At 64.8% G+C, this 57,349-nt stretch carries 53 protein-coding genes and 1 pseudogene (2 of these 54 cut by a window edge); 42 read left to right on the forward strand and 12 right to left on the reverse strand.

What is annotated here, in order from left to right:
* The 4 genes from eccCa to RY1_RS24190 all read left to right on the forward strand — a co-directional run.
* Nucleotides 1–671, forward strand: the final stretch of a protein-coding gene (gene eccCa / locus RY1_RS24175) for a type VII secretion protein EccCa (protein WP_174565461.1). Its footprint begins 3,355 nt before the window's first position; the window shows 671 of its 4,026 coding nt (coding positions 3,356–4,026); the start codon falls outside the window, past its left edge; its stop codon occupies nt 669–671.
* Nucleotides 656–2,233, forward strand: coding sequence for a type VII secretion-associated protein (locus RY1_RS24180; protein ID WP_072806598.1), 1,578 nt, complete (start codon nt 656–658; stop codon nt 2,231–2,233). Before eccCa ends, RY1_RS24180 begins: the two co-directional genes overlap by 16 nt.
* 156 nt (nt 2,234–2,389) lie before the next feature.
* The gene (locus tag RY1_RS24185; protein ID WP_245819919.1) at nt 2,390–2,698 is read left to right on the forward strand and encodes a WXG100 family type VII secretion target; all 309 of its coding nucleotides are present in this window, start codon (nt 2,390–2,392) and stop codon (nt 2,696–2,698) included.
* Between the two features lie 87 nt (nt 2,699–2,785).
* Nucleotides 2,786–3,076 (forward strand): WXG100 family type VII secretion target, encoded by a 291-nt coding sequence (locus RY1_RS24190; RefSeq protein WP_072806599.1) that lies wholly within the window; start codon nt 2,786–2,788, stop codon nt 3,074–3,076.
* Nucleotides 3,077–3,309: 233 nt separating this feature from the next.
* Here the strand turns inward: RY1_RS24190 and RY1_RS24195 are convergent, their stop codons facing one another.
* Entirely contained in the window at nt 3,310–4,191 is an 882-nt protein-coding gene (locus RY1_RS24195; RefSeq protein ID WP_084727802.1) for a helix-turn-helix transcriptional regulator, read from the reverse strand.
* Between the two features lie 100 nt (nt 4,192–4,291).
* Here RY1_RS24195 and RY1_RS24200 point away from each other — a divergent pair, with 100 nt between their 5' ends.
* On the forward strand, nt 4,292–5,044 hold the full coding sequence (locus RY1_RS24200) for an SDR family oxidoreductase (RefSeq protein ID WP_072806601.1): 753 nt from the start codon (nt 4,292–4,294) through the stop codon (nt 5,042–5,044).
* Between the two features lie 75 nt (nt 5,045–5,119).
* Complete coding sequence (locus tag RY1_RS24205; protein WP_072806602.1) at nt 5,120–5,392, forward strand: NADPH-dependent FMN reductase; 273 nt, start codon at nt 5,120–5,122, stop codon at nt 5,390–5,392.
* Between the two features lie 42 nt (nt 5,393–5,434).
* Here RY1_RS24205 and RY1_RS30920 read toward each other — a convergent pair.
* Nucleotides 5,435–5,844: pseudogene (locus RY1_RS30920) on the reverse strand (transposase); the annotation flags it as partial.
* Between the two features lie 70 nt (nt 5,845–5,914).
* On the opposite strand from RY1_RS30920, the gene RY1_RS24215 reads away from it, so the two are divergent.
* From RY1_RS24215 to glmM, 4 genes are all read left to right on the forward strand, one after another.
* On the forward strand, nt 5,915–6,262 hold the full coding sequence (locus tag RY1_RS24215) for a TraR/DksA family transcriptional regulator (RefSeq protein WP_072806650.1): 348 nt from the start codon (nt 5,915–5,917) through the stop codon (nt 6,260–6,262).
* Nucleotides 6,263–6,430: 168 nt separating this feature from the next.
* Entirely contained in the window at nt 6,431–6,874 is a 444-nt protein-coding gene (gene rplM / locus RY1_RS24220; RefSeq protein ID WP_072806651.1) for a 50S ribosomal protein L13, read from the forward strand.
* A complete protein-coding gene (gene rpsI, locus RY1_RS24225) occupies nt 6,871–7,425 on the forward strand; it encodes a 30S ribosomal protein S9 (protein ID WP_072806603.1) in 555 nt (184 codons plus the stop codon). The genes rplM and rpsI overlap by 4 nt, the downstream gene beginning before the upstream one ends.
* Before the next feature lie 127 nt (nt 7,426–7,552).
* Nucleotides 7,553–8,890, forward strand: coding sequence for a phosphoglucosamine mutase (glmM, locus tag RY1_RS24230; RefSeq protein WP_072806604.1), 1,338 nt, complete (start codon nt 7,553–7,555; stop codon nt 8,888–8,890).
* Between the two features lie 19 nt (nt 8,891–8,909).
* Here the strand turns inward: glmM and RY1_RS24235 are convergent, their stop codons facing one another.
* Nucleotides 8,910–9,950 (reverse strand): LLM class F420-dependent oxidoreductase, encoded by a 1,041-nt coding sequence (locus tag RY1_RS24235; protein ID WP_072806652.1) that lies wholly within the window; start codon nt 9,948–9,950, stop codon nt 8,910–8,912.
* A gap of 189 nt (nt 9,951–10,139) precedes the next feature.
* Between RY1_RS24235 and RY1_RS24240 the strand changes: the two genes are divergently transcribed.
* Genes RY1_RS24240 through RY1_RS24250 form a run of 3 tightly spaced genes read left to right on the forward strand, consistent with a single transcriptional unit; the run spans nt 10,140 to nt 12,588 of the window.
* Nucleotides 10,140–10,454: a hypothetical protein gene (locus RY1_RS24240; protein ID WP_072806605.1), complete on the forward strand. Its 315-nt coding sequence runs from the start codon at nt 10,140–10,142 to the stop codon at nt 10,452–10,454.
* Nucleotides 10,451–12,322 (forward strand): hypothetical protein, encoded by a 1,872-nt coding sequence (locus RY1_RS24245; RefSeq protein WP_072806606.1) that lies wholly within the window; start codon nt 10,451–10,453, stop codon nt 12,320–12,322. The genes RY1_RS24240 and RY1_RS24245 overlap by 4 nt, the downstream gene beginning before the upstream one ends.
* Entirely contained in the window at nt 12,319–12,588 is a 270-nt protein-coding gene (locus tag RY1_RS24250; protein ID WP_072806607.1) for a hypothetical protein, read from the forward strand. The genes RY1_RS24245 and RY1_RS24250 overlap by 4 nt, the downstream gene beginning before the upstream one ends.
* A gap of 11 nt (nt 12,589–12,599) precedes the next feature.
* On the opposite strand, the gene RY1_RS24255 is transcribed toward RY1_RS24250, so the two are convergent.
* The gene (locus tag RY1_RS24255) at nt 12,600–13,454 is read right to left on the reverse strand and encodes a dienelactone hydrolase family protein (protein ID WP_072806608.1); all 855 of its coding nucleotides are present in this window, start codon (nt 13,452–13,454) and stop codon (nt 12,600–12,602) included.
* Nucleotides 13,455–13,576: 122 nt separating this feature from the next.
* On the opposite strand from RY1_RS24255, the gene glmS reads away from it, so the two are divergent.
* The 8 genes from glmS to tsaD are packed head-to-tail and all read left to right on the forward strand — an operon-like array spanning nt 13,577 to nt 21,897.
* Nucleotides 13,577–15,439, forward strand: a complete 1,863-nt coding sequence (gene glmS, locus RY1_RS24260; RefSeq protein ID WP_072806609.1) for a glutamine--fructose-6-phosphate transaminase (isomerizing) — start codon at nt 13,577–13,579, stop codon at nt 15,437–15,439.
* Nucleotides 15,440–15,447: 8 nt separating this feature from the next.
* On the forward strand, nt 15,448–16,887 hold the full coding sequence (locus RY1_RS24265; protein ID WP_072806610.1) for a bifunctional ADP-dependent NAD(P)H-hydrate dehydratase/NAD(P)H-hydrate epimerase: 1,440 nt from the start codon (nt 15,448–15,450) through the stop codon (nt 16,885–16,887).
* 46 nt (nt 16,888–16,933) lie between these two features.
* The gene (alr, locus tag RY1_RS24270; RefSeq protein ID WP_072806611.1) at nt 16,934–18,160 is read left to right on the forward strand and encodes an alanine racemase; all 1,227 of its coding nucleotides are present in this window, start codon (nt 16,934–16,936) and stop codon (nt 18,158–18,160) included.
* Nucleotides 18,161–18,216: 56 nt separating this feature from the next.
* Entirely contained in the window at nt 18,217–19,197 is a 981-nt protein-coding gene (locus RY1_RS24275; protein WP_139279976.1) for an alpha/beta fold hydrolase, read from the forward strand.
* Complete coding sequence (tsaE, locus tag RY1_RS24280; protein ID WP_072806613.1) at nt 19,190–19,705, forward strand: tRNA (adenosine(37)-N6)-threonylcarbamoyltransferase complex ATPase subunit type 1 TsaE; 516 nt, start codon at nt 19,190–19,192, stop codon at nt 19,703–19,705. The genes RY1_RS24275 and tsaE overlap by 8 nt, the downstream gene beginning before the upstream one ends.
* A gap of 22 nt (nt 19,706–19,727) precedes the next feature.
* Nucleotides 19,728–20,390, forward strand: a complete 663-nt coding sequence (gene tsaB / locus RY1_RS24285) for a tRNA (adenosine(37)-N6)-threonylcarbamoyltransferase complex dimerization subunit type 1 TsaB (RefSeq protein ID WP_072806614.1) — start codon at nt 19,728–19,730, stop codon at nt 20,388–20,390.
* A complete protein-coding gene (gene rimI / locus RY1_RS24290; protein WP_072806615.1) occupies nt 20,387–20,863 on the forward strand; it encodes a ribosomal protein S18-alanine N-acetyltransferase in 477 nt (158 codons plus the stop codon). Before tsaB ends, rimI begins: the two co-directional genes overlap by 4 nt.
* Complete coding sequence (tsaD, locus tag RY1_RS24295) at nt 20,860–21,897, forward strand: tRNA (adenosine(37)-N6)-threonylcarbamoyltransferase complex transferase subunit TsaD (RefSeq protein WP_072806616.1); 1,038 nt, start codon at nt 20,860–20,862, stop codon at nt 21,895–21,897. Before rimI ends, tsaD begins: the two co-directional genes overlap by 4 nt.
* A gap of 30 nt (nt 21,898–21,927) precedes the next feature.
* Here tsaD and RY1_RS24300 read toward each other — a convergent pair whose 3' ends face one another.
* The gene (locus tag RY1_RS24300) at nt 21,928–23,580 is read right to left on the reverse strand and encodes an Hsp70 family protein (protein ID WP_072806617.1); all 1,653 of its coding nucleotides are present in this window, start codon (nt 23,578–23,580) and stop codon (nt 21,928–21,930) included.
* Between the two features lie 229 nt (nt 23,581–23,809).
* Here RY1_RS24300 and RY1_RS24305 point away from each other — a divergent pair, with 229 nt between their 5' ends.
* The 3 genes from RY1_RS24305 to groL all read left to right on the forward strand — a co-directional run bounded on the left by RY1_RS24305 (nt 23,810) and on the right by groL (nt 26,574).
* Nucleotides 23,810–24,349 (forward strand): potassium channel family protein, encoded by a 540-nt coding sequence (locus RY1_RS24305; RefSeq protein ID WP_072806618.1) that lies wholly within the window; start codon nt 23,810–23,812, stop codon nt 24,347–24,349.
* A gap of 213 nt (nt 24,350–24,562) precedes the next feature.
* Complete coding sequence (gene groES, locus RY1_RS24310; protein ID WP_008718149.1) at nt 24,563–24,862, forward strand: co-chaperone GroES; 300 nt, start codon at nt 24,563–24,565, stop codon at nt 24,860–24,862.
* A gap of 98 nt (nt 24,863–24,960) precedes the next feature.
* Nucleotides 24,961–26,574, forward strand: a complete 1,614-nt coding sequence (gene groL / locus RY1_RS24315) for a chaperonin GroEL (protein ID WP_072806619.1) — start codon at nt 24,961–24,963, stop codon at nt 26,572–26,574.
* A gap of 87 nt (nt 26,575–26,661) precedes the next feature.
* Here the strand turns inward: groL and RY1_RS24320 are convergent, their stop codons facing one another.
* Nucleotides 26,662–26,955, reverse strand: coding sequence for a WhiB family transcriptional regulator (locus RY1_RS24320; RefSeq protein WP_072806620.1), 294 nt, complete (start codon nt 26,953–26,955; stop codon nt 26,662–26,664).
* 932 nt (nt 26,956–27,887) lie between these two features.
* On the opposite strand from RY1_RS24320, the gene RY1_RS24325 reads away from it, so the two are divergent.
* The 3 genes from RY1_RS24325 (at nt 27,888) to RY1_RS24335 (ending at nt 30,418) form a co-directional block, all read left to right on the forward strand.
* The gene (locus RY1_RS24325; protein ID WP_072806621.1) at nt 27,888–28,709 is read left to right on the forward strand and encodes a hypothetical protein; all 822 of its coding nucleotides are present in this window, start codon (nt 27,888–27,890) and stop codon (nt 28,707–28,709) included.
* Nucleotides 28,710–28,833: 124 nt separating this feature from the next.
* Entirely contained in the window at nt 28,834–29,412 is a 579-nt protein-coding gene (locus RY1_RS24330; RefSeq protein ID WP_072806622.1) for a sigma-70 family RNA polymerase sigma factor, read from the forward strand.
* On the forward strand, nt 29,405–30,418 hold the full coding sequence (locus tag RY1_RS24335) for an anti-sigma-D factor RsdA (RefSeq protein WP_072806623.1): 1,014 nt from the start codon (nt 29,405–29,407) through the stop codon (nt 30,416–30,418). Before RY1_RS24330 ends, RY1_RS24335 begins: the two co-directional genes overlap by 8 nt.
* 171 nt (nt 30,419–30,589) lie before the next feature.
* Here the strand turns inward: RY1_RS24335 and RY1_RS24340 are convergent, their stop codons facing one another.
* The gene (locus tag RY1_RS24340) at nt 30,590–30,994 is read right to left on the reverse strand and encodes a DUF5319 domain-containing protein (RefSeq protein ID WP_068432470.1); all 405 of its coding nucleotides are present in this window, start codon (nt 30,992–30,994) and stop codon (nt 30,590–30,592) included.
* Between the two features lie 287 nt (nt 30,995–31,281).
* Here RY1_RS24340 and guaB point away from each other — a divergent pair, with 287 nt between their 5' ends.
* From guaB to guaA, 4 genes are all read left to right on the forward strand, one after another.
* A complete protein-coding gene (guaB, locus tag RY1_RS24345) occupies nt 31,282–32,805 on the forward strand; it encodes an IMP dehydrogenase (protein ID WP_174565462.1) in 1,524 nt (507 codons plus the stop codon).
* Nucleotides 32,806–32,850: 45 nt separating this feature from the next.
* Nucleotides 32,851–33,990 carry a GuaB3 family IMP dehydrogenase-related protein gene (locus RY1_RS24350; protein ID WP_072806624.1) on the forward strand — a complete coding sequence of 380 codons (1,140 nt, stop codon included), beginning with the start codon at nt 32,851–32,853 and terminating at the stop codon, nt 33,988–33,990.
* Nucleotides 33,991–34,255: 265 nt separating this feature from the next.
* A complete protein-coding gene (locus RY1_RS24355; protein ID WP_072806625.1) occupies nt 34,256–35,998 on the forward strand; it encodes a GMC oxidoreductase in 1,743 nt (580 codons plus the stop codon).
* Nucleotides 35,999–36,029: 31 nt separating this feature from the next.
* Nucleotides 36,030–37,619 carry a glutamine-hydrolyzing GMP synthase gene (gene guaA / locus RY1_RS24360; protein WP_072806626.1) on the forward strand — a complete coding sequence of 530 codons (1,590 nt, stop codon included), beginning with the start codon at nt 36,030–36,032 and terminating at the stop codon, nt 37,617–37,619.
* A gap of 4 nt (nt 37,620–37,623) precedes the next feature.
* On the opposite strand, the gene RY1_RS24365 is transcribed toward guaA, so the two are convergent.
* Both RY1_RS24365 and RY1_RS24370 read right to left on the reverse strand, forming a co-directional pair.
* Nucleotides 37,624–37,872, reverse strand: coding sequence for a hypothetical protein (locus RY1_RS24365; RefSeq protein WP_072806627.1), 249 nt, complete (start codon nt 37,870–37,872; stop codon nt 37,624–37,626).
* A complete protein-coding gene (locus tag RY1_RS24370; protein WP_072806628.1) occupies nt 37,865–39,277 on the reverse strand; it encodes a PspC domain-containing protein in 1,413 nt (470 codons plus the stop codon). The genes RY1_RS24365 and RY1_RS24370 overlap by 8 nt, the downstream gene beginning before the upstream one ends.
* Here RY1_RS24370 and RY1_RS24375 point away from each other — a divergent pair.
* From RY1_RS24375 to RY1_RS24400, 6 genes are all read left to right on the forward strand, one after another.
* Nucleotides 39,270–40,082, forward strand: coding sequence for an NADPH-dependent F420 reductase (locus tag RY1_RS24375; protein ID WP_281250011.1), 813 nt, complete (start codon nt 39,270–39,272; stop codon nt 40,080–40,082). The genes RY1_RS24370 and RY1_RS24375 overlap by 8 nt on opposite strands.
* 71 nt (nt 40,083–40,153) lie before the next feature.
* On the forward strand, nt 40,154–41,449 hold the full coding sequence (locus RY1_RS24380) for an ATP-binding protein (protein ID WP_072806629.1): 1,296 nt from the start codon (nt 40,154–40,156) through the stop codon (nt 41,447–41,449).
* Entirely contained in the window at nt 41,446–42,093 is a 648-nt protein-coding gene (locus tag RY1_RS24385; protein ID WP_072806630.1) for a response regulator, read from the forward strand. The genes RY1_RS24380 and RY1_RS24385 overlap by 4 nt, the downstream gene beginning before the upstream one ends.
* A gap of 61 nt (nt 42,094–42,154) precedes the next feature.
* Nucleotides 42,155–42,841: a YqeB family protein gene (locus tag RY1_RS24390; protein ID WP_072806631.1), complete on the forward strand. Its 687-nt coding sequence runs from the start codon at nt 42,155–42,157 to the stop codon at nt 42,839–42,841.
* Nucleotides 42,838–43,977: a sensor histidine kinase gene (locus tag RY1_RS24395; protein ID WP_084727807.1), complete on the forward strand. Its 1,140-nt coding sequence runs from the start codon at nt 42,838–42,840 to the stop codon at nt 43,975–43,977. Before RY1_RS24390 ends, RY1_RS24395 begins: the two co-directional genes overlap by 4 nt.
* Nucleotides 43,974–44,612, forward strand: coding sequence for a response regulator transcription factor (locus tag RY1_RS24400; RefSeq protein ID WP_245819923.1), 639 nt, complete (start codon nt 43,974–43,976; stop codon nt 44,610–44,612). Before RY1_RS24395 ends, RY1_RS24400 begins: the two co-directional genes overlap by 4 nt.
* Before the next feature lie 6 nt (nt 44,613–44,618).
* Here the strand turns inward: RY1_RS24400 and RY1_RS24405 are convergent, their stop codons facing one another.
* The gene (locus RY1_RS24405; protein WP_174565463.1) at nt 44,619–45,833 is read right to left on the reverse strand and encodes a serine/threonine-protein kinase; all 1,215 of its coding nucleotides are present in this window, start codon (nt 45,831–45,833) and stop codon (nt 44,619–44,621) included.
* 228 nt (nt 45,834–46,061) lie between these two features.
* On the opposite strand from RY1_RS24405, the gene imuA' reads away from it, so the two are divergent.
* From imuA' to RY1_RS24425, 4 genes are read left to right on the forward strand one after another with little or no spacing between them, the layout of a single operon-like run.
* A complete protein-coding gene (imuA', locus tag RY1_RS24410; RefSeq protein WP_139279975.1) occupies nt 46,062–46,907 on the forward strand; it encodes a DnaE2-dependent mutagenesis accessory factor ImuA' in 846 nt (281 codons plus the stop codon).
* Nucleotides 46,904–48,457 carry a DNA polymerase Y family protein gene (locus tag RY1_RS24415; RefSeq protein WP_072806635.1) on the forward strand — a complete coding sequence of 518 codons (1,554 nt, stop codon included), beginning with the start codon at nt 46,904–46,906 and terminating at the stop codon, nt 48,455–48,457. Before imuA' ends, RY1_RS24415 begins: the two co-directional genes overlap by 4 nt.
* Before the next feature lie 23 nt (nt 48,458–48,480).
* Nucleotides 48,481–49,236, forward strand: a complete 756-nt coding sequence (locus tag RY1_RS24420; protein ID WP_371829505.1) for an alpha/beta fold hydrolase — start codon at nt 48,481–48,483, stop codon at nt 49,234–49,236.
* 26 nt (nt 49,237–49,262) lie between these two features.
* The gene (locus tag RY1_RS24425; RefSeq protein WP_072806636.1) at nt 49,263–49,772 is read left to right on the forward strand and encodes a hypothetical protein; all 510 of its coding nucleotides are present in this window, start codon (nt 49,263–49,265) and stop codon (nt 49,770–49,772) included.
* Here RY1_RS24425 and RY1_RS24430 read toward each other — a convergent pair whose 3' ends face one another.
* Nucleotides 49,773–51,770: an SDR family oxidoreductase gene (locus RY1_RS24430; RefSeq protein WP_072806637.1), complete on the reverse strand. Its 1,998-nt coding sequence runs from the start codon at nt 51,768–51,770 to the stop codon at nt 49,773–49,775.
* 265 nt (nt 51,771–52,035) lie between these two features.
* A complete protein-coding gene (locus RY1_RS24435) occupies nt 52,036–54,165 on the reverse strand; it encodes an MMPL family transporter (protein WP_072806638.1) in 2,130 nt (709 codons plus the stop codon).
* Between the two features lie 141 nt (nt 54,166–54,306).
* On the opposite strand from RY1_RS24435, the gene RY1_RS24440 reads away from it, so the two are divergent.
* Nucleotides 54,307–57,349: the 5' portion of an error-prone DNA polymerase gene (locus RY1_RS24440; protein ID WP_072806639.1), read on the forward strand. Its footprint extends 242 nt past the window's final position; 3,043 of the gene's 3,285 nt are visible here — the first part of the coding sequence; it begins with the start codon at nt 54,307–54,309; its stop codon lies beyond the right edge, outside the window.

Consider the following 57,349-nt stretch of genomic DNA (forward strand, 5'->3'; position numbering starts at 1 on the left):
GCGTCGACGAAGCCGAATTGAAGCCGGTAGCACTCGATTTCGCCGAGCAGGCACACTTTCTGGTCTTCGGCGACACCGAGTGCGGTAAGACAGCACTACTACGGTCTGTCTGCACCTCGCTGGTCGAGTCGAATTCATCGGCTCACGTCAAGATAGTGCTCGCCGACTATCGACGAACGATGCTCGGGGCCGTTCCTGCTGATCATCTGGCGGGCTACGCTGCGTCGCAGTCGGTTCTGACTGCGATGACGGGTGAGCTCGCGTCGAAGCTCGCGGCCAGAATGCCTGGGCCCGAGGTCACTGCCCAGCAACTTCGTGAACGAACGTGGTGGAGTGGACCCGAAATCTTCGTGGTCGTCGACGATTACGATCTGGTGGCGACGGCGTCGGGCAATCCACTGTCCGTTCTCGTCGAATATCTGCCCCATGCCCGAGATATCGGATTCCACCTGATCGTCGCTAGGAGGTCCGGTGGAGCATCGCGCGCGCTGTACGACCCGGTGGTGTCTCGCCTGCGCGATCTCGTCTCGCCCGGACTCGTCATGAGTGGCAGCCGTGACGAGGGCAATCTGATCGGTTCGGTCAAACCGAGCGCCATGCCACCTGGACGTGGAACGCTCGTCGACCGGCGCGGGCAGTCGTTGATCCAGCTCGCGTGGACGTCGCAGTGAGTGCGGATCGGACCTATGCGGCAGTCCATGTGGCCGACGGGGTGCTGACCGTTCTACTCTCGCGCGCCGACGACGTCGTCGAGAACGAACACGCGACGGGGGACTACCGAATGATGGGGTCGGTCGCCGACGCCGAGGTGATCCTCGGCTCCGAAGTCGTACCGTCCGGCACGGTGCTGTCGGCGATCTTCACCGCGTTGCTCGACGGTGTCGGCGCAGGCGAAGGCGTCGACGTGCTCGAGATCGCATGCCCCGCGATGTGGGGCGTGCACGACAGGAGAGCGGTTCGTGCCGCCGTTCGAGATCTGGCTCGTGACGTCGTGATGGCCGATGCCTCGACGGCTGCCGTCCAGACGGTCGGCGAGCGCACACCGGACTTCGCCGTCGTCGTCGAGCTGGCCGAGCTCGACTCCGTCGTGACCGCGGTGTCGTTCGAATCGGACGGTACGGTCCATCGAACGGGTGCGTGGGCGGCCGTGGGTTCAGCGGACCTCGTTGCAGACTCGGCCGCGTCGCAGTCGGTCCGAGACCGCGTGTCGGCAGCGATCGCCGCGCGACGTATCCGAAGTCCGGTCGATGTGTTCGTCGTCGATGCATCAGGTCCGCCCAGGGGCCCAGAATTCAGCGGCCCTGGCGTGTCCGGGGCTGGCTCGGTTGGCGCTGGCTCGGTTGGCGCTGGCTTGGTTGGCGCGGATGTGGTGGACTCGCCGCATCGATGTCGTCCGGTATCGGGTTCGGACATGGTTCGGGCGATGGCAGCGAGAGCCGGGATCTCACAGTTCGGATCGACGACTGCCGACGTCTACGGCGGTGGCGGTGTCGATCAGGTCGACACGGAGAACAGTCACCTTCTGCCACAACCTGTGCGGTCGGCCGCATGGTTGAGTGATGCCACACCGGACCCAGTCGAATCGACACGACCGCGCGTGGTGGTACTCGCGAGCACCGCTGTGGTGGTGGTCGCCGTCCTCGTGGCAGTCTCGGTGTTGTTGTTGCGTAACACAACCGGTCACTCGTCGGTTGCGGCGTCGCCGCCCACATCTGAGGTAGTGGTCCCATCGACTGGGCCCTTCGAACCGCTCGAACCGCTCGAACCGCTCGAATCCGAATCCGCCCCGGAATCGGAATCGGAATCCGACTCGGAGAGATTCCAGCGGGGCCGCGCTGGTGTCGAGTTACCTTCCACCTGGACCGCACGCGCCGAGGCCGACCGATTGATCATGGTCCCGCCGGATCTGCCCGATCGTCGAATCGTGATGACGGCGAGCGAGTTGCGGCCGGGAACCTCGTTCGACGAGGTGGCCGACGAACTCATCGACGCGGCTGCACGGCGAGGGAGCGATTCCACGTTGTCGGACTTCACCAGAGCTACGGATGTGAACGGGAGGGTGGCACTTTCGTACGTCGAGACGCCCGACGCGGACTCGGTGGTGAAGTGGCAGGTCTTCGTCGAGCACGACCTTCAGATCAGCATCGGGTGCCAGTCGGGGACAGGCGAGGACGAACTGCTCGCCGAAGAATGCTCCCGTGCTGTGTCGACCTTGTCGGTCACGTCCGAATGAGGCAGTGAGAAAGTCCGCGCTCGGTGGAACCGAACAGGGCTGACGGTGCGTCAAATCAGATGTGGGGGGAGAACCGCACGCACTCCGGCGAACCACTACCTAGACCGAGTGCTCGTCCGGGTGCTCGCGACCGAAGAGATGAACAGGGAGCCGAACATGGCAGATGCAAATATCGAAACCATGCTCGCCGTCGCCGCCAAGGTCGACGGATTGCGAGATCAGATCGCGGGGCAGTTGAGGGGGCTTCGCTCCGACGTCGACCTTGCCGCGTCGGGAATCTGGAAGGGAACCGCGTCGACCACTTTCGCGCAGGTCATGACGAACTGGGATTCCAGCGCGTTCAAGCTCGAGAACGCGCTGGCGGGGATCAGCCAAGCCATCAAGACGAGCGGCGTGGAATACGACCAGTCCGAGCAGGACAACGTCGCTTCCATCAACGCTGTTGCCGGGACGCTCAATCTCTGACCTCGGCGCCTGCGTCAGGGTCGATTTTTCGACTCGATTCACCTACTCGATCACCCAGTTCATCACCCGAACGAAACGAGGAACCACATGGACGGCGAAATCAGATACAACTTCGGCTCGATCGCTGATCTGACCAGCGGCATGACGGTCAAATGGCAGTCGCTCAACGAGAAGCTCGACGAGATCAAATCCACCATCCAGCCACTCGTTGCCACGTGGCAGGGCGCCGACGCGGATGCCTATCAGGTCAAGCAGGGGGAGTGGAATGCGGCGCAGGCGGAGCTGACGACAGTGCTGCAGAGCCTGATCGGCGCCGTCAGCTCGGGCAACCAGAAGATGATCGAGCAAGAAGCGCTGAACAGGTCACGCTTCACCTGATCCGTGCGCACCGCTGCACCAGCCCGGCTCCGGCATCGATTCGTGTCGGAGCCGGGCTGATTTCATACTGTGCTGGTTTCATGCTGTGCCGATTTCACAGCGTGGATCTCAATGCGGGAGGCAAGCGGGGTGCTGTGGTGGCTGCTTGTCGCGACGGCGGTGTGGGCAGGGAGCTATCGCGGAGGGCCGTGCTTTTGGCTTCCGGTTGGGAGACGACAAGTTCGTCGCGGGTTCTATCGGGTGGGAGTCGCGCGTGTAAGAACCAAGGCAGGGTCGTTGCTCTGGAGTTCGAGGGCCAGGTGATCGGTACTGTGTGGACTGGTGGTGTAGACGAGGAGCCATTGTTCGGGGTCGGGTAGCGGCAGTATCTGGTAGTCGAGGATGAGGTGCCCGGCGTCGGGGTGAGCGAAGTGTGTTGTCCCAGAAGCCGAATTATGGACATGGTGCTCATCCCAGAGCCGGGCGAACGTCGCATCGCCTGATAGTTCTGTGACGAGGCGACACAGATCACGGTCGGCACCGTCCCGCAGCGCGTGCGTACGCAGGAATGAGATCGATTGAGCCGCAGCCTGTTCCCAGTCCGCATGGCGGACACGCACGTCAGGGTCGAGGAAGAGGGCACGCAGCAGATTTTTGCCAGTCAGGTCACCGAGCAGTCCGGCGCCGGGCGGGTTCTGCGCCAGGACCTGCATACGCCGGCCCAGGATCAGCGCCGGGGCCGAGGTGAGTGCGGCCAGCAGGTGCAGCCCACCGTTGCTGGGCTGCTGTGCCGGGAGTTGTCGGCTGCAGGTGCTGGTGTCGTCGCGGTGGGCGCCGGCCAGAAACTGCAGATAATCACGCTCGGCGGTGTCCAGCCGCAGCGCTGCGGCCAGGGAGTTGAGCACCGACACCGAGGGGTGCAGGTCGCGGCCCTGCTCGAGACGGGTCAGGTAGTCGGTGCTGACCCCAGCAAGCTGGGCGAGTTCTTCACGTCGCAGACCCGGGACACGGCGGCGCCCCATCGACGCCGTACCGACGTCAGCGGGATGCAGCCTTGCACGCCTTGTACGCAGAAACCCGCCCAGTCCGGCCGCCCGCCCGCCCATCACGCTCCGATCCACACGTCGCTTCTGCATCTATGTCCCTGCGGTGGGTATAAGTCATTGCTGGCTCCGTGCATTCCTAGGACTGGACACGGCCTGGTTGGCGAAGCGGATCGGGGTGATGGTTGAGGGCATGACTGCACAGAAACCTTTGTCCACTCGGATCGCTGCGATCACAGGAGCGTCGTCGGGAATCGGGGAGGCGACCGCGACCCGGTTCGCCGCCGACGGTGCCCGGGTGGCGCTGCTGGCCCGCCGCGCCGACCGCATCGACGCTCTTGCCGCCCAGCTCGGCGCGAGCGCGCTGGCGGTCACCACAGATGTCACCGATCCAGCCCAACTGGACGCAGCGGCCGCCACCGTCGAGGCCGCGTTCGGTCCGGCAGATTTGGTGGTCGCCAACGCGGGCATCATGCATGTGGCCCCGTTCCACGAGGCGCGCCGCGACGAGTGGCAGCAGATGATCTCGCTGAACATCATGGGGGTCCTGGACACCGTCCGGGCGTTCCTGCCAGGGCTGCTTGCAGCGGCCGACGCCGGCCGACCGGCAGACCTGGTGATCGTGTCGTCGTTGGCCGCCCGCCAGTATTCCCCAGGCTTCGGGGTCTATGCGGCGACCAAAGCGGCCGTGACTGCGCTGGCAGCGAGTCTGCGGGTCGAGTTCGGTGGCCGCGGGCTGCGGGTGACGAACGTCGAACCGGGAGTCACCGACAGCGAACTGGGGGAGCGGGTCGGGCACGACCAGTGGCGCGAGATGCTCAGCGAACGAAAAGCTCAAATGAACTCGCTGACCGCTACCGATATCGCGGACGCCATCGCCGACGCAGTCTCCCGACGGGCCGGGGTCCATATCCGCGAGCTCGTCGTTCACCCGACCACACCCTGACCACCCCAGCACACAGAAGAAGGAGCAGGGTCGTGGCCCAATCCCGACCACCAAGGGTGGCGGTTCAAGAATGCGTTGGACTTTCTCTACAGCGAATGGCAGGGCAAACCCGCGAGCCTGGTGACGTGGAGCATCACCGGCGGAGCCCGTGGAGCCGCCCAGCTCTACCAAGTACTCCACAGCCTGCACATGCGCCCCCTGCGCGCACACCTCCAAGCGCCCCTGACCGAGAAAGACGTCGACCCCACGCGCCAGCTCATCAACCCCGAGCGCACCTTCGGCTCCCACCGTGTTGAACTGCGCACCATCGACACCGAACTGACCACCATGCTCACCAACCACTATTGACCACAGCCCGCCCCACCAACTCGAACGCGCTCGCCCGCCGGCTCAGACGGTCACAGCACCTAACCGCGAGGGTGCACTCACGCGGCCCGCCGGTTGCGGTGCTGCCAGATGAGAGGGCGCCAGGGACCATTCGCGGTCGTCGCGGATCAACGCCCATACGACGTCGACGAGGCGGCGAGCGAGCGCGATCAGCGCATGGACAGCTGAGCGTTTCTCGTCGCGTTTGCGTTGGTAGAACTCGCGGGAGGGTCCGTCGCGTTGGGAGCTGTTGAGCCCGGCCATGTAGACACTTTCCGTAGCCCGCGGTGATAGCGCTGCGGTCGACGAAGGGTGCCGTGCCGATTGCCCGAATCGTGGGGGTTCGGGGCCAGCCCTGCGTGGGCGGCCAGTTTGGCAGCCGAGCCGAACGAGGTCAGGTCGCCGCCGGTGATCGCAACAAGCTCAGCGCCACCCGAAGCAACAACCCCAGGCCACTCCAACGTGAAGGTGGTTGTGCCGGTGCAGACGTAGTTCACTGATGTGATGGACCCTGTCGTCGTTCGAGACCGTATCGTGAGCGTGCGCCGTACTACCGTCGCCCGACTCGAATCGCTCCGTGCGCAGTTCACGGCAATAATCGAGGGTTCCGAGTGGACTACCGACGACGACGAACACGACCCCGAGGGGTCTACCATCGCTTTCGAGCGAGCGAAGGTCGTCGGGTTGGCCCGCGATGCGGAGGACGAGCTCCGGGAGCTGGACGAGGCGCTGGTCAGGCTCGACTCCGGGACATACGGGCGCTGTGAGAAGTGCGGGAAGCAGATCGCGGATGCTCGGCTGGAGGCGTTGGTCGCAGCTCGCCGATGCATCGAGTGCAACCGGCGTCGATGACGGCGTTTTGACCTGGGCTGCTCGCAGCCGGTATCGTCCATCGTTGGCGTGTATGGACTCGCCGCACATTTGCGTGTGCGATCGAGTTCTTGATCTCGGGTCTCAACTGGCCGCCGAGGTCATCCACACGTCTTGGCCAGCAGCGACATCATGAAGACAGGAATTTCTGTGTCTACATACAGCCCGAAGGCCGGGGACACCACCCGGACTTGGCATGTGATCGACGCCACGGACGTCGTGCTCGGACGCCTCGCCGTCCAGGCCGCGACTCTGCTCCGCGGCAAGCACAAGCCGACCTACGCAGCCAACGTCGACGGTGGCGACTTCGTCGTCATCATCAACGCCGAGAAGGTTGCCATCAGTGGCAACAAGCTCGACGGCAAGTTCCACCACCACCACTCCGGTCACCCGGGCGGTCTGAAGTCGCGCTCGACTCGGCAGGTGCTGGAAAGCCACCCCGATCGTCTCGTGGAGAAGGCCGTCAAGGGCATGATCCCGAAGAACAAGCTCGGCAATGCAATCGCAGGCAAGCTCAAGGTGTACGCGGGACCGAATCATCCGCATGCAGCTCAGCAGCCTGTTCCGTTCGAGATCAAGCAGGTGTCCCAGTGACGGCGCCGGAGGGAAATGACGTGACGTCGCAGGAGAACACCGCAGAGGTCGACGCCGCTGCCAACGAGGTCGAGATCGCCGCTGACGAGTTCGTGTCGGTGGAAGAGCCCGAGGTCGTCGAAGAGATCGAGGCCGCTGCTGCAGCGCCTGCTCCGATCCTGTTCGATCGCCCGGTCCAGACCGTCGGTCGTCGTAAGGAAGCTGTCGCTCGCGTGCGGTTCTCGCCGGGCACCGGTGGGTTCAAGCTCAACGGCCGCAGCCTCGAGGACTACTTCCCCAACAAGGTTCACCAGCAGCTCATCAAGGCGCCGCTGGTGCTCGTGGATCGCGCGGAGTCGTTCGACGTCATCGCACTTCTGCACGGTGGCGGTCCGTCCGGCCAGGCAGGCGCACTGCGTCTCGCGATCTCGCGTGCCCTCATCGAGGTCACACCCGACGATCGTCCGCCGCTCAAGGCTGCCGGCTTCCTCACGCGTGACGCGCGTGCGGTGGAGCGTAAGAAGTACGGCCTGAAGAAGGCCCGTAAGGCGTCGCAGTACTCCAAGCGCTGACGCGTCTTACCAGTTCTACCCGCGAGGGCAGGCGTCCACGAAGTGTCGGATGCCTGCCCTCGCGGCGTTTTCGGCAAGTGCTCTCGATCTTGTTCTGTAGGTTCTTCCGCGAAGGGGACGCGTTCGTATGACTCGACTGTTCGGTACCGACGGCGTACGGGGCCTGGCCAACGGCCTGCTGACTCCCGAATTGGCGTTGAGAGTCGCCAGGGCAGCGGCAACAGTGCTTGCACCGAGCGGCGAATCCGAACGTCCTGTGGCGGTGGTCGGTCGCGACCCGAGGGCCAGCGGGGAGATGCTGTCGGCAGCTGTCATCGCGGGCCTGACTGCCTCGGGGGTGGATGTCCTCGATGTCGGTGTTCTACCGACACCTGCCGTCGCCTATCTGACGTCGGTGCACCGTGCCGCACTCGGTGTGATGATCTCGGCGTCGCACAATCCCATGCCGGACAACGGCATCAAGATTTTCGCCTCCGGCGGTCACAAACTGGACGACGACGTCGAAGATCGAATCGAGTCGCTCATTTCGGGCGAGGGTCTGCTGCCCGCGCCGACCGGGGCCGCGATCGGCCGGGTCCGAGTGACCGAGGATGCGGCAGACGAGTACATCGTGCATCTGCGTGATGCACTCACCGGATCGCTGGACGGTGTCACCGTTGTAGTCGATTGCGCTCATGGCGCCGCGTCGTCCGTCGCACCGGCCGTGTATGCGGCTGCGGGCGCGCAGGTGATCGCCATCCATGCCGATCCCGACGGGTTGAACATCAACGACGGGTGTGGATCGACCCACATGGAAGATCTGCAGGAAGCCGTGATTCGACACGGCGCCGACCTCGGGATCGCTCACGACGGTGATGCGGATCGTTGCCTGGCGGTCGACGCGTCGGGATCGGTGGTCGACGGCGACGCGATCATGGCGGTGCTGGCCGTTGCGATGAAGGAATCGGGGGAGTTGATCGAGAACACCCTGGTGGCGACTGTGATGAGCAACTTGGGGCTGCACATCGGAATGCGCGCGGCCGGCATAACCGTGGTCACGACTGCGGTGGGAGACCGGTATGTTCTCGAAGAGCTCCGGGCCGGAGGGTATTCACTGGGCGGCGAGCAGAGCGGGCACGTCGTGCTTCCCGCGCTGGGTACCACCGGCGACGGAATCCTCACGGCGTTGCGCGTGATGGGCCGCATGGCGCAGACGCGCAGATCCCTTGCCGATCTCGCTGCCGTGATGACAACGCTGCCGCAGGTGCTCATCAATGTGAAAGTCTCGGACAAGGCTGCTGTCGCGTCGGCCAAGTCCGTGGTGGACGGGGTTGCCGAAGTCGAGCAACTGCTCGGTGACACGGGGCGAGTGTTGTTGCGGCCCAGCGGAACCGAGCAATTGGTGCGAGTGATGGTCGAGGCGGCCGAGCCCGAACTCGCCCGCCGGCTCGCGCAGGATCTCGCGAACCGGGTCGGGCAGGTCTGAGTTCGGCCGGTCGGATTGCTCAGTCGGTGAGGTTGCGCAGAGCGGTCAGCTGCGCGACACGGCCCGCGGTGTTCTCGGCGAGGGGCACGACGTTGAGCGTGGTGACTCCTGCCTCGGCGAACGCGGCGACCCTTTCCTTCACGAAGCTCTCGGGTCCGATGAGATTGATCGAACGCGCCAGGTCGTCGGGCACGGCGGCAGCGGCCTCTTCCCTCTTTCCCGCGAGATAGAGATCCTGGATCTTCTCGGCTTCGGCTTCGTATCCGTAGCGCTGAGCGAGATCGTTGTAAAAATTCTTGCCCTTGGCTCCCATGCCGCCGATGTACAGCGCGAGATGTGGTTTGACCCACGGCAGGAATTTGTCGGCATCCTCGCCGATCGCCAGTGTCGGTCCGGCGTAAACCTCCAGCTCGCCCAGTGACGGGTCGCGTCTGGCCTTGCCTGCTGCCAGCGCGTCACCCCACACCATGTCCGCCTTCTCCGGGTAGTAGAAGATCGGCTGCCATCCCTCCGCGATCTCGGCCGTGAGTTCGACGTTCTTGGGGCCGAGTGCGGCGATGACGACCGGAATGTTCGACCGGACAGGGTGATTGATCAACTTCAGCGGCTTACCGAGGCCAGTGCCCTTGTCCGCGGGAAGGGGAATTTGGTAGTACTTGCCCTGGTGCTCGACCTTCTCCCGACGCCACACCTGGCGGCAGATCTCGATGACTTCGCGCGTGCGCGCAATCGGCGCGTCGTATTTGACGCCGTGGAACCCTTCGACCACCTGCGGCCCCGATGCGCCGAGGCCGAGAACGAATCTTCCGTCCGAGACGTAGTCGAGGCCTGCCGCGGTCATGGCGGTCAGCGACGGCGTCCGGGTGTAGATCTGAAAGATGCCCGACGCGATCTTGATGGTCGAGGTCTTGGCCGCCAGAAATCCGAGTTGACTGACGGCGTCGAACGAGTAGGCCTCGGGGACGAAGATGACGTCCAAGCCGACCTTTTCGAGTTCTTCCACTTCGGCGACGGTCTCGCTGAATCCGCCCGAGTAATTGAGCATGGTTCCTATGTGCATGAGATTCCTCGCAGGTGTGAGCATTTATCTGTAACCCGAGTTTCCTGTCTTCGACGGTAGCCGACGGAACGGAACCGATCTCACGTGGGCTGCGTCATAGATGACAGGGGCAAATTCGTCGGGACGGGACGAATCCCGTCGGGACGGTCGGAAGCGACAGGGGTGGGGTCTATGTGTGACGGCGCAGAAATGGACGGCGTGGAAATCGACGTCGAGGCCGCCGGTAATGTCGCGGACGCATTCGTCGGGGTTGCAGCCGCGGTGCGAGCTGCCGCTGACCGCGCGAGTCGGCTCGGGTTCGGAAGCGAATCGGCGGGCCGCAACTACGGTGATGTCGGCGGTCGACTCGGTGAGGGGTACGCGCGCGTGCCGGTCTCACTGCGGCGATGGGCCGAAGGCCTGGACGAGAACGCGGCGCAGCTGCGAGCGAGCGTGGACGGGTATCGAGGGACGGACGGATCCGTGGCGGAGTCGATCGCCACGAGAGCCGGCGGGCACCGATGACGCCTCAGGCTCCGCGCGACGGTGATTCGATCGATGCTCTCCTCGACAGTGGGGCCGCAGGCCTCCTGTACTTCGAGCGGTACCTCCCCCTGGCCTCGGGCCTCGACCCGGATGTCGGCTGGAGCTACGAGGAACTTTGCGCGCGATACGACCAGCAGCGTGGACTCGACGTGGCGATGTTGATCGCCGACGCGGATGCACTCGGAGGTGTTCTGGACGACGCGCACGGACAGATCGAGGAATGTGAGCGGCTCGGCGGAGTTCTCGCACAATCGTGGACGGGAGGCAGTGCCTCGTCGGCGGACTCAGACCTTCGGCGGGATCTAGGGTGTGCCCGCGAGCGGGTGTGGTCGATCGAGCAGTTGTCTCGTGCGATGCGGTCCGGTGCCGACACGATTCGAAACACGGTGCGTGACAAGGTAGATCTGGTCGGCCGCATCGACAGCTCTGCCATCTGCGGGGTTCCGGACGACGCCGTTGTGACCATCGCGAAATTCGCTGCGACGCCCATCGGCGGCGGTGGGACGAACATCGGAATCGTTGCGAACCTGGACGTGCCGGTGCTGGCCGAGTGGTTGCCTGCGGTCGCGGAGTTCGTCGGGAATCGCGGTCAACTCGACGAGGCATCGCTCCAGCAGGTTCGACAATTGTGCAGCGAGTGGCTCGGTTCGGTGTTCGTCCCGGCCGTCTCGGAAACCTGCGGTGCATTCGTCGACATCTGCGCGGCCACCGACACCGCGGTGCGGGACGCACTTGCGGTGGTCGCGTCGACGGCCGACGCCGTCGACGACTCCGCGTTTCCGGTCTCCTGCACCACGGACGAGGGACCGGGAGGTTTCGAGGTCGATCCGGGGCTCGTACCCACCAGTCCGGCGTCCGTGTGCGATACCGAACCTTCGGACACGGTGGTGCAACCGGCTCCTACCCTCGCTTCGCCGAGCGCGGAGACCGGTCGGCTCGCGAACCCCACACAGAGTGTGCCGTCTCCTCAGGGGCTACCGGCGCCGCAGTCTGTCCCGAGCGTGGCCGAGTTCGGTGAATTGATCGAACGTGCAGTGGCGCGGGCGAGCGAAGAATCGAGCGCCCGAATCCGCGCTGCCCTCGACGACTTCTTCGAGCGACTGCAGGGTTCGGATGCCCCGGAGTATGCAGAACCGACTCTGCCTCGGTCCGAATCAGCCGAGCCGAATTCGGCCTCCGACATCCGGCACGGTGCATCTCCGCACGAGGGCGAGCCGCGCAGCGCGGGTGACGTACCTCCCGCACCTGGCGTCGGCGCCGAGCTTCCCGGGCCTGCGGTGCACACCGATTCCGCCGAGCGAGGCCACCTGGAAGCCGAGCTCGACGGGTATCACGCGCGTATCGGATTGGCGGAGGACGGCACGCTGTCGCTGCAACTAGGCGGTCCCGACGGCGGCACGCGGCGATTCGAGCTGCGGATAGGTCCGTTCGGACTGCCGGTGATCGTCGAGATCGTCGACTACGAGGATCCTGCACCGGCAGCAGTGGAGAGCGCCACCTCGGAAGCAGTCCCACCGGGGCCAGTTGTCTCACCGGAGTCTGCGGCCCCAGCCGAACCAGTACACGTACCGCAGCCCGCAGTCCCACCGGAGCCTGCAGTCCCACCGGAGCCTGCAGTCCCACCGGAGCCTGCAGTCCCACCGGAGCCTGCGGCCTCGGGAGAGCCTGCACCGGCGGACACGGCGTTCCCCGAGTGCCCGCCTGCCGACGCTGATCCTGCCAACCCCCTCCCTGTCGACCCTGAACCTGCCGGTGCCGATGCGTCGGAGACGGATGCCGTATCCGTGCCGCCGCCGGGCGTCCGCGAATCCACGGGCGCACGGTTGGTGGAGGCGGGTCCGCTGTGACGGAGGCGCAGTGGAGATGGTCGACCGAATTCGAGCGCATCCGCGCCGAGCATCGTGCGGCGTCCGAGCGCGCGTCGGACCGGCTGGATCGAGCGGCGATGCTGCCCGCGGCAGTCGTCGGCATGCCTGATCATGCGGAGGACGCGAATGTGACAGACCGCGCCGTGTCATATGTACTGCCTGCGAATCTGGACATGCGAACAACGCCGGTACAGCCGGAATCCGAGTACGACGAGGAACCTCCTCGTACCAGTTGGCTCGTGTGAGCCAGCGCCGATCAGCGCCCGATCAGGGCGCGGGCGGCAGAGAGTGGACTCGGCTTGGGTTGCTCGGCGATCGGCGCGTGCGGGTCGATCACGCGCGTTCCCTTCAGTTCGGCAGCACCAGCGAGGTCCTCGTACTTCTTCTCGCCCGCCACGTGGAAGAGAAGGAATGCGGTGAGCAGCACGCGGACGGTGCGTACGGTCGACTTCTCGGTGCCGCCGACACCGATGGGGGCGAGCAGTCGTCTGCCCTCGACGATGCCGTCCGACGATGCCTTGTCGACGCGCCGGAACACCGACGGCGGGTTGCAGGCGCCCGCGAGTGCGAGTGTGTTGTCGTTGAGCGAGTCGGCGAAGGCGGCGTCGCCGAGAACGAGGCTGGGAACGGTCAGCGACGCGGCTGCCGCTTCCGCGCTCGGAGCGCTCGGCGCCGGGAACAGCGCCGCGACGGCTTTGACGTCCGAACGTGCAGCGGCGGCGAGGACTGCGATGCTGGCACCCATACCGTGGCCGGCGAGCGCCAGCTTGTCCGGGTGAACGCTGATATCGCCGGTACCGAGGCGGATGCCGGTCATGATGCCGAGCACAGTGCCGAGGTCGGTGGCGAGTCCGCGGTGTGATGGAATCGGGCCGCGTTCGGTGTCGGGTGCCGCGGCGACGATTCCCCACGACGCGAGATGCTTCAACGTCTCGGTGTAGCGGCCGGCCCCGAGCAGCCACCCGTGACCGAATGCGACTGCGGGCAGTCCGTACCCCTGTTCGGGGGTGAACACGACGCCGGGTTGCCCGGCGAGCGCCAGGTCGCCGCGGAGCACCTTGTGCGGGCCGCGCTTGCTCAGCTGTGCTGCGAGCTTCGTAGATGTCGCCACAGGTGTAGACGCTATCGGATCGAGTCGGAGGCGGGGGTGAGCGGCGTCGGTGGAGTCGGCGGATGTGACCGGCATCGGACGGATTCGGGACCCGGCCCGCCGCGCGGGTAGCCTGAACCACCATGTGCGGAATCGTGGGATACGTCGGTCACCGCCAGGCCTTGGGCGTGGTGGTCGAAGCGCTTCGGCGGATGGAGTACAGGGGCTACGACTCTGCAGGAATAGCGATACTCGACGGCGCAGGTAGCACGGCGATCGAGCGTAAGGCCGGGCGGTTGGCCAACCTGGAAGCCGAGCTGGACGAGCTCGGCACCGAGAAGTTCGTCGGCTCGACGGGAATGGGTCACACGCGGTGGGCCACACACGGTCGCCCGACCGACAGGAATGCCCATCCTCATCGCGACGCGACCGGTTCGGTTGCGGTGGTGCACAACGGAATCATCGAGAACTTCGGTCCCTTGCGGGCCGAGCTCGAATCCGCCGGAGTGGAGTTCAGCAGCGATACCGATACCGAGGTGGCAGTGCACCTGGTATCGGCGGCGTACGCGGCAGGGCCGACGGCAGGTGATTTCGTGGCAAGCGCGAAGGCGGTGTTGCGTCGCCTGGAAGGTGCGTTCACGTTGGTCTTCACGCACTCGGACCACCCGGATACCATCGTGGCCGCGCGTCGGTCGACGCCATTGGTCGTCGGCGTCGGCGTCGGCGAGATGTTCCTGGGTTCCGATGTGGCCGCATTCATCGAGCACACTCGTGAAGCGGTCGAGTTGGGGCAGGACCAGGTCGTGGTGATCACTGCCGACGGTTACTCGATCACCGACTTCGACGGGCACGAGGCGTCGGGACGTCCGTTCCACATCGATTGGGACCTGGCTGCCGCCGAGAAGGGCGGCTACGACTACTTCATGCTCAAGGAGATCCAGGAGCAGCCGTCGGCGATCGCCGACACGCTGCTGGGCCACTTCGAGAATCGTCGCATCGTCCTCGACGAGCAGCGACTGTCCGATCAGGAACTGCGCGACGTCGACAAGATCTTCGTCGTGGCGTGCGGAAGCTCCTACCATTCGGGTCTGCTCGCGAAATATGCGATCGAGCACTGGACGCGGCTACCCGTCGAGGTGGAGCTGGCAAGCGAGTTCCGGTACCGCGACCCCGTGTTGGACCGCTCGACGCTGGTCGTGGCCATCTCGCAGTCCGGGGAGACGGCCGACACCCTCGAAGCGGTACGGCACGCCAAGGAACAGAACGCCCGCGTTCTCGCGGTGTGCAACACCAACGGATCGCAGATTCCGCGCGAGGCCGACGCCGTGCTGTACACGCGGACCGGCCCGGAGATCGGTGTCGCGTCGACGAAGGCCTTCCTGGCCCAGGTCACGGCGAACTATCTGGTCGGGTTGGCGCTCGCACAGGCGCGCGGCACCAAGTATCCCGACGAGGTCGCTCGCGAGTTCGAAGATCTGGAGGCCATGCCGAAACTGGTGCAGCGCGTACTCGATTCGGTGGAACCCGTCCGGGTGCTGGCTCGCGAACTGGCGACGGCACCGACGATTCTGTTTCTCGGCCGCCACGTCGGATATCCGGTGGCGCTCGAGGGTGCGCTCAAGCTGAAAGAGCTTGCCTACATGCATGCGGAAGGCTTCGCGGCAGGCGAGCTCAAGCACGGGCCCATCGCGCTCATCGAGGACGGGCTTCCCGTCATCGTCATCATGCCGTCGCCGAAGGGGCGCGCGGTGTTGCATTCCAAGCTGTTGAGCAACATTCGGGAGATTCAGGCGCGCGGTGCACGGACCATCGTCATCGCCGAGGAGGGCGACGAGGCAGTCCGTCCGTTCGCCGATCACATGATCGAGATTCCGGCGGCTCCGACCCTGCTTCAGCCACTGCTGTCGACGGTTCCTCTTCAGGTCTTCGCTGCCGAGGTGGCCCAGGCACGTGGTTACGACGTCGACAAGCCGCGGAACCTGGCGAAGTCGGTCACGGTCGAGTAGGTCGGAGCATGAGGGGCTACTACACACCGGATCAGGTTCGTGACGCCGAACGGCCGCTGTTGGATGCGGGACCGTCCGGCGCGCTGATGCGCCGGGCTGCGCACGGTCTTGCAGCCGTCGTGGTCGGGGAGTTGATCGCGGCCGTCGGCGGTGTGGTGGGGCGTGAAGTGTGTGTTCTCGTCGGCTCGGGCGACAACGGCGGTGACGGTCTCTGGGCCGGCGCGATGCTGCGTCGTCGCGGTGTCGCCGTGAACGCGGTTCTGTTGAAGCCCGATCGCGCGCACGCCGAAGGTCTTGCGGCCTTCCGCCGAGCGGGTGGACGGATCGTCACCCGGCCCGGAAATCCTGATCTCGTCGTCGATGCCATCGTCGGGATCTCGGGGCAGGGGCCGCTGCGGCCCGATGCTGCCGAGCTCGTCGCCGGGATCGAGGCGCCGATCGTGGCCGCCGACATTCCCAGCGGTGTCGATCCCGAGACAGGAGCCGTCGACGGTCCCGCTGTACGTGCCGTGGTCACCGTTGCGTTCGGGGCACGCAAACCCGCTCACGTTCTGGCCGTACCGTATTGCGGCAGAATCGAACTCGTCGACATCGGACTCGACCTGCCCGCGCCGTCGATCACCGCGTACGAGCCGTCCGATGTCGGAGCGCTGTGGCCGATTCCGACGGCCGAGGACGACAAGTACTCCCAGGGAGTGGTCGGGATCGCGGCAGGCAGTGAGCGGTATCCGGGCGCCGCACTACTGTGCGCGGGTGCCGCTGTCGCGGCGACATCCGGCATGGTGCGGTACGCGGGAAGTGCTGCAGCAGAAGTGGTCTCGCACTACCCTGAGGTCGTTGCCGCTGCCGATCCACACAGTGCGGGCCGCGTGCAAGCGTGGGCGGTGGGGCCAGGGTTCGGAACCGGAGATGCCTCGAAGCACTGGCTCGCGGACATACTGAGCTCGGATCTACCCGTGGTCGTCGACGCCGACGGACTGAGCATCCTCGCCGCGGCACCCGAACTCGTCCGCGGACGTTCGGCACCGACGCTGCTGACACCGCACGCGGGCGAGTTCGAACGACTCACCGGTGCGGCGCCGGTACCGGACCGTGTGTCGTCGGTGCGCTCGCTCGCGTCGGAATGGGGCGTCACCGTTCTTCTCAAGGGGCGCGCCACCGTCATCGCCGGTCCCGACGGCACGGTCCACATCAACGACGCAGGTGGGTCGGCGGCCTCCACGGCGGGATCGGGCGACGTCCTGTCCGGCATCCTCGGTGCGCTTCTTGCCGCCGGACTCGACCCCTCCGCCGCTGCCGCGTGCGGAGCGAGGGTGCATGCCCTCGCCGCCTCGACGGCTGCGCACGGCGTGGACGGCGAATTCGCCGCGCCCATCTCGGCAAGCCCCCTTCTGGCCGCAGTGCCCGACGCCATTCGAATTGTGCGTTCTGTCACCTCGCGAGTCTGACGAGACGAGCCCCTCGGCATGCCGACTGGGGGTTCGGGCCGGACGAATGGCACTATCGACTGCTGTGGAGAGCGGAACGACGGAATCGACAGAGACAGGTCGCGACGACTACCGCGCGGGGCCGACGGTCTCCATCGATCTGGGTGCCGTCGCGCACAACGTCCGCGTCCTTCGTGACCACGCCGAGGGCGCCGATGTGATGGTCGTCGTGAAGGCAGACGGATACAACCACGGTGCGCTCGAGATCGCCAGGACCGCGCTGGCGTCGGGTGCGAGCGAACTCGGGGTCACGACGGTCGACGAGGCCGTCGCGTTGCGGTTGTGCGGCATCTCGGCACCGATCCTGTCCTGGCTGCATCACCGGGACACCGACTTCGGTCCTGCAGTCGCTCACGGCATCGAGCTGGGAGTGTCGTCGGCGGCGCAGCTGAAGGCCGTTGCGGCCGCTGCACGGGTCGCCGATGTGCCCGCCGCCGTCACACTGAAGATCGACACCGGACTCAATCGGAACGGCATCTCGCCCGCCGACCTCGACCATGTCGTCGACGTGCTCGGCAGAGCTGTCGCAGCGGGTTCGGTGCGGCTGCGAGGTGTGTTCTCGCACCTCGCGTGCGCGGATATCCCCGACCATCCCGCCAACGACCGCCAGGCAGAGGTGCTGCGCGAGGCTGTCGCGCGGCTCGCTGCGGCCGGACTTCGACCGCAACGCACACATCTCGCGAATTCGGCGGCCACACTGACCCGGCCGGATCTGCATTTCGACATGGTCCGCCCCGGCATCGCGGCGTACGGGTTGTCGCCGATTCCCGAACTCGGCGACTTCGGGTTACGTCCCGCGATGACCGTCTCCACCGGCGTCGCTCTGGTGAAGAAGGTTCCGGCAGGAGGTGGTGTGTCCTACGGCCATACCTGGATCGCGCCCGCCGACACGACCGTCGCCCTCATCCCGATGGGGTACGCCGACGGCGTCCGGCGCAACCTCAGCGGAAGATTCGACGTCGGCATCGGCGGTCGCCGATTCCCGTCGGTGGGACGAGTCTGCATGGATCAGTTCGTCGTCGATCTCGGTGCCGACGGCGCGGGCGTCGCAGTCGGTGACACTGCAGTACTGTTCGGCGCCGGGGAGAACGGGGGACCGGTCGCTCAGGACTGGGCCGATACGCTGGACACCATCCACTACGAGGTGGTCACCGGTATCGGGGGACGTGTCCGGAGGGTGTATCGGACAACCGATGAGGGCCAGGAGACGACACCGGGGGAGGCGTCGACGTGAAGTGGACTTCGAGTCTTGGCATCGTCAGCAGCGTCGGAATAGCGTTGCGCGAGACGATGTTACGGTCGAACAAGGATCCTCTGGCAACCGAGAATCTCGACTTGATGGACGCCGACCGAGGATCGATCGTCACGGCCGACGACGGTGTGCCGCTCGCGGTACGCGAAGTGGGGCCGACCGACGCACCGATCACGGCCGTGTTCGTTCACGGGTACTGCCTTCGGATGGCGTCGTGGCACTTTCAGCGACAAGCACTGGAACAGGAGTGGGGTTCGTCGGTACGCATGGTCTTCTACGACCAACGCGGACACGGGCGGTCCGGGATTCCGGCACCGGAGAGTTGCACGATCGCGCAGTTGGGCCTGGACCTCGACGCCGTCATTCGGGCCGTTGCGCCGCGGGGGCACCTGGTGTTGATCGGTCATTCGATGGGCGGCATGTCCATTCTGTCGATGACCCGGCAGCGTCCGGAACTGGTGCGGGACAGGGTGGTCGGTGTCGGTCTGATCTCCACGACCGCTGCCGGACTGGCCGAGACCGGCCTCGGCCGCAGCTTGGACAACCCGGTTGTCGGTGCGTTCCGTCTCGCCGTGCGTACATCGCCCGGCGTGGTTCAACTCGGTCGCGGCGCCGTGCGGGCTTTGATCGCTCCCGTGCTGAGGGCCGCGTCGTACGGAACCAGGGTCAGTCCACGGCTGGTCGAGTTCTCGCAGTCCATGATCGACGACACGACCGTCGTCACGATCGTCAACTTCCTGAAGACACTCGAATTGCACGACGAGAGCGACGCGCTGGTCGAACTGGCTCGAATTCCCGTGACGGTGATCTGCGGCGACGAGGACTGGATCATTCCGTTCGACAGTTCGAAGGCGCTCGCCGAGGCATTGCCGGGGTCGGAGATGGTCCGGATCCGTCAAGCCGGGCATCTGGTTCAGCTGGAATTTCCGGACAAGGTCAACGCCGCGCTTGTTCGATTGGGTACGCGTGCAACCGAACTGCGAAGCAAGCGGCGCTCCGGTAGGAGGGGCGTTGTCTGAATCGACAGAACTGCACTTCGACGGACGGGAGACAATACTTCCGTCCGCTGCGGACACCGAAGCGTTCGGCTTCCGTCTGGCGCAGATCCTCGTTGCCGGTGATCTCGTGGTGCTCGATGGGCCTCTCGGCGCAGGTAAGACCGCGATGACGAGGGGAATCGCGGCCGGTCTCGGTGTACAGGGGCGCGTCAGCTCGCCGACGTTCGTGATCGCACGCGAACATCGGCCGGGGGTACGCCCCGACGGCGGTGCACCGGTGACACTGATTCACGTCGACGCCTACCGTCTCGGCATGACGGGTCAATCGGCTGTCGACGAGCTCGATGCCCTCGACCTCGACACCGATCTCGCCGACGCGGTCGTGGTGGTGGAATGGGGCGAAGGATTGGTGGAAAAGCTGACGGACGGGCACGTCTCGGTGCGGATCCGACGTGATCTCGACTCCGACCACCGCGCTGTTCGGCTGCGCCGAGTGCACTCCGCCGATGCCGCGCGTCAGGTGCCGTGACGTGCGGGTACTCTGAGCTACCGTGCTCGTTCTCGCCGTCGATACCTCCACCCCCGCCGTCACCGCCGGTGTGGTTCGGCTCACCGACGGTGCAGCGGAAACCTTGTCGGTCCGCGTCGTGGTCGATGCCAGGCTCCATGCCGAGATCCTGACGCCGAACATCCTCGAATGCCTGGCCGAACGAGATCTGGCGCCTACCGATCTCGACGCCGTCGTCGTGGGCTGTGGTCCTGGACCGTTCACTGGGCTCCGTGTCGGCATGGCCACTGCCGCCGCGTTCGGCGATGCACTCGGTATTCCCGTGCACGGCGTCTGCAGCCTCGACGCGATTGCCGCCGAGATCGAGGACGAGCCGGCGCTTGTCGTGATCACCGACGCACGGCGTCGTGAGATCTATTGGGCGCGATACGAGAACGGCATTCGAGTTGCCGGCCCCGACGTGTGCGCGCCTACGATCCTCGACATCACCGGGGCAACTGCAGCTGCTGGGTCGGCATCACATACGGCCCTGTTCGACATTCCATCGCGTGCGGTCGAGTCACCGTCGCCGAGAGGACTGATCCTCGCGGCTCGCGAGGAGCTGACGGTCGGTGCCATTCCGGCCCCCCTGGTTCCGCTGTATCTTCGCAGGCCCGATGCGAAGACGCTGGACGAGCGAGCGGCGGAGAAGAGGGCACGATCGTGAGCATCGTTCTGTCTCCGTTGACCCCCGCCGATGCCGAGCGCTGTGCGGAGTTGGAGGAGGTGTTGTTTCCCGGTGACGATCCGTGGACGGCCCAGGCATTTCTTTCCGAACTCGCGGCGCCGCACAATCATTACGTGGCGGCACGCGAGGGTGATTCGCTTCTCGGATACGCAGGCATTGCGTTGCTGGGGAGCGGTTCGACTGCCGAATCCGAGGTGCACACCATCGGCGTCGATCCGTCGGCGCATCGACGCGGTATCGGCGGAGCCTTGATGAACGACCTACTGGCAGCGGCCGATCGGCACGGCGGGCCGGTCTTTCTCGAGGTCCGTACCGACAACGTCCCGGCCATCGAGCTGTATGCCCGCGAAGGTTTCGAAGTCGTGGGAACGCGGCGGAAGTACTACCAGCCCAGCGGCGCCGATGCGTACACGATGCGACGCCCGAGCAGAAGCGAAGGTGAGTCGTCATGATCGTCATGGGTATCGAAAGCTCCTGTGACGAAACAGGTGTGGGAATCGTGCGGTGGCGCGATCCGGGCGTCTGTGATCTGCTCGCCGACGAGGTCGCATCCAGCGTCGACGAGCATGCACGGTACGGCGGAGTCGTACCCGAGGTCGCGTCGCGGGCCCATCTGGAGGCGATCGTCCCGACGATGCAGCGGGCTCTGCGCACTGCAGGCATCGACCGGCCGGATGCGGTTGCGGTGACGATCGGTCCAGGGCTTGCCGGGGCGCTGCTCGTGGGAGCCGCTGCGGCCAAAGCATATTCGGCTGCGTGGGGTGTGCCGTTCTACGCTGTGAACCACCTCGGCGGCCACGTTGCGGTCGATACGCTCGAGCATGGGCCGATGCCGTCGTGCGTGGCGTTGCTGGTCTCCGGTGGTCACACGCACCTGCTGCACGTGAACGATCTGGGCGCACCGATCGTGGAGCTCGGTACCACGGTCGACGATGCCGCCGGTGAGGCGTTCGACAAGGTCGCGCGGTTGCTCGGGTTGGGATACCCGGGAGGTCCCGCACTCGATGACGCTGCCCGAGAGGGGGACCCCTCGGCCATTGCCTTCCCACGCGGAATGACGGGCCCGCGTGATGCACGCTACGACTTCTCGTTCTCGGGTGTGAAGACGGCGGTCGCTCGATTCGTCGAGACGCGTCGACGCGCAGGAGATCCGATTCCGGTCGCGGACATCGCTGCGTCGTTCCAGGAGTCGGTGGCGGATGTGCTGACCATGAAAGCGGTCCGGGCGGCCGAGGACGTGGACGTGGAAACGATCGTTCTCGGAGGAGGCGCCACCGCGAACTCACGCATTCGCTCCTTGATCGAAACGCGCTGCAGCGCAGCCGGTCTGACGCTTCGTATTCCGAAGCCGCGGCTGTGCACCGATAACGGGGTCATGATCGCGTCGCTCGGAGCGCACCTGATCGCCGGGGGAGCAGAACCGTCGAGCCTGCGCGCGGCCACCGATCCGGGTCTGCCGGTGTCGACGTCCCTCGTCGCAGGCTAGCTCCAGCTCGGCCGTCTCCAGCTCGGTCGGCTACTGCTCGGTGGTCGAGGTGGGATTCGGCGCCGTCGTCGTCTGCGTGGCACCTTCACTGTCGCTGGAGCCGCTCGCAGGCGGAGCCGGTGCAGGTGGAGACCACACGGTGGGAGGCGGAGCCAGTACTGGAGAGGTGGGAGTTCCATCGACCGCGGTTGTCGGGATCGACGACGGCGGTGGTGGCTCGAGCGCAGTCGAGTTGTCCGGCGTCTCCGACGGGAGATCGGGTGTCGGCTCGGGTGGTGTGGATTCGCTGGGCAGTTCGGTCGGCGGCACGCTCGTCGTCGGCTCAGGAGTGGTGACCGTGGACGGCTCACTCGGCTGCGCGGGCCACGGGATGACCGGAAGATCGGGCGCCGGGTGGAGCGTCGGTGTACGCGTCGTCGATTCCGGTGCGGGGGGAACGGTGACGGGCTGGGACGATTCCGGCTGTTGCGGCACGTCGGTGTATCGGGGCGGTGACGACTGGGGCGATGACGACTCAGGCTCCGTCGACAGCACAGGAGTGGTGGGATAGGTGGTGTTGGCGATCGGCTGGTCCATGACGGCGTCACCGGTCTCCGACGGCACCGCCGAACCGGCGGGGGAGAAACCGGCGTCGTCGGTCGGTGCCAGAGTTCGGATGCCGTAGGCGAGGACGATTCCTCCCACGAGGAGGGCTCCAGCCACCGCGCCGGAGAAACGTCCGACTGACGTGCCCTGCGACTCGCTGGCCACACCTGCAGTCGGGTAGAGATCGGCCGGACTGTCGAGGGCGAGATGTGCGGCACCTTTGGCGAGGACCGTGTCCGGTTCTGTCGGAGCCAGCACGGGAACGCGTAACACGGATTGGTACACGGTGCGTACCAGCGGGATGTTGGCGCCTCCGCCGATGAGCACCACGGCTTCCGAGGCGTCGGCGACGCCCGCAGCTGCACCGATCGCCGCCTCCGCGACAGCCGTCACGCCGGGTCGAACTGCACCGTCGAATTCGGCTCGGTCGAGGCCGGAGGATCCATCTGCGCGATCGACGGCGGCGGAGTCGTGGGTGGACAGGTGTTCCTTCACTGCGCGGTAGCGCGCAGATCCGATGCCTCGGTCGTCCCTCAGATCGTCCCTGACGCGGCCCTGGGGTAGCCGGTGCCCGGAGTGTCCTTGCACTAAATCTTTGACTACGCCGTTGATCACGTCCCCGCCGAAGGTGTCGGTGCGCTCGCTCCAGTGCACCGCTCCGGAGCGTGAATCGATGATCGACGTCGTGGTTCCCGATGCGCCGATGTCCACGACCGTGACACTGCGGTAGCGGGCGATGAGACCGGAGTCGGCGAGGTACGCGTGTGCTGCGGCAGACTCGGGAACGAGGGCGACGGTCAGTCGCGAGTGCGCGCAGGCCGAGCGGATGGATGCGGCCTGCTCCGAGGTTCGGTACGACACGGCGATCGACTCGGGTTGGTGGCGTTCGGCCGAGTGCACGCCGTGGCCCGCTGACGTGGGTGCGAGCGAGAGCATCAGTTCGACGGCAGAGGACACGAGGTCGCCGATGTCGGTGTTCGCCTCGGTGTCGGCGGAGACGGTGCGGTACTCGACGGTGCGCGAACCATCGTCCTCGATCACGAGCAGGGCGGCACAGACGACCTCGGCTCCAGTGGAAACACCGATTCCGACGCGCATCGTGCACCTCCCTCCGTGCTCGCTCCGAAGCCTGCGTGCGGGCAGGGGTTCGGCGGTCGTGCATTGTTCGTGCAGTTCGTGGTGCTCGATTCGACGGTTGCATTCAGCGGACCGGCACGCTCGTTATCTTAACGTTACAGAACAATTCCGGAGAATGTGAAACTACGCACTGGAAAAGGGCTATGACGGGGGAGTTCACGGTTTCATCGGATCCATCGAAGGTGGCCCAATGGTTGAATCCGAGTCTTATGCGACGTTGACGGACAAAGAGCGTCGCTCGCTCCTTCGGAGGGCGATCGTGCGGCCGATCGCCACGGCGCTGGCGTTGACGGTGCTCTACTTCGTGGTTCCCATGCAGGGCATACGTGACATCGGCACTGTGCTCCTGCTCACGCTGGTTCTGGCTGCTGTCGTCCTCGTGTGCGTATGGCAGGTGACAAAGGTACTCAAAGCGGACTATCCGGCTATTCAAGCCATCGAAGCGCTCGCCGCGGTCGTTCCCGTATACCTCATCGGGTTTTCCGCCGTGTATTACCTGATTGCAGCTGCATCCGAACTCAATTTCAACGAGCCGGTGACACGGGTGGGAAGTCTCTATTTCACGTTGTCGGTATTTTCCACAGTGGGATTCGGAGATATCACAGCGTCCACCGATTTCGCACGCGCAATAGTGACATTGCAAATGGTCGGCAATCTCGTCTTCGTGGCGCTCGGTGGCCGATTGCTGGTGGCAGCAGTCCGGCGCGGACAGGCTCGTCGGTCGCGCTGAGCCCTGCGGGTGTTCGCATTCCTGACCCTGGTCGAGCGCTTGCACCCGTAGGGGTTGAGTGCTGGCACTCGCATGTATAGAGTGCTAGTCAGCGCTGAGCGAAGTCCCGGCACCCGCGACGACGGGACGGAGCACAGAGCGGTGAATGTAGACAACACAGCAGTCCGGGGATCCGACCCCGGACGCGTACCCCATAACTTTGGAGGGCTCAACGTGGCGAGCGTGAAAATCAAGCCGCTCGAGGACAAGATCCTCGTCCAGGCCAACGAGGCCGAGACGACGACCGCCTCCGGTCTGGTCATCCCCGACACAGCCAAGGAGAAGCCTCAGGAAGGCACCGTCGTCGCAGTCGGCGAAGGCCGTGTCACCGAAAAGGGCAACCGGATCCCGGTCGACGTCAAAGAAGGCGACACCGTCATCTACAGCAAGTACGGCGGCACCGAGATCAAGTACGCCGGCGAGGAGTACCTGATTCTGTCGGCACGCGACGTGCTGGCTGTCATCGCCAAGTAAGTCATTAACGCATCCCGCCCCGGAACCCGATCTCGATTCGGTCCCGGGGCGGACTGCGTTCAATCGAGTTCATCGACTCGAAGGAGAAATACCGGAACATGGCAAAGCAAATCCAATTCAACGAGGAAGCCCGACGGGCACTCGAGCGTGGCGTCGACAAGCTGGCCGACGCGGTCAAGGTGACGCTCGGACCTCGCGGTCGGCACGTCGTGCTGGCCAAGGCGTTCGGTGGCCCCACGGTCACGAACGACGGCGTGTCCATCGCCCGTGAGATCGACCTGGAAGACCCGTTCGAGAACCTCGGTGCACAGCTCGTCAAGAGCGTTGCAACCAAGACGAACGACGTCGCAGGCGACGGAACCACGACCGCGACCGTGCTCGCACAGGCGCTGGTTCGCGGCGGTCTGAAGAACATCGCCGCGGGCGCAAACCCGATCGCGCTCGGGTCCGGCATCGCCAAGGCAGCCGACAAGGTCGCCGAGGCTCTGCTCGCTGCGGCCACCCCTGTCGAGGGCAAGGAAGCGATCGCGCAGGTCGCAACCGTGTCCTCGCGTGACCCCGAGATCGGCCAGCTCGTCGGCGAGGCGCTCACGCGTGTCGGCGCCGACGGTGTCGTCACGGTCGAGGAGTCCTCGACTCTGGACACCGAACTCGTCGTCACCGAGGGAGTGCAGTTCGACAAGGGATACCTGTCGCCGTACTTCGTCACCGATCTCGACTCGCAGCAGGCCGTCCTAGAGGACGCCTACATCCTCCTGCACCGCGACAAGATCACCTCGCTCCCCGACTTCCTTCCTCTGCTGGAGAAGGTCGCCGAGAGCGGCAAGCCGTTGCTGATCATCGCCGAGGACACCGAGGGCGAAGTTCTGTCCACGCTCGTCGTGAACTCGATCCGCAAGACGATCAAGGCCGTTGCCGTGAAGGCACCGTTCTTCGGTGACCGTCGCAAGGCGTTCCTCGACGACCTCGCCGTGGTCACGGCAGGTCAGGTCATCACTGCCGACGTCGGCCTCAGCCTGAAGGAAGCCGGCCTCGAGCTGCTCGGTCAGGCGCGTCGCGTCGTCGTCACCAAGGACGAGACCACCATCGTCGACGGCGCGGGCACGCAGGACGACATCGATTCGCGCGTCGGCCAGCTGCGTCGCGAGATCGAGAACACCGACTCCGACTGGGACCGTGAGAAGCTCGAAGAGCGCCTCGCGAAGCTGTCCGGCGGAGTTGCGGTCATCAAGGTCGGTGCAGCAACCGAGACCGAGCTCAAGGAACGCAAGTTCCGCGTCGAAGATGCTGTCAGTGCCGCGAAGGCTGCTGTCGAGGAAGGCATCGTCCCCGGCGGCGGTTCCGCTCTGACGCAGGCCGCACTCTCGCTCGTCGACGACCTCGGCCTGACCGGTGACGAAGCCACCGGCGTCGCCGTCGTGCGCACCGCGCTGAACGCGCCGCTGTTCTGGATCGCCACCAACGCCGGCATCGACGGTTCCGTCGTGGTCAGCAAGGTCGCCGAACTCTCGGCAGGACACGGCTTCAACGCCGCGACACTGACCTACGGCGATCTGCTTGCCGACGGTGTCGTCGATCCGGTGAAGGTGACACGTTCGGCGGTCGTCAACGCGGCTTCGGTTGCGCGGATGATCCTGACGACGGAAAGCGCGATCGTCGAGAAGCCGGCCGACGAGCCGGAAGCCGCTGCAGGCCACGGCCACAGCCACTGATCGACTGCATCTCGAATAACCGAACAGGCCCCCTCCGGCAAGGAGGGGGCCTGTTCTGCATTCGGTACCGGCGCGCACTGGCCTCGGCTACACCGCGATCCGACGACGGTTGTGCCGGGCGTGCATCTCGCGCTCGGTTTCGGACATGCCGCCCCAGATCCCGTAGGGCTCGGCGACACTGAGCGCATGGGTCCTGCACTGAGCGAGGACAGGGCAACTGCGGCACATCTCTTTGGCTCGCATCTCCCGCTGTGCACGAGCGCGTCCTCGTTCCCCGTCTGGATGAAAGAACATCGACGAGTCGACGCCACGGCACAAGCCGTGCATCTGCCAATCCCAGATGTCGGCGTTGGGCCCAGGGAGGTGGTTCGGCTGTGGCATGTGAACTCCTAGGGTGTGTGCTCGCCTCGTGAGCCGCAGGGACTTTCTTGCTGAGTGAACCGAACGGCGTCTTGTTCACCGCTCCTTCGAACGAGATCAACGTTATGTTGGTCGGGGAAATCGCGTCAATAGTTCTTCATCGTGGTCATTTGCATAGATGCAACTCGAGAATTTAACTCGACAGACATTTACTTCGGACCAATGGCGTGCGTGCCTCTCGTGTTGAAAATGGGTCGATGACGCGCGACCATGACTGTGTGCCGGCTCGGTCGGTGACGGAAGTTCTCTTCGTCTGCGGCGCAGGGCAGTCGGCCGCGCACATGCGGCCGAGAGTAAGGACCGGCCTTCAGGGCTCAGTGTTGTCCCTGGCCAGGGGCCTGGTTGTCGCGTCGTCGACGCTGCGTGCGCAGGGCTGCACGGACCGTCGTCGGTGCGGCCGACCGTGTGCGAGGAAATCGCCGAGGGCGTATGTCGGACCACGCCGAGCGGTTGCTTCGAACGCGGCGAGCGGTGTCACGCGGCGCGGCCCCGCCGAAAGCGGCGACGCACGCCATTAACCTGACGGCTACAAAAGCGTCAGACATTGCTCATACGCCGGCCATTCGCGGAAATGTAAATTCCATGAAACAAAGCGCGGACCGGTTCGCACAATGTCTCCGAATCGGGGAATTGACCGATGCGACGCGTCGGAAAGCAGCCAGTGCTCTGCGCTGTTCATCCGTGCGTCCGACTTCGCTGACGAGAGTCCGAACTTCCGCCTACCTGATTGCCGGATCGTGATCGCCGGACTGTGGTTGCCGGCCTGGTGTCACTCGGTCGTACCCTTACGGCGTGCATTACGTCGATGCAGGGTCGACCTGCGAAAATTCCTGGCGGGCAGTGCTTCCGCGGCGCAGGGTCGTCCGCGGCCGGACGCTGATCGAAGCGGTGGGATGAACGCGTCGGCGAATGCTGCCTCGGATGAGGTGCGGAACGCCGCGTGGGGTTCGACGCCAGGTCTCTGGCCGCTGCCCACCGTCACCGAACCACTGGCCAGGTGGCACCGGGCCGTTGCACTCGGCGGACAAGGCAGATACAGCCTCGGAGCTGCCGAACTGGACGTTCTGGAGCGTGGGCTGCCGCCGGGGCATGTTCTGGGTTCGCTCGCGGCGTCGACGCGGGCGTCGTGGCTACGGCAGATGGGGCGCCACACCGTGGCCGCGCGGTTCGACGGTGCTGCGCTGACGCGGACAGGACAGGCCGGATCGGAACTCTTCCTCGAGGCAGGATGCGACGCATTCGTCGGGCTTGCTGCGGACGCTCTCGGTTCCGGCAGCTTCGGCAGCGCCTCGGCGCTGTTGGGACGAGCCGGCCGGCTGCTGGCCGAACACGATGATCGAGAACGTCTCTGGAGACCCGCACTGCGGCTGCGGTGGGTGAGCGCGGAGCTGGCGATGCTGTCCGGGGACGGTCCTGCATCCGTCCGACACGCTCTCGACGCGCGCGAGGAGGCGACCGATACCGTTTCGTTACGACACCGAATCAAGACCGACCTGATCGTTGCTGCTGCCCACAGCTCGGTCGGGGACGTCGATCGAGCCGCTGGCCTGGCTCGCACCGTGCTCGATGCCTGTTCGGAGCATGGACTGGTGCCGCTGCGATGGGCCGCGGCGATGTTGCTGAACGGTCTCGGGGAAGTCACGGAACCACCGTCCGTGGTGGCCGACTCCTCGGCGGTTCTCGCTCGTCGTGGAGGCATTGTCGCTGGTGCGTGAGACGGCGGACCGAGTGGTTCGATCTCGGCGTTCCGAGGTCGCTATCCTTACAAGGTTCCACCTGCAGGTGGAAGCGTCTTCCGATGTTCGGCGGCGTCACTGTAACGCGGGGAATCCTTGAGCGATGAACAACACGGGTGAGGAGTTGGACTCCTTCGTCGCTGCCGCAGCGCAGGGCGAGCGTGCCGCACTCTCCCGAGTATTGGAAATCATCCGTCCACTCGTCGTGCGGTACTGCCGCGCTCGGGTGGGATCCGCCGAGCGTGGCCAACTCTCTGCGGACGACGTAGCGCAGGAGGTCTGCTTGGCAGTCATGACAGCCCTGCCTCGCTACCAGGACCAAGGTCGCCCGTTCATGGCCTTCGTATACGGAATTGCCGCACACAAGGTTGCAGATGCGCATCGAAGCGCCTCACGTAACAAATCGGACCCAGCCGCCGAAGTACCAGATGTCGTCTCGACAGAACACGGTCCCGAGCAACGCGCCTTGGAATCGGAGTCGAGCAGACAGATGACCGCGTTGCTGGACACCCTTCCGGCGAAGCACAGAGAGATTCTCGTGCTCCGCCTCATTGTCGGATTATCGGCGGAAGAGACAGCCGCTGCGGTCGGCAGTACTGCAGGTGCCATCCGCGTGGCTCAACACAGAGCCCTCGCGAAGTTGAAGAACGAAGTTGTGAAAGCGGGTGAAATGTATGGCTAGGAACAACGGCCGCGACGGCATTCCCCGTATCGGTCGACCCGACGGGTCGGCCTCCATACCACCTGCCTCGGATCCGTACGCCGACATGGGCACCGACACCGGCCCGGTCGACATTGCCGCAGTCCGCCGCGACGACGAGTTCATCGACGCCATCGGTGGTGACGGTCCCGTTGCCACCGACAACGCCGACGAGTACCAACTCGCCCTTCTGCTCGCGAGTTGGCGAGCCGAGATCGTTACGCCTGCCCTTCCCTCCGGCCCGCGTCTCGACGAGGTCGTGGCCGTTGTCGAGCAGGAGATAGTCGCCGCAGGTTCGAATCGACGGTCGAAGTCACGTTCGCGTCCGACTCTGCTGCGTCCGATCGCGGGAGCCGCGGCGGCCATCGCGGTGGTCATGGGTGGGCTCGTCGTGTTCTCCTACAATTCGTCTCCGGGTGACCCACTGTGGAGCGTCAAGTCCGTCGTGTTCTCGCAGCAGGCGGATTCGACTGTGGCGCAGATCGATACGTCGTCGAAGCTGTCGCAGGCCGAGGAACTGATCGCGGCGGGTGACGTCGAAGGCGCACGTGCGCTGTTGGACGGCGCCTCTGCTGCAACGGGTGGCGTCATCGATCAGGCACAGAAGAGTGATCTCGAGGTCTGGCTGCAGCGGCTCACCGAGCAACTGCAGGCGCTGATCCCGACGCTTCCGTCACTGGTGCCGCCGACGTTCGATACGCCGCTTCTGCCTCCCGACACAGCGCAATCGATCATTCCGCCCGGAGTGCCGGTCACGTCGGTGCCGCCGGTTCTGCCGGCCGTGCCCTCCACCGATGCGCTCCTGCCTCAGCTTCCGCCCACCACTGGCCCGGCAACATCGGAGCCGACGGCACCGCCGATCACTCAGACGAGTGATCCGGTTCCGACGATCGTGTCCGAGCCGAGTCCCACCACGGCGTCGGCCAGTGGCTCGACCGGTTCCGACGCGTCCTCGGCTCGTGTCGACACGTCCGAGAACGGCGGCTGACCGGCCGCCTGTGCCGGCCGATCGCCCGTAGAGCTCAGCCGATACAAGCAAGCGCCCGACTCCGATGAATTCGGTGTCGGGCGCTTCTTCGTGCTCGGGGCGTCAGTTCTGAAAATCCGTCAGTTCTGAAAATCCGTCAGCTCTGAAAACCCATTCAGTTCTCGAAACCCGTCAGTTCTCGAAACCGTCGCCCTGCAGCGCGTCGTTCATCGACGCATCTGCGTAGCCACGGCAGTAGTCCCATGTGACATAGGCGTCGGGAACGGGGTCGTAGGCGGGCTCGTGCGGACGCACGGTGCCGTCGACGAGGAGCTGCAGGAGGTTGGCTCTCAGCATGTCCCAGTCGTGGTAGTGGTCTTGTTGGCAGTCTTCGCAGCACACCACGAGTCCACGTATCCCGCGGTGGCCGAGGAGCGCTTCGTAGACTGCGAGGTCGGCAAGATCCTCCTCGACGGCAAGCCGCTCCTGAGGATCCAGCGGCTGGCCGGGCTCGATTGCATCGAGAGCGGCCGAGGGGTCGGCTGGGTCACCGGCGAAGGGGTCCGGCGGAAGACCTGGAGGCAATTGATCGCGCACGACTCCACGGTACGCAGGACTGGTGGGTCTGCGCCAGCCGTTCGCCGTCGACACACCGAGATATCTGTCCGTTCCGGGCGCTTCGAAGCGGATTGCCCGCCGTCCGTGATGCGCGTTCACGTTGCTCGGACCCCAGGCGATACCATGGAAAGAGGCGCCGCGGCCGAGCGCGCGCACGCGTCCATTTCTCGATCCCTCACTGTCTCCATCCGTTCTCGAACACGCTTCTCCGACGCATCGATCGTGCGCCCGAGATGCACCCAGGCTCTAGGGAGGGCCAGATCCGCATGAGTAGTTCCGGAGCCCATGTCCGTACCGGTGGCGACGACCCCAACAAGGTCGCCATGCTCGGTCTCACTTTCGACGACGTTCTTCTTCTTCCTGCCGCATCGGACCTGATTCCGAGTGCGGTGGACACATCCAGTCAGATCACACGTGAGATCCGGCTGCGAGTGCCGCTCGTCAGCTCGGCGATGGACACCGTCACCGAAGCGCGAATGGCCATTGCGATGGCGCGTGCGGGCGGAATGGGTGTCCTCCATCGGAATCTGTCCCTCCAGGATCAGGCATCACAGGTCGAGACGGTCAAGCGCTCCGAGGCAGGCATGGTGACCGACCCCGTCACCTGCAAGCCGACCGACTCCCTCGCCGAGGTCGACGCGATGTGTGCGCGTTTCCGTATCTCGGGTCTGCCCGTCACCGACGAGACCGGTGCACTCGTGGGCATCATCACCAACCGTGACATGCGCTTCGAGGTCGACCAGAATCGCCGCGTCGCCGAGGTCATGACCAAGGCTCCGTTGATCACTGCTCGCGAGGGTGTCACCGCGGAGGCTGCTCTCGGGTTGCTGCGTCGTCACAAGATCGAGAAGCTCCCGATCGTGGACGGGCAGGGCGCGCTCACCGGACTCATCACCGTCAAGGACTTCGTCAAGACCGAACAGCACCCGTTCGCCACCAAGGACCGCGACGGCAGGCTGCTCGTCGGTGCTGCAGTGGGCGTCGGGCAGGACGCGTGGGCACGCTCGATGGCGCTCACCGACGCAGGCGTCGACGTGCTCATCGTCGACACAGCGCACGGTCACAATTCACAGGTGCTCGAGATGGTCAGCAAGCTCAAAGCCGAGGTCGGCGAGCGCGTGCAGATCGTCGGTGGCAACATCGCCACCCGCGCCGGCGCTCTTGCGCTGGTCGAGGCAGGTGCCGACGCGGTGAAGGTCGGTGTGGGACCAGGTTCCATCTGCACCACGCGTGTCGTCGCGGGTGTCGGGGCTCCACAGATCACCGCGATTCTCGAGGCCGTTGCCGCGTGCAAGCCGCACGGTGTTCCGGTCATCGCCGACGGCGGTCTCCAGTTCTCCGGTGACATCGCCAAGGCACTCGCGGCGGGTGCGTCGACGGCGATGCTCGGTTCGCTGCTGGCAGGCACGGCCGAATCGCCGGGTGAGCTGATCCTCGTGGGCGGCAAGCAGTTCAAGAGCTACCGCGGTATGGGGTCGCTCGGTGCGATGCAGGGCAGGGGAGGTGCCAAGTCCTTCTCCAAGGACCGCTACTTCCAGGACGACGTACTGGCCGAGGACAAGCTGGTCCCCGAAGGCATCGAAGGTCGGGTTCCCTACCGCGGCCCGTTGTCGCAGGTCATTCATCAGTTGACCGGTGGACTGCGCGCGGCCATGGGGTACACGGGATCCAACTCGATCGAAGAACTGCAGGACGCGCAGTTCGTGCAGATCACCGCTGCAGGTCTGAAGGAGAGCCATCCGCACGACATCACGATGACTGCGGAAGCACCCAACTACTCCACTCGCTGACCCGTCCGATCGACGGTCACACACCTTCTCGAGAAAGGGGCGCGCGTGCGCGACCTCGTTGAAATCGGCATGGGCAGAGAAGCCCGTCGTACCTACCAGCTCGACGACATCGACATCGTGCCTTCGCGTCGTACTCGGTCGTCGAAAGAGGTCTCGACGGCCTGGCAGCTCGACGCATACCGCTTCGACATCCCGGTGCTCGCCCATCCGACCGACGCACTCGTCTCGCCCGAGTTCGCCATCGAACTGGGTAAGCAGGGTGGCCTCGGTGTCATCAACGGCGAAGGTCTGTGGGCTCGACACTCGGACGTGCAGGCGAAGCTCGACGAGCTGGTTTCCGTGGCGGAGAACGACGTCGACGTCGACGCCCCGATCGCGTTGCTGCAGAAGTTGCATGCGGCGCCGCTGCAGCCCGATCTGCTCGCCGCGGCTGTCGCGCAGGTTCGCGCGGCCGGTGTCACCGTTGCGGTGCGGGTCAGTCCGCAGAGTGCGGCGAGCCTGACTCCCGCACTGGTCGCCGCAGGTATCGATCTGTTGGTGATTCAGGGCACCATCATCTCGGCCGAGCACGTGGCGCACGGCGACGAGGAACCGCTGAACCTGAAGACGTTCATCGCCGAGCTCGACATTCCCGTCATCGCAGGCGGTGTCAGTGATCACCGCACCGCGCTGCACCTGATGCGTACCGGTGCGGCGGGTGTCATCGTCGGTTACGGCTCGGTCGAGGGTGGGACCACGACGGGCGAGGTTCTCGGCATCGGAGTACCGATGGCGACGGCGATTGCCGATGCGGCAGCTGCGCGTCGGGACTACCTCGACGAGACCGGTGGTCGTTACGTCCACGTCATCGCCGACGGTGACATCGTCTCCTCCGGCGGCCTCGCGAAAGCAATCGCGTGCGGCGCCGATGCCGCGGTTATCGGTGCCCCTCTCGCGGCGGCAGCGGAAGCTCCCGGCGGCGGTTGGTACTGGCCGTCCGCTGCGGCGCATCCGTCGATGCCGCGTGGCGCTCTGCTTCCGGTCGCTGCGGGTGAGCGTCCGAGCCTCGGTCAGGTGCTGCACGGGCCGTCGAGCGAGCCGTACGGTTCGATCAACCTCGTCGGTGGCCTGCGTCGGTCGATGGCGAAGTCCGGTTACTCGGACCTCAAGGAATTCCAGAAGGTCGGCCTGAACGTCAGGGCGTAGGCGGCGTAGCTGCACAGAAGAAGCGCGTATCCCTTTCGGGGTGCGCGCTTTTTTCGTGCGGCCATGTCCCCGTGCGCGCGGAGTTGCGTCGGGTGTTTCTGCACACGCACCGGTGGCGGGACCACACTTGGTGATACTCGTGGTTACAGCTACAGTGACTTTGTGCCGACTGTCACAAACGTGTTGGCAGTTCCGAGATAATGTCATCTCATGTGTGGCCCCGGTCACTCCGGGGTGGTTCGCGTAGAGGCGGAGGTCGAGAAGTATGGAGTCACGGACTCGCGATACCGAGTACGACGTGTTGATCGTCGGTTCGGGTTTCGGCGGCAGCGTCACCGCACTGCGCCTGGTCGAGAAGGGCTACAAGGTCGGCATTCTCGAAGCAGGCAGGCGGTACGAGGACAAGGACTTCGCCAAGACCAGTTGGGATCTCAAGCGATTCCTGTGGGCGCCCAAGCTCGGCTGCTACGGCATCCAGCGTGTGCATCTGCTGCGTGACTGCCTCATTCTCGCGGGCGCAGGCGTCGGCGGGGGATCGTTGAATTACGCCAACACCCTGTACCAGCCGCCCGAGCCCTTCTTCGCGGACAAGCAGTGGGCGCACATCACCGACTGGAACAGTGAACTCTCCCCGTTCTACGACCAGGCGACGCGGATGCTCGGCGTGGTCCGCAACCCGCACATGACGCCGTCCGACGAGGTCATGAAGTCCGTCGCCGAGGACATGGGTGTGGGGGACACCTTCATCCAGACGCCGGTCGGAGTCTTCTTCGGTGACGAACCGGGCAAGAAGGTCGGCGACCCGTACTTCGGCGGAGTCGGCCCGGAGCGCACCGGCTGCATCGAATGCGGTGAATGCATGACCGGGTGCCGTCACGGAGCGAAGAACACGCTGCTCAAGAACTATCTCGCCCTCGCCGAACGTGCAGGCGCCGAGATCATCCCCATGACCACCGTCAGCGGACTCCGTGCCCTGCCCGACGGCACGTGGGATGTCTCGACCGAACGCACCGGGGCGTGGGTTCGTAAGAGTCCCAAGACCTACACGGCCGCGAATGTCGTTCTGGCGGCGGGCACGTGGGGCACGCAGAACCTGTTGCACAAGATGAAGGACGACGGCGCGCTACCCCGGTTGTCCGACACACTCGGCGAGCTCACACGCACCAATTCGGAATCGATCGTGGGAGCGGCGAAGCTGAAAGTCGACCCCGAGATGGACCTGACGAGGGGCGTCGCGATCACGTCGTCGTTCCATCCGTCACCCAATACCCACATCGAACCCGTCCGCTACGGCAAGGGCTCGAACGCGATGGGCATGCTCCAGACGCTGATGACCGACGGCGGTGGACGGGTTCCGCGTTGGCTGAAGTTCGTGTTCCTGACCATCGCCCATCCGGTCGAATTCCTGCGCGTGGTGAGCGTCAAGAACTGGAGTGAGCGCACCATCATCGCGTTGGTGATGCAGAACCTGGACAACTCGATCACCACGTTCACCAAGCGCGGGCTGTTCGGCCGCAAGGTCTCGAGCAAACAGGGTCACGGTGAACCCAATCCGACGTGGATCCCGGAGGGCAACGACGCCACCCGCCGCATCGCGAAGAAGATCGGCGGCGTCGCAGGCGGCACGTGGGGCGAGCTGTTCAACATTCCGCTGACGGCCCATTTTCTCGGCGGCTGCGCCATTGCCTCGGATCCCGAGCACGGCGTCATCGACCCGTATCACCGCGTGTACGGCTACCCGACGATGAGCATCGTCGACGGTTCGGCCGTGTCTGCCAATCTCGGTGTGAACCCGTCGCTGACGATCAGTGCGCAGGCCGAGCGTTCGGCTGCGTTGTGGCCGAACAAGGGCGAGCAGGATCTTCGTCCGCGCCAGGGTCTGCCGTACGAGAGGTTGGACCCGATCGCACCGAACAGGCCCGTGGTGCCCCAGTCCGCTCCCGCCGCTCTGCGTCTGCCGATCGTCGAAATTCGCTCGCCCAGGCCCGCTGCCACGGGTGCTGCGTAAAGGCGCACTCGGCGCGCAATAGACTGAGCCGGTGACCGCTACGCAGCAGCCCGACCCCGCCCTGCCCAGGCCAGTACTCGTCGTCGACTTCGGTGCCCAGTACGCACAGTTGATCGCGCGCCGAGTTCGCGAGGCCAATGTGTACTCCGAAGTGATTTCGCATACGGCCTCGATCGAGGAGATCGCCGAGAAGAACCCCATCGCACTGGTGCTGTCCGGCGGACCGTCGAGCGTCTACGCCGAGGGCGCACCCGCCCTCGATGCCAAGATCTTCGACCTCGATGTGCCGGTGTTCGGGATCTGCTACGGCTTCCAGGCGATGGCTCAGGCTCTCGGCGGCACCGTGGCGCACACCGGTACTCGCGAATACGGACGCACCCAGCTCACTGTCGACGGCGGAGTGCTGCACGACGGTCTGCCCGCCACACAACCGGTCTGGATGAGCCACGGGGATGCGGTCACGGAGGCACCCGACGGATTCACGGTCACCGCCACCAGCGCGGGCGCACCCGTCGCGGCATTCGAGAACGTCGAGCGTCGGCTGGCGGGCGTCCAGTACCACCCCGAGGTTCTCCATTCCCCCCACGGCCAGCAGGTTCTCAGCCGCTTCCTGCACGAGACCGCGGGCATCAAGGCCGACTGGACCGCCGCGAACATCGCCGACGCCCTCGTCGAGCAGGTCCAGGAGCAGATCGGTGAGAGCGGTCACGCCATCTGCGGCCTGTCCGGAGGCGTCGATTCCGCAGTGGCGGCGGCTCTCGTCCAGCGAGCCATCGGCGACCGCCTGACGTGTGTGTTCGTCGATCACGGGCTCCTCCGCGAGGGCGAGCGTGAGCAGGTCCAGCAGGACTTCGTGGCAGCGACGGGCGCCAAGCTCGTCACCGTCGACGCCGTCGACACGTTCCTCGGAGCTCTCGAAGGGGTCTCCGATCCCGAGGAGAAGCGCAAGATCATCGGGCGTGAGTTCATCCGCAGCTTCGAGGGTGCGGTGGCCGAAGTGTTGGGTGAGAACGCCTCTCACGGTGCCGAGGTCGACTTCCTCGTGCAGGGAACCCTGTACCCCGACGTGGTCGAGTCGGGCGGTGGTTCGGGGACCGCGAACATCAAGAGTCACCACAACGTGGGCGGGCTGCCCGACGACCTGCAGTTCACGCTCGTCGAGCCGTTGCGAACGCTGTTCAAGGACGAAGTCCGTGCTGTCGGAAGGGAACTCGGGCTTCCCGAGGACATAGTCGGACGCCAACCGTTTCCCGGCCCCGGACTCGCCATCCGTATCGTCGGCGAGATCACCCGCGACCGTCTGGCGACGCTGCGCCATGCCGACTCGATCGTGCGTGAAGAGCTGACGATGGCCGATCTCGACAACCAGATCTGGCAGTGCCCCGTCGTGCTGCTCGCCGACGTCCGGAGCGTCGGGGTGCAGGGCGACGGCCGGACTTACGGTCACCCGATCGTGCTGCGTCCGGTATCGAGCGAGGACGCCATGACAGCCGATTGGACGCGGTTGCCGTACGAGGTCCTGGAAACCATTTCGACTCGGGTGACCAACGAGGTTCCGGAGGTCAACCGAGTCGTTCTCGACGTGACGAGCAAGCCGCCGGGCACCATCGAGTGGGAGTGAGTTCCTAGCTTCTGCCTCTACGCGTCGGCGCGAGTAGCAGGGCGAGGCCCACCACGATGGCGACGACGACGAACACCCAACGGAACTGGACGTCGCCGAGAGTATCGATCGCCGCCGGCCCGATCAGTGCACTGACGCTGACGACGAGGGCAGCGAGACCGACGAGGAAGAGCACCGCGGACGGACGAGTGCGTGCCTGGTTCTCCTCGGTGGTGTCGGAGTCGCTGTCGCCGTACTGCCACTTCTCACCCATGGAAGACCTCCAGATTTCCGGCCCGAGCGAACCCGTCGATCCGCAGGACCGAGTGGTTGTCGGGTGAGTTTCCTTGCTGCAGACCGGAGGGACCGCAGTCGGTGCTCGCCATCAGGGACGTGCAGTCGGTTTCGAGGTTCATGCTCTCGGGGACGTAGACGGTGGCGTTGCCCGCTGTGACGTCGACCGAAATGGTCCTGTCCTCGGTCAGTGTGAGTCCGCGCAGATCGAGCTCGAGCTCTCCACCCTGCACCGTGTAGGTCGGCTGTAGATCAGCGAGCGTGGTCGGGGCGAAATTGTGCTGTCCCGAGTACTGTTCGTCGAACTGAATGGGGCCGATGATCGAGGCGAGGATCACGAACGCGAGCAGTGGACCTGTCACGACGAGCAATCCATAGCCCTTGCGGAGGAACGCCCCGACGACCAGTCCGATACCCACGACTGCGAGTGCGACGGCTGCGATGCGGGCCGGGGACAGCCACTCCGATTCCGTTGCCGCTGCGACGGCTCCGGTGATCGCGGCCGCCAACAGTGCCAGACCGATGAAGCTGGAGGTCCACCGGGAGCGCTTCTTCTTGTCGATGACCGCGGGTGTGTCGACTGCCGCCGGTTCGGGTAGATCCCACGCGAAGGGCGCGACGCCGAGGGGGTCCCACGACGGCGGTGTCGGTTGCGGCTCGGCGGCTCGGTCGTCGGTCGTCGACGTGTCGGTCGACTTGTCGGTCGTCGGTTCGGTCGACTTGGTGAGATCGACGTCTTTCGCCGGCTCGGACGTGGGTCGCGCGGGCGGTGGCGTCGGGACGTAGCTCTTCGGCAGCGTCGTGTACGGGGTGTAGCGGTCGTACGAGGCCGATTGCGCGTCGTATTGCGGCGGCCGATAGTGAGCGCCTGCCCACGGGTTCGGGGTGTACGGGGAGTTGAACGAGATCGGGAATCCCTGCTGGGGATACGTCTGGGTTCCGCCGGGCAGGAAAGCGGGAGGTTCCGGCTGTCGCTGATGCAGGAGCCACAGTCCAGCGAGCAGCGCGAGCATACTGATGAGCCCGGAACCGCCCAGCCCGACTCCGACAGGTCCCAGCGTCGTCACAGCGATGGCGAGGGCGACGACCAACACCACTATCTTGGTGTTGGATTCGGAACTGCTGCCCTTGCCGACGAGGGACTCCGCAGGCGATGCCGAATCGCCTGCCTTGCTGAAGAGGAGCCAGGCCGCGAGGTAGAGAACGATTCCGGCGCCGCCGAAGATCGTCCCTACTACCAGTGCGACTCGTACCAGGACCGGATCGACGTTGTATCGATATCCGATTCCTGCCGCGACGCCCGCTATGTGGCCCCGCTGAGGCAACCGATACGGACGAGTGCGCCACATCTGCTGAAGCTGTTCGGAGACGGTTGCGTTGCTCATAGAACCATCGTGGTCGTCGTGCGCGCCGAAAACATCAGGGATCGCCCTGATCTTCGGAGTCGGGGCCAGGAATGAACTCGCCGCCGAAGTCGCTTGGGTTAGGGGAAGGTCGTGTCGAATTCATACAGGAGGCGAAGTGAAGATCGGAATCATCGGAGCAGGATTCATCGGAGGAACTCTCACCCGCAAGCTGACGGCTCTGGGGCACGAGGTGAGGGTGTCGAACTCTCGCGCACCCGAGACTCTCGCGGAACTCGCAGCCGAGACGGGCGCGCACGCGGTTCTGAACACCGAGGCCGCCGAGGACGCGGATCTGGTGATCGTGAGCATCCCGCAGAAGAACACGCCTGATCTGCCGAGCACGATCGTCGAGTCGGCCAAGCCGGGAGCTCCGATCATCGAGACCAACAACTACTATCCGCAGCAGCGCGATGGCCTGATCGCAGAGATCGAGAACGGCAAGACCGAAACTGCCTGGGTCGCCGAACATCTCGGATCGCGGGCCGGTGACGTCGTGAAGGTGTTCAACGGCATCTTCTGGAAGCATCTGTTGGAGAAGGGTGCACCGGCGGGCTCGGCGGGACGTATCGCGCTGCCCGTCGCGGGCGCCGACGGCGCCGGGAAGAAGCTCGTGTTCGACGTCGTGGATGCACTCGGGTTCGATCCCGTCGACGCGGGCACCGTCGAACAATCGTGGCGTCAGCAGCCCGGCACTCCGGTATACGGAAAGGATTACGACGCCGACGGCGTGAAGAAGGCACTTGCCGAGGCGAGCGAAGTCCGCACCGCGGAATGGCGTGCGTGAGTCGCCGATAGCGGGGTAGATCAGGGGAAGCCCTGATGCGGACGGGGAGCCGATCGTGCCAGGATCGTACTGTGCACCCTGTCAACCAAGCAGCCTCGCCAGGAGGCTACGAGCCCGCCAAGTTCCATCGGCGTGGTGGTGGACGCATCGTGGGTGGCGTCGCCGGCGGAGTGGCCGATCACCTCGGTGTCGACGTGTTCAAGGTTCGCGTCGCGTTCGCGTTGCTGGCAATCATGGCGGGTGCGGGGATTTTCGCCTACGGCCTGCTGTGGATCTTCAGCCCCGCGGGCGACGACGTCGATCGACCCAGCAGCGCCGAACGGCAGCGAGCGCTCGGTCTCGCTGCCGTCGGCCTCGGGCTGGCCGCGGCGTTGGCCTGGTTGCTGAACGGTACTGCGGCATCGGTGCTGGTGCCGCTCGTCGTGGTGATCGTGGGTGCGGCGCTGGTGTGGCGCGAGTTCGACTCGGAAGGGCCACGTTCGGTTCTCGGCATGCCCAAGAAGCCGACGGTGCTGAGCTGGGCGCGTGTCGTCGGCGGCGCCACGCTGATCGTGCTGGGACTCGGCGTCGTCGTCCTGGCACAGGTCGATCTGGCGTCGGTGCGTTCCTCGCTGCTCGCGGTGATCGTCACGCTGGTGGGTGCCGCGTTGCTGACCGTTCCCCTGTGGCTACGGATGTGGCGGACGTTGAACGCGGAGCGATCGGCGCGTATCCGCAACGACGAGCGGGAGGAAATCGCGTCGCACCTGCACGATTCGGTACTGCAGACGCTCGCACTGATCCAGAAGCAATCGGATCAGCCACAGGAGGTGATGCGGCTTGCGCGTGGGCAGGAGCGTGAGCTGCGCAAGTGGTTGTTCGAGGGCGGGGATCCGGATCATTCGTCTCTCGCCGAAGCGCTGAAGACCATCTCCGGTGAGGTCGAGGACCAGCACGGCGTCACGGTCCGTCCCATCACCGTCGGTGATGTGCAGTTGGCACCCGACGATTCGGATTCCGGTCTGTCTCGCGAGATCTTCACCGCCCTGCTGGGAGCCACCCGCGAAGCCCTCGTCAACGCGGCGAAACACTCGGGGGAGACCAACATCGACCTGTTCGCCGAAACCGAGGACGACAAGGTGACGGTGTTCGTTCGTGATCGCGGCACCGGGTTCGACGAAAATCTCGTGCCGGTCGATCGCCAAGGCCTCGCCAAGTCCATTCGTGGCAGGGTCGAGCGCCGTGGTGGCGAGGTGTCGGTGCGCTCCGGCGTCGGAAAGGGAACCGAGGTTCGAATCCTGATGCCACGGGACGGTGGCAGCAGGGATACTTCGAGGCAGAATCGAACCGAGACCACCCAACCGATACCGCAGGAGCAGCCCAGGTGACCGACACCTTCCGTGTCTTTCTAGTCGACGATCATGCAGTCTTTCGGTCAGGAGTTCGCACCGAGCTGGGGCGGGAGACCGATATCGAGGTCGTAGGAGAGGCTGGGGGAGTCGCCGACGCGATTGCCGGGATCGAGTCGACGAAGCCGGACGTCGTGCTGCTCGATGTGCACATGCCCGACGGCGGAGGCGTCGCCGTCCTGAGCCGCATCTCCGCAGGTCCGGTGTGTCTGGCGTTGTCGGTGTCCGATGCGGCCGAGGATGTCATCGCCGTCATCCGGGCTGGGGCGCGCGGGTATGTCACGAAAACGATCTCGGGCTCCGAGCTCGCCGACGGTGTACGACGCGTCGCCGGGGGAGATGCGGTGTTCTCCCCGCGCCTGGCAGGTTTCGTGCTCGACTCGTTCACCGGAAAGTCGAATGCTCCCGAACCCCCGCTCGACCCCGAACTGGATTCGCTGACGCCTCGTGAGCTAGAGGTGCTCAGGCTCCTCGCGCGTGGGTACACCTACCGGGAGATAGCCGAGGATCTGTTCATCTCGGTCAAGACCGTCGAGACCCACGCCTCGAACGTGCTCCGAAAGACCCAGCAGTCGAACAGGAACGCGCTGACGAGATGGGCGCACAATCGTCGTATCGACTGAACTGGAAGATTAGACTTTCGGAGACTTCTGGGCTCGCCACGTGCACACTAGCGTTTCTGTCATGGCAGAGAAGAACGAGTCCGTTCTGTGGCTCTCGACCGGTGACCGTATATTTCTCGGCGTCGCCGCACCCCTCGTCGGCGGAGTTCTCGGGTTCTTTCTTCCGCGTTTCGCATCGTGGGTGACGACGCTGGCATGGGTTCCCTTCCAGGGCCCATTCGAACTCGTCGCCTCGTGGTCGTCGTGGTGGGTGCCGTACGTCTTCGCGGCCGTGGGGGTCGCGGTGGGTGCCGCGTTCGTGGCGGTTGCGTTGTACGAAAGCCTCAGGGTCGTCGTCGCCGAGTCGGGAATTCGCGTGACTCAGGACGGGGAGACCACGGGATTCGACCGGTCGGAGGCAGCGACCGTGTTCGTCGACGGTAAAGAGCTCGTGGTTCTCGACTCGGCATCCCGACAGGTCGTTCGCGCTCCGATCGAGGAGAAAGCGCATGCCGTGGAGCAGGTGTTCACGTCGCACGGATATTCGTTCGTCGACGGTGACCCCTACGAGAGCTTGTATCAGCGTTGGGTTCCTGACACTCCTGCGCTCCCCGCGGAGATCAATGCGGTGATGCGTGCACGAGAGAAGGCGTTGGAGAAGAAGTCTCGTACTGATGTGTCAGAGTTACGTGTCGAACTGGACAGGTTGGGAATCGTGGTTCGAGACAGGAAGAGCAGTCAGTACTGGCGACCTCTGGTGCGGCCGTGACACCGCGGGCTCGGCGGCGTGAACGCTGGTGGGACATCGGCGGGATTCTGTTCGCGCTTGCTGTTGCGTGGCTCGTGGTGGCGGATCTTCCTACCTCGCTCTCGGATTCGAAAACCCTTCTTGTGATCTGTCTTTCGCTGGCGTCGTCCACAATGCTGTGGTGGAGGCGTCGGTGGCCGGTGGCAATTGCGTTGATGCTCGCGGTTCCGACACTGCTCACCGATGCGGTCGGTGGTGCTGCACTCGTCGCGATCTACACGGTTGCCTCGCGCGATTCGTGGCGGGTCACGGTCGCTCTCGTATCGGTTCATCTCGTCGCGTCCGCGTTCTGGCTCAGGATCTTCGAGGACGGTCGATCCTTCTACGCGGAGATGGTTCTTAGTCTTGCGCTGCTCAGTATTCCGACTACATGGGGGATGGTCGTCAAAGCGCGACGAGAGGTGATCGACTCGTTGCGAGATCGCGCGGAGAGGGCTGAGACTGCAGCGCTGGAGCGAGCCGATCGAGTGCGTGGACAGGAACGGGAGCGGATCGCCAGGGAGATGCACGACGCTCTGGCGCACAGGATTTCGATGGTCAGTCTGCATGCCGGTGCGCTGGAAGTGCGCGTCGATGCAGACAGAGCCGAGATCGAGGCGATTGCAGGAACCATCAGAGCGAGTGCGCACGGTGCATTGGACGACCTACGTGAGATCCTCGGTGTGCTTCGTTCGGACGAGGACTCACCTCCGGTGCGCCCTGGTTCGTCGATCGCAGCGATTCCAGCTTTGCTCGACGAGGTGCGAACCGTGGGGGTCGTCGTGGATTACGAGAACGAGATCCCTTCGAGTGTCGTCGTTCCAGCGACGCCGGGCAGAAACGTGTTTCGTGTCGTACAGGAAGGGCTCACGAATGCGCGCAAGCATGCGTCGGGGTCACCTGTGCGCGTGCATATCTGGGTCGAAGGGGATGACATACGGGTGTCTCTGACGAATCTGCTCGGGTCACGAGCGTCGGACGTTCCTGGTTCTCGGTCCGGATTGATCGGCTTGACCGAGCGACTCACGCTGTCGGGTGGCAAGCTGGAACACGGAGTGAAGATCGAGGCGGGGTCGGCATTTTATGTCCTGGGAGCATGGTTGCCGTGGAGCGCATGATCGATGTACTCGTCGTCGACGACGACGCACTCGTTCGCTCGGGTCTGTCGATGATCTTGCAGTCGGACAGCGACATCATAGTGGTCGGTGAGGCCGCGGACGGGCAGAAGGGCGTCGAGGCCGCTCGCACACTGCGTCCGGACGTTGTGCTGATGGACATCCGGATGCCGCTGATGGACGGGTTGACTGCAACCGAGATGCTGCGATCCGACGCGGGGTCGTCGGCGATCCTCGTGTTGACCACGTTCGACACTGACGAGTATCTTCTGCGCGCATTGCGTTTGGGAGCGAACGGTTTTCTGCTCAAGGACACCCCGCCTCGGGACATCATCGATGCCGTCAAGAGGGTGAGTGACGGTGAGTCGATGCTGTCACCGTCCGCCGTCGGGAGGCTGGTGTCGGCATGGCGAGAGCAGGATTCTCGCTCGAGGACAACCGGGAATACCTTGGAACAGTTGACCGCACGCGAACTCGAGGTGGCAATTGCGGTGTCTCGAGGATTGTCGAACGCCGAGATCAGCGCGAACCTCTACATGAGCGTCGCGACGGTCAAGGCCTATGTCTCGCGAATCCTGTCGAAACTCGAATGTACCAATCGGGTCCAGATTGCCATCGCCGTGTTCGAATCACGTTGAGCGCTATCAGAGAACGGCGATCAGCACGATGAGGAGCAGAACGACCACACCGACCAGGGCAGCGAGGACTATCGCGGGTGAGACGTCGATCTTGTCGCCCACGACATCGTCGATGCGATCGAGGACGAGCTCGAGCGGATTCTTCTTGCGCGGTGGGTCGAATGCGGGCGGCGCGTAGGGCTTCGGGCTGTCGTCCGAGAGTCCTCCGGAGCGAACGGCGGGAAGCCCGGCGATGGTGTTGCCGAATTCTCTGGACGGTCGGCGCGTTTCCGACACGGGTGTCGATCGGTGCGCCCACGCGGGAACACCGCCGTCGGCGGAAGACAGTGGCGCACCGCGGAGTTGCGCGATGCTGCCTCGGCTGCTGATGGCACGCACGATGATCTCGTCGCGGGCCTGGGCCATCGTGGGACGCCGGGACGGGTCGGGCTCGAGCATGTGCAGCAACGGGTCGGTGAGAGTGCCGGACCGAGTGGGCGGGATGATCTGCCCTTTGGCGACGCGATGCAGAAGCGCGATGGAATCCTGATCTATGTCGAACGGCGGTTTGCCCTCGATCGCCGTGTACAGCGTCGCGCCGAGGGAGAAGACGTCACTGGCCTCCGTCGGATCCTGCCCGCGTGCGACCTCGGGCGCGAAATAGGCGGGCGTTCCGGTGATGACGGACGAATCCGATTCGTCCACATCCCCTTTGGCGCGAGAGATACCGAAATCGCTGATCTTGACGATGCCGAGCTCACGTCCGCGGTCGGCGATCAGGATGTTGCCCGGTTTGATGTCGCGGTGCACGATTCCGGCGTCGTGTGCCTCGGTGAGTGCGTCGGCGACCTGAGCTCCGATCTGTGCGACCTCGTACGGCGGCAGTGAATCGGTGATGTTGAGCGCTTGCGCGAGGCTGCGAGAGGGCATGTATTCCATGACGAGCCACGGTTCGCCGTCCTCGATCGCGACGTCGTGCATCGCGATGGCGTGCGAACTCGACAACCGTGCAGCGATCCGGCCCTCACGCATGGCGCGGTTGCGGATCTCGCGGGCAGCTTTGTCGGACAGTCCCGCGGTGGAGGTGACTTGTTTGACGGCGACCTTGCGGCCCATCAGTGTGTCCTGCGCCAGCCAGACCGCGCCCATCCCGCCGCCGCCGAGCTTGTATGCGAGGCGGTACCTGCCTGCGAGGAGATAGTCGGGTCCCACGACCCGTGCGGCCCGCTTCTGCTCTGTCACGATCACAGGTTAGTTGACTGTGCGGTTCTGTGCCGACGGCGCACCGGCACCGCGCCTCTCGGCGTGTCGACCTGCGGTTTCAGGTTCATCTTGACGTACATCAGCGGAGCGGCTTTACTGGAAGGGAGTTCGAAAGTCTGTTCGAAGGCATGTCTTCCCCGCTGCCTCTCGGGCGGCTCTGGTGCGGCCCTAGTGCGTTCGTTTTTCGTCGATTTTCGGGGAGTTCACATGTCTGATCCCATCGGTGCATCTGCCACCGACACATCTCTGGCAGAGATGTCGCTACCGGAGCGCGTCGAGCACCTGAGACGACGGATGGCGTCGGTTCCATCGCGAAGTGAAGCGCGCTCGATGCCTCATCCTTCACCCTCGGTCCGACAGGCACAGCAGACGCAGGTCCGGCAGACGGTGGAGCCGCAACCGGATGGGCCTCGCAGGGCTGTTCTCGCGGTCCCCGATGCGCTTGCATCGATACTTCCGCACGGTGGTCTGGCACGTGGGTCGGTGGCTGCGGTGTCGGGAGCCGGATCGCTGCTGCTCGGCATGGTGGCTGCGGTCACGGCGTCGGGAAAGCACGTTGCTGTGGTGGGGCAGCCGAGGTTCGGTCTGCTCGCTGCCGCCGAGATGGGTGCCGAGCTGCATCGGCTGGCCGTCGTACCCGATCCGGGCGACGATCCGGTCGAGGTGGCGGCGATTCTGCTCGACGGTCTCGACCTCGTCGTACTCGGTCTGGGAGGGCGATCGGTGTCACCGACACGAGCACGTGCCGTCGTCGCGCGCGCGCGGAGCAAGGGAGCGACGCTTCTGGTGACGGATGGGCAGTGGGATGGCGTCGAACTGCGTCTCGACGCCGTGGTGCGTGGTTACGGAGGTGTCGGTACCGGCTCGCGTTCGGGGCGTGGACGCCTGCGGAACCTGCAACTGGAGGTGCGGGCGCAGGGCAAGGCGATGCGTCCGCGCACCACGTGTTTCGATCTTCGCTCCGAGCACGGCCGTATGGAGTGGTCGGTGGCATCGACCGGGCGGAATGTCGCCGTCGATTCGACCGAGGACGGTCTCGCGGTGCTGGCATGAGTCGTGTCCTGGCGTTGTGGTGTCCGGATTGGCCTGCTGTCGCAGCGGCTGCCGTGGCGGACCTGCCCGCGACGCATCCGGTGGCGGTCACCTCGGGCAACCGTGTGATCGCATGCTCGGCAACGGCACGCGCCGAGGGTGTTCGTAGAGGATTGCGTCGTCGTGAGGCGCAGGCTCGATGCCCGAACGTGCACGTGGCCACGGCGGATTCGGATCGTGACGGGCGTCTGTTCGAGCCTGTCGCAGCCGCTATCGACGCTGTGGCTCCCGGGGTGGAGATTCTGCGTCCCGGGTTGCTGATTCTCGGTGCACGTGGGGTCGGTAGGTACTTCGGATCGGAGCACGCAGCAGCCGAGCGGTTGATCGACCAGGCGTCGAGCACAGGCGTCGAGTGTCAGATCGGGATCGCCGACGAGCTCACGACAGCAGTCATCGCTGCACGTCACGCGGTTGTCGTTCCACGCGGCGGAGGGGCGAAATTCTTGTCTCCGCTGCCGGTTGCCGAGCTGGCCGCGGAACCGAGCCTCGCTGCGCAGGACCGCGAGGAATTGATCGACCTGCTGCGCCGCCTCGGTATCCGCACCATCGGAGCATTCGCGGCGCTCACTGCCGGTGACGTCGCATCCCGGTTCGGGACGGACGCCGTGCTGGCGCACAGAAGTGCACGCGGCGAACCCGAACGCCCTCCGTCGGCCCGCGCGCTTCCACCCGATCTGAACGTGGAATACCCGTGCGATCCGCCGATCGATCGTGTCGATGCCGCAGCATTCGCAGGTAGAGGTATGGCCGAGAAGCTGCACACCAAACTGGCTGCCGCCGGGGTCGCCTGTACACGGCTCCTGGTGCATGCATCCACTGGGAACGGAGAGAATCTCTCCCGGATCTGGCGGTGCGCCGAACCGTTGACCCCGGAGGGCACCGCGGATCGGGTGCGTTGGCAACTCGACGGCTGGCTCACCGGGCGCAGCGAGAACAAGCCGACGGCAGGTATCACCGTTCTGCGTCTGGAACCTGTCGAGGTCGTTGCAGCCGGTGAGCTTCAGTTGGGACTGTGGGGAAGTGTCGGTGACGAGGACGAGAGAGTTCGACGTGCGCTCGTACGCGTGCAAGGTCTACTCGGTGGCGACTCCGTGAAGATCGGCGTTCTCAGTGGCGGCCGTGGGCCTGCCGAACGCGTGACGCTTCGGTCGCTGGGAGACGAACTGGTGCCGCAGTTCGATCCGTCGGCGCCGTGGCCGGGAAAGCTTCCACAACCCGCCCCGGCCGCGGTGATGGAGACGCGGCCCGAGGTGATACTCGAGGACAGCGTCGGTACCCCGGTGCACGTGGACGAGCGAGGCGATTTCGATCGAGTGCCGACGTTGCTTCGTTGGGGGAGCAAGAAGTGGACGTTGCTGGGCTGGGCAGGACCGTGGTCCGTGGACGAACGGTGGTGGGATCCGGCGATCGGCACGCGTGGGGCTCGCCTGCAGGTCATCATCGACGGCAATCGTGCCCTGCTGTTGGTCTACGACACCGTCGGATGGCGCGTCGAGGGCATCTACGAGTGATTCGAATGGTTAGCCTGGGTCAGGTGAGTGTGGATGTGGAAGTACTCGACGTCGCGGGAGTCGACATCGCCTATCGCGACTACGGCGGGCTCGATCCGATTCCGGTGGTGTTGGTGCACGGGATGGGCGGCGACAGCGGTACATGGGATCGATTCGCCTCGGCGCTCGCTTCGGTGGGTCGTCGCGTCATCTCCGTCGATCTGCGTGGGCACGGGCGCAGCTCTCACGCCGACGATTACTCGTTCGACTCCTTCGGCACGGACATCGCGGCGGTACTCGATCACCTCGGCCTGGAGCAGTCGGATCTGGTGGGCCATTCTCTCGGCGGATACGCAGTGTCGATCGTCGCGCAGGAACGCCCCCGGTCGATCCGGTCTCTTGTGATCGAGGAGATGCCCATTCCCATTCGGCCCGGTGATGCGCCACCGACACTCACCGGCCGATTCCCCTCGGTGACCGAACTGTGGCACGCGGGCACGAGCATCATCAGGCATCCGCGTGCGGTCTTCGCGTTCGATCGCTCGATGACCAAACCTGCTCTGGTGCAGTTCCGTCAGCCCAACTCGCAGTGGTGGGAGAAGCTGTCCGATATCACCGCATCGACGCTCGTTCTTCGCGGCGGACCAGGAGGGATGATGGACAACAGTCGGTTGGACCTACTGGCAGCGGAGATTCCGGATTGCACCGTCGTGAAATTCCGTACCGGCCACAGCATCCACCGCGACAAGTACCGCGAGTTCGAGGCCGTCGTGATGCCGTTCCTGATGCGGCATCCTTGACGACGAACACGCCCTACCATGTGCTTATGCGCCTGGGAAAAAGGGATGTTCGCCTCATCGTGTGGTCAGCGATTTTCGTTGTTTCGCAAGCGAATATCGTGCGATTGCTCGGTTCGGCAGGTCCGCGGGTTCTGCAGGTACAGACCGCCTGGTCGGCCGATCGTTACCGCCAGGTTCTCGGCAGCATGGACGCCGCCGAGACGGCTCGCTTCCGCAGCCACTACTACCCGGATTTCGTTCACCCAGCCCTCTACGCCGTAGCTCTACGCGTAGGAGCGGAGCGCCTCGGTGAACTGGCGCCGTTGGATACCGCTGTCGCCCGGGCACTTGCCGTCGCACCCGTAGTGTCCGCTGCCGGCGACTACATCGAGAACGTCGTCGGGCTGCATCTGCTCGATCACCCCGAGCACATCACCGATTCGCTCGTGCGGGCGACCTCGGCCGTCAGCATCATGAAATGGGCTCTGGCGCTGGGTTGTTCGGCTTATCTGAGCGCAGGTTTCGGGCGCCTCTGGTGGCGGGCTCTGCGAACCTGATCACCAGTTGGCGCCGGGCACCAGCCTGCCGAGCCTGCGCGCCAATTTCGCGGCGCGTGCGGCAGGCGTCGTCGAGTCGTACTCTCGCACGGGTGCGGGCTCGGTGGGAAGCGGTGTCACGGTCTTCTCGCCTTTGGCGGCAGCAGAATCGGGGAATCGGCGGTAGAACTGGTGCATCGTCCGGTCCTTGCCCTTCGGGGTGAAAATGCTGCCGAACTGGCCGAGGGTTCCGAGAGGTGTGTCGATGCGCTTCGGCTTGTCCACCAATGCGCGGATCACCATCGCCGCAGCCTTCTCCGGCGACGCGACCGGCCCGACGTTCTTGTCACCGGACGGGGTGATCATCGGCGTCGCGACGAGCGGCATGTGTATGGTCGTGAAAGTGATTCCATCGGACAGGGTTTCGGCTGCAGCAACATCGGAGAATCCGTCGAGCGCAGCTTTGCTGGCGACATAGGCGGCGAAGCGGGGTGTGTGTCCCTGCACCGAAGCGCTGCTCACGTTGACGATGTGCCCGAAGCGTCGCTGACGCATGTGCGGTAGAAAGGCCAGCACCAAGCGCACGGCGCCGAAGTAGTTGACGGCCATGGTTCGTTCGAAATCGTGCAACCTGTCGGTCGAGCGATACAGCGACCTCCGAATCGACCGTCCCGCATTGTTGACGAGCATGTCGACATGACCGTGTTCGCTCAGGATGCTCTTGACGGTCTGATCGACGGATTCGGTGTCGGTGACGTCGCACGGGTAGCCGTAGGCGTCGCCGCCTCGGGTGCGGATGCCGGCGACGACGGACTCCAATTGTTCGGCGCCACGGGCCAGCAGGATGACCGTCGCACCTTTGCGGGCTGCAGCCTCGGCACTGGCCTGACCGATCCCCGAGGATCCGCCGGTGATGACGATGTGGCGTCCGACGAGAGGTCCACGTGGATCCTGACGACGAGCACGATTCGGATCGAGATTCTGCTGCCAGTACTTCCAGAGAGTATCGGCGTACGCCGCCAATGGGGGCGGCGTGATTCCGCTGCCGCTCAACGACTTCTGCGTCGAAGCGGAATCGAACGTGGTAGGCAGAGTGAGGTGATCGAGCATGACCGGCGGCACACCGAGCCGCGACAGCAGCACATTGCGCCCCGTACGAACCGCGTCGAGTCGAGGCGAGACAACGGGCGCGGCAACTGCCCCGGGAACCCCGATGACCTTCGCTTTGGATCCCGCTGCTCTGCTGAATGCGGTGTACACCTCACGCATCGACTGAGGTTCCGAGTTGACGAGATGGAACACTCGCTCTCCCGCTGGGTTGCGAGAAATCAGTTCGACGAGCGCGGCCGCAACGTAGTCGACCGGGACGAGGTTGGTATCCCCGATGTTCGGAACCGTCATCGGTAGAGCATCGGGAAGTTTGGCCAACTCGGCGAAGAACGGGAAGAAGAAGTAGGGGCCGTCGATCTTGTCGATCGCACCGGTCTCCGAATGACCGAGAATCGCCGACGGCCGGTAGACCCGCCAATCCGCCGCGGATTCGCGGACCAGTTCTTCCGATTCGAACTTCGTACGGTGATACGCCGTCGGGAACTTCTGGCCTTTGTCGAAGTCGTTCTCGGTGAACACTCCGTGATGGTCGCCTGCGACTGCGATCGACGAAACATGGTGCACTCTGGCGCCGATGCGTACCGCGAGTTCCACCACCGAGCGTGTGCCGTCGACATTGGTCGACGACTGCTCGTCCCCGGCGGTCATGTCGTAGATCGCCCCGAGATGAATGATGTGATCGATGTGCTGTGGATCTTCCTTCAATCCCAGCGCCGGTTCGGTGAGATCGCCGACCAGCGGATGAACTCTGTCCGCACCCTCGAGTTCGGCTACCTGTTGTTCCAGCTTCGCGATCGACTGCGGGCGAACCAGCACATGGACCTCGGCCGTCCGATCCCTGTCCAGTAGAAGAGGGATGACATTCTGGCCCAGAAATCCCGTACCGCCGGTAACGATGTAGTTCGCCATGGCCTAGAACTTACTCCTAAGTAAGTTGGGGGGCCAGCCCGTGAGGTGAGCGAATGTCACATCTGCTCACTTTTGCTGGAGCGAATGTCACCTTCAGTACTTCGATCGGAGCGAATGGCGCACCGGGTCACTCAGAGTGACCGTCTGTGACATTCGCTCACTCGAAGGTGACCGAAGGTGACATTCGCTCACTCGAAGGTGACCGAAGGTGACATTCGGTCACCCCAGAGGTCCCAGAAGCCCAGAGTCACCGATGGGCGAGCGCTCAATGCCCGATACCCACTTTTTCGTGGACCTTTTTCATCCATGCGGGCGCCCACCAGTTCGCCTCACCCATCAGTTTGACGAGCGACGGGACGAGAAGCATGCGGATGATCGTGGCGTCGACGATGAGGGCGAGGATCATGCCGAGCCCGAGGAATCGCATGATCGACAGATCCGAGATGGTGAAGGCGCCGGTGACGACGATGAGGATCAAGGCCGCGGCGGTCACGATGCGTCCGGTGCGCTGGGCGCCGATCACCACTGCTTCCTCCGTCGTCGCTCCTGTTGCGCGGGCTTCGACCATGCGTGACATCAGGAACACCTCGTAGTCGGTCGAGAGTCCGAAGACGACCGCAAGGATGAGGACGACGAAGGTCGCTTCGAGCGGGGCGGGCGTCACGCCGAGGAAGTCGGCGCCGTGACCTTCCTGGAACACCCAGGTCAGTACCCCGAACGTGGCGCCGAGGCTGAGCCCGGCCATCAGTACGGCCTTGACGGGAAGCACGATCGAGCCGAATGCGAGGAACAGCAGAATCAGCGTGGAGATCACCATGATCGCGATCATGACGGGCAGCCATTTCGCTACCGCGGCGTTGCCGTCGTCGACGAGGGCTCTGCCGCCTCCGACGAGTATTTCTGTGCCGTCCGGCGGCGTCATCGCGCGGAGTCCGGCAACTGCGGCGCTGGTCGAGTCGACCTCGGTGCTTCCTTCGGCAGGCTCGCCGTATGTGGCCTGAAGGACAACGAAATCCTCGGCGGATCCGGTGAACTCGACGCGCGCGATCCCGTCGACGGCCTGGGCCTGACGGGTGACGTCGGCGATCGGGGCGCCCTGTGGTTTGGTGCCGTCCGTTCCGCGGAGTACGACGACGGCGCCTTCTCCGGTGGACTCGAACTCGTCGGCGAGTGTCTCGACGGCGACGCGTGCAGGGTCGTCCTTGGGGAGCGCGGTGTAGTCGACCTCGCCGAGTGTCACTTTCAGAATCGGCGCGGACAGCACGAGCAGTCCGGCGACGATGACGACGGCGACGATGCCGGGCTTGCGCATCACCCGGGTGACGACGCCTCCCCAGAACTTCTGCGCGCGAGCTTCACCGCGATCGGAGGCGCTCTTGCTCCAGGTCCAGGAATTGATGCGCGGTCCGAGAATCGCGAGCAGGGCGGGCACGGCGGTCAGCGACAGGATTGCCGCTCCCGCAACGGCTGCCATCGCACCGAACCCGAGCGACTTGATCACCGGCTGGGGGAAGACGAGCATGCCCGCGAACGCGCAGATGAGTAGAAGGCCGGAGAAGACGACGGTTCGTCCCGCTGTGAGTACGGTCCGCACTGCGGCATCGGATGGAGTTCTACCCGCCCGCATCTCTTCGCGGTATCTGCTGACGATGAACAGCCCGTAGTCGATGGCCAGCCCGAGTCCCAGTAGCGAGGCCACGTTGATGGAGAACGAGCTGACCTCGGTGACGGTCGTCAGTGCACGCAGGATCGCGAGAGCGCTGACGACGCTGAGAATTCCGACGAACACCGGGACCGCGGCCGCGACCACGCCTCCGAAGATCACGATCAGCAGGATCAACGTGATCGGGATGGCGATGGCCTCCGAGCGAACGAGGTCGTTCTGGAGTGTGGTGCTGAACGAGACTCCGACGACCGAGCCACCGGCGAACTGCGATGTGACTCCGGGTACTTCGAGCTGGGGCGGAAGGTCGCCGAAGGTGGCGAACGTGACACCGGAATTCGGTCCGAGCGTGACGGTGGCGAGCGCTTTGGTTCCGTCCTTCGACACGAGGAACTGTTTCGTGGCCGTGTCGGCGGTCCAGTAGGAGGTGACGTTCTCGACGTTGTACGTGCTCTCGAAGTCGTCGAGGACCGCGGCGACGTCGGGGGCGATGTCGTCGATGGTCTTGCCGTCGGGCGCGGTGTAGATGGCAACGATGTCCGGTGTCTGCTGGCCGAGGCCTTGAACGAGTGAGCTGACCTGAGCTGCTTCGCTGCCCGGGTCGACGAAGCCGCCTTCGCTGAGCTTGCCGAACACACCGAGCCCCCATACTCCGCTGAGTGCGACGAGCACGACGGCAATGGTGAGCACCCAGCGCTTCCTGGAAACGACGAATGAAGCCCAACGTGTCACTGAAGATCTCCGGCTCTTGTGGAAGGGGGTGTCTCTCGTTCGTGGCGAGCCTATCGGTGGATGGGTGGTCGATTGATTCGTGTCGGTGGCTCGAGGTCTAATGGGAACATACGTTCGATGAATCATTCAAGGGGGTGAGTCATGGGTTGGAACGACGGCCCGCCCACGTGGTCGGAGATGGAACGGGTGTTGTCCGGCCGCCCGGCCTCCGCGAAGCCCGAGGTTGTCGGTGACGGCGGTGACAGTCCGGCGTGGTCACGCAAACGCGGGGCCTACGAGAAGGAAGTCTCTCGTCCGTCGCGCACAACGACGGCGTACACGGAACTGCACGCCCATTCGGCCTTCAGTTTTCTCGACGGTGCGAGCCAGCCGGAGGACATGGTCGAGGAGGCGGTGCGTCTGGGTCTCGAGGCCATCGCCATCACCGATCACGACGGCTTCTACGGCGTCGTGCGCTTCGCCGAGGCGGCGAAGGCGCTGGGAATCGGAACGATATTCGGCGCGGAGTTGTCGTTGGGAACAACTCGGTCGCGGGCAGGCGAGCTGGACCCGGACGGTACGCATCTTCTGGTGTTGGCGCGAGGTCAGGAAGGGTATCGACGGCTGTCGAGAGAAATCGCCGCTGCGCATCTGCGGGGCGGGGTCAAGGGAAAGCCGCACTACGATTTCGACCAGTTGTCGAATGCCGCCGGTGGGCACTGGCAGATACTCACGGGGTGCCGTAAAGGTCATGTGCGGCGTGCGCTCGATGCAGGCGGGGTCGACGCGGCCGATGCAGCGCTGGGCGATCTCGTCGAGAGGTTCGGTGCCGATCGCGTCAGCGTCGAACTCACGTGCCACGGAATTCCCGAGGACGACGAGCGCAACGACGCGCTTGCAGAATTGGCTCGACGCCACGGCCTTCCGATCGTCGCCACGACTGCCGCGCACTATGCGACGCCCAGGAGTCGTCGCCTCGCGATGGCGATGGCTGCCGTTCGTGCTCGGAGCAGTTTGGACGATGCCGCCGGGTGGCTTGCGCCGACCGGCGGGACACACCTGCGGTCGGGTGCGGAGATGGCGCAGTTGTTCGAGCAGTATCCCGGTGCCGTGCAGGGTTCGGTGGATCTCGGCCGTGAATGTGCATTCGATCTGCAGCTGATCGCGCCCAAGCTTCCGCCGTTCGACGTGCCGCCGGGGTATACCGAGATCAGTTTTCTGCGCAGGCTCGCGCTCGACGGTGCGGCTCGTAGATACGGCACACGGCAGTCGCATCCGTCGGCGTACGCGCAGATCGAGTACGAACTCGACATCATCGAACAGCTCGAGTTTCCCGGGTACTTCCTCGTCGTGCACGATATCGTCTCGTTCTGCAAGACACACGACATCCTGTGTCAGGGAAGAGGATCGGCGGCCAATTCGGCTGTCTGCTACGCGATCGGGATCACCAACGTCGACCCGGTGGCGAACAAATTGCTGTTCGAGCGATTTCTCGCACCCGAGCGCGACGGCCCACCCGACATCGATGTCGACATCGAGTCCGATCGGAGAGAGGAGGCCATTCAGCACGTCTACGAGAAGTACGGACGTTCGTACGCGGCGCAGGTCGCGAACGTGATCACGTACCGGGGGAAGTCCTCGGTACGAGACATGGCACGTGCTCTCGGATTCTCGCAGGGGCAACAGGATGCGTGGAGCAAACAGGTCACCAGATGGTCCAAGGTCGGAGATCAGGACGACAGCGACATCCCGCGGCCCGTTCTCGAACTCGCGCAACAGATCGAAGGGTTTCCTCGTCATCTCGGGATTCATTCGGGCGGAATGGTCATCTGCGACCGGCCGATCGCAGACGTGTGCCCTGTCGAGTGGGCGACGATGGCGAATCGCAGTGTGCTTCAGTGGGACAAGGACGACTGTGCTGCAGTGGGATTGGTCAAATTCGACATGCTGGGACTCGGCATGCTGTCGGCTCTGCACTACATGATGGATCTGGTCGCCGAGCACAAGGAAATCCACGTCGATCTCGCCGACATCGACTTGAGCGAGAAGGCCGTCTACGACATGTTGCAGCGAGCCGATTCGGTCGGTGTGTTCCAGGTCGAGTCCCGTGCACAGATGGCGACGCTACCCAGGCTCAAGCCGTCCGAGTTCTACGATCTCGTCGTCGAAGTGGCGTTGATCAGGCCGGGACCGATCCAGGGAGGCTCGGTTCATCCGTACATCAAACGCCGCAACGGCCTCGAACCCGTCACGTTCGATCACCCGTCGTTGAAGAAGGCACTCGACCGAACCCTCGGTGTGCCCCTCTTCCAAGAACAGTTGATGCAGATGGCAATCGACGTCGCGGGATTCAGCGCGGCCGAGGCAGACCAGTTGCGTCGTGCGATGGGGTCGAAGCGATCACCGGAGAAGATGAGCGAGTTGCATGACCGATTCTACGACGGCATGCGCACGCTGCACGGCATCACCGGTGACGCTGCCGATCGCATCTACGAGAAGCTGTCCGCGTTCGCCAATTTCGGTTTCCCCGAAAGTCATTCGCAGAGTTTCGCCTCTCTCGTGTTCTATTCGTCGTGGTTCAAGCTGCATCATCCCGCCGCGTTCTGTGCTGGTCTGCTCCGCGCGCAACCGATGGGCTTCTATTCACCGCAATCGCTCGTCGCCGATGCGCGGCGCCACGGGGTTCAGGTGCACGGCCCCGACGTCAATGCCAGTTCCTGGTACGCCGACCTCTCGGGCGGCGGTCTCGAAATTCGGATGGGTCTGTCCGATGTGCGGCACATCGGGCAGGATCTCGCCGAACGCATCGTGGAAGCGCGAGTGTTCGGCGGCCCGTACACCTCCTTTCTCGATCTGACCGGAAGGGTCGAACTGTCGACGGCGCAAGCGGAGTCCTTGGCTACTGCGGGGGCATTGGGATGTTTCGGAATCACCAGACGCGAGGCGCTGTGGGCGGCAGGGGCGGCCGCGGGGGAGCGCTCGCATCTGCTGCCAGGGCTCGGTGCGTCGACTCGTGCACCGGTACTTCCCGGGATGAGCGATCTGGATCTTGCGTCGGCCGATGTCTGGGCAACCGGGGTCTCACCCAATTCTTACCCGACGCAGTTCTTTCGAGACCGACTCGACGCGTTGGGTGTGCTCCCGGCGAACCGGTTGCTTCAGGTTCCGGATGGGGACCGCGTTCTTGTCGGCGGTGCGGTGACGC

The sequence above is a fragment of the Rhodococcus yunnanensis NBRC 103083 genome, from assembly GCF_001895005.1.
In the GTDB taxonomy this organism is placed as follows: Bacteria; Actinomycetota; Actinomycetes; order Mycobacteriales; family Mycobacteriaceae; genus Rhodococcoides; species Rhodococcoides yunnanense.

Excerpts from the sequence above, each read along its gene's own strand:
- RY1_RS24430 (WP_072806637.1), bottom strand. The coding sequence starts at position 51,770 with ATGGCGAACTACATCGTTACCGGCGGTACGGGATTTCTGGGCCAGAAT.
- RY1_RS24190 (WP_072806599.1), top strand. The coding sequence starts at position 2,786 with ATGGACGGCGAAATCAGATACAACTTCGGCTCGATCGCTGATCTGACC.
- RY1_RS24195 (WP_084727802.1), bottom strand. The coding sequence starts at position 4,191 with ATGCAGAAGCGACGTGTGGATCGGAGCGTGATGGGCGGGCGGGCGGCC.
- RY1_RS24365 (WP_072806627.1), bottom strand. The coding sequence starts at position 37,872 with ATGGGTGAGAAGTGGCAGTACGGCGACAGCGACTCCGACACCACCGAG.
- RY1_RS24330 (WP_072806622.1), top strand. The coding sequence starts at position 28,834 with ATGAACAACACGGGTGAGGAGTTGGACTCCTTCGTCGCTGCCGCAGCG.
- RY1_RS24265 (WP_072806610.1), top strand. The coding sequence starts at position 15,448 with ATGAGGGGCTACTACACACCGGATCAGGTTCGTGACGCCGAACGGCCG.
- RY1_RS24275 (WP_139279976.1), top strand. The coding sequence starts at position 18,217 with ATGTTACGGTCGAACAAGGATCCTCTGGCAACCGAGAATCTCGACTTG.
- tsaD (WP_072806616.1), top strand. The coding sequence starts at position 20,860 with ATGATCGTCATGGGTATCGAAAGCTCCTGTGACGAAACAGGTGTGGGA.
- RY1_RS24335 (WP_072806623.1), top strand. The coding sequence starts at position 29,405 with ATGGCTAGGAACAACGGCCGCGACGGCATTCCCCGTATCGGTCGACCC.
- RY1_RS24215 (WP_072806650.1), top strand. The coding sequence starts at position 5,915 with ATGGACCCTGTCGTCGTTCGAGACCGTATCGTGAGCGTGCGCCGTACT.
- RY1_RS24325 (WP_072806621.1), top strand. The coding sequence starts at position 27,888 with ATGAACGCGTCGGCGAATGCTGCCTCGGATGAGGTGCGGAACGCCGCG.
- RY1_RS24390 (WP_072806631.1), top strand. The coding sequence starts at position 42,155 with ATGGCAGAGAAGAACGAGTCCGTTCTGTGGCTCTCGACCGGTGACCGT.
- imuA' (WP_139279975.1), top strand. The coding sequence starts at position 46,062 with ATGTCTGATCCCATCGGTGCATCTGCCACCGACACATCTCTGGCAGAG.
- RY1_RS24355 (WP_072806625.1), top strand. The coding sequence starts at position 34,256 with ATGGAGTCACGGACTCGCGATACCGAGTACGACGTGTTGATCGTCGGT.
- alr (WP_072806611.1), top strand. The coding sequence starts at position 16,934 with ATGGCACTATCGACTGCTGTGGAGAGCGGAACGACGGAATCGACAGAG.
- RY1_RS24425 (WP_072806636.1), top strand. The coding sequence starts at position 49,263 with ATGCGCCTGGGAAAAAGGGATGTTCGCCTCATCGTGTGGTCAGCGATT.
- glmM (WP_072806604.1), top strand. The coding sequence starts at position 7,553 with ATGACTCGACTGTTCGGTACCGACGGCGTACGGGGCCTGGCCAACGGC.
- RY1_RS24245 (WP_072806606.1), top strand. The coding sequence starts at position 10,451 with ATGACGCCTCAGGCTCCGCGCGACGGTGATTCGATCGATGCTCTCCTC.
- RY1_RS24400 (WP_245819923.1), top strand. The coding sequence starts at position 43,974 with ATGATCGATGTACTCGTCGTCGACGACGACGCACTCGTTCGCTCGGGT.
- RY1_RS24185 (WP_245819919.1), top strand. The coding sequence starts at position 2,390 with ATGGCAGATGCAAATATCGAAACCATGCTCGCCGTCGCCGCCAAGGTC.
- RY1_RS24300 (WP_072806617.1), bottom strand. The coding sequence starts at position 23,580 with ATGCGCGTCGGAATCGGTGTTTCCACTGGAGCCGAGGTCGTCTGTGCC.
- groL (WP_072806619.1), top strand. The coding sequence starts at position 24,961 with ATGGCAAAGCAAATCCAATTCAACGAGGAAGCCCGACGGGCACTCGAG.
- RY1_RS24200 (WP_072806601.1), top strand. The coding sequence starts at position 4,292 with ATGACTGCACAGAAACCTTTGTCCACTCGGATCGCTGCGATCACAGGA.
- RY1_RS24240 (WP_072806605.1), top strand. The coding sequence starts at position 10,140 with ATGGACGGCGTGGAAATCGACGTCGAGGCCGCCGGTAATGTCGCGGAC.
- RY1_RS24415 (WP_072806635.1), top strand. The coding sequence starts at position 46,904 with ATGAGTCGTGTCCTGGCGTTGTGGTGTCCGGATTGGCCTGCTGTCGCA.
- glmS (WP_072806609.1), top strand. The coding sequence starts at position 13,577 with ATGTGCGGAATCGTGGGATACGTCGGTCACCGCCAGGCCTTGGGCGTG.
- RY1_RS24305 (WP_072806618.1), top strand. The coding sequence starts at position 23,810 with ATGGTTGAATCCGAGTCTTATGCGACGTTGACGGACAAAGAGCGTCGC.
- guaB (WP_174565462.1), top strand. The coding sequence starts at position 31,282 with ATGAGTAGTTCCGGAGCCCATGTCCGTACCGGTGGCGACGACCCCAAC.
- RY1_RS24370 (WP_072806628.1), bottom strand. The coding sequence starts at position 39,277 with ATGAGCAACGCAACCGTCTCCGAACAGCTTCAGCAGATGTGGCGCACT.
- RY1_RS24235 (WP_072806652.1), bottom strand. The coding sequence starts at position 9,950 with ATGCACATAGGAACCATGCTCAATTACTCGGGCGGATTCAGCGAGACC.
- RY1_RS24320 (WP_072806620.1), bottom strand. The coding sequence starts at position 26,955 with ATGCCACAGCCGAACCACCTCCCTGGGCCCAACGCCGACATCTGGGAT.